This window comes from Paenibacillus residui (assembly GCF_042677205.1).
GTDB lineage: Bacteria > Bacillota > Bacilli > Paenibacillales > NBRC-103111 > Paenibacillus_L > Paenibacillus_L residui.
Genome location: NZ_JBHTIU010000043.1, coordinates 1 through 57,671 on the forward strand (window position 1 = coordinate 1; position 57,671 = coordinate 57,671).

The following is a 57,671-nucleotide window of genomic DNA, read 5'->3' on the forward strand; positions in this document are numbered from 1 at the left end:
GGGAGAAGCTCTTTTTCTATATCCGCTTTTTCCAATTCCTACACCCACAGAGATTTTACACTATCGATGTTTGGTACAAAACGCTTGTGTTTCTGGCGACCGCCCTGCACTGGTTCAATCCGTTCGTCTATATGATGGCAAGAGAAATCTCCGTCCAATGTGAAATCTCCTGCGACGAAGAAGTGGTCAAAAATACGGACAGGAACGGCCGGCAGCGATATGTTGAAACCATTATCGGACTGATTAGAAAGCAGTCCCGGATGCAAACCGTGTTCTCAACTAATTTCTACGGAGGTAAACAGGGTATGAAGAACAGAATTTTGTCCATCATGGATTCCCGAAGCAAGAAATGGGGGATATCCATTGTGGCCGTCATCGTTATAGCAACGCTAAGCACGGGGATTGTGCTGAAGCTGAACATGGAGAATTCCGACACCGTGACCCCCCTGACAGCATCCGATGCGGAGGTAGGGGTGGAAAAGGAACGTCCGGATCCTCCGCTTACAGGTTCCACTTCACCGACGGGTTTGGATGGAGAAGTAGAAGGGGAAGGATCGGAGCCCGATCCGTCAGTGAACGGCAGCTTGTCAGGTGCTCCAAAGGAAAGCTTGGAGGAAGGAAGGGCTTCCGGGGATGACGCATCGGTTCAAGGACCGAAGATGTTTCAATCCACACAGGATAATCTGGTAGCAGGGCCAAGCGGAGCGGCACCTGGACCTGAAGCTTCCATGAATGGCGCCTCGACGCGTTTAATTGAGGGCAAAGGGGAGCCCGCTCCTGTGCGTGACACTTCTGCCGATGATTCTGCGAGTATAGTCGAGGTTAACCCGAATACGGTTAAGCAAGACCCGTCTTCCGAGCCCGGTGTCTTTAATTTAGTAAAGGATTGAGAAAGACTGCGTAGAAGGAAATTCGAAAGGGTTGACAATGTGCAAAAGACATGGATATTTAGGCTGGTAGTAGCTTTAGTCGCCGTTGTCATGCTGGCAGCCGGCTGTTCAACTAAAAATGCCGGGGAGGATGGATCGAGCGACATCAGCAATACCGATTCCAATCCATTTGAACTGGATGACAAGGATACCGTTGTTTTGGGCCATATTGGTCATGGACTGGCCAATCCGGAATTAGATGAAACGGGCGCGAGACTTCCCTTGCGCTATAGCGGCGGCGAATTAAAGTTAGATTATACCGTAAATGCAGCCGGAAAGGCGAAAAATGTCGGCTTTCTTGTCTTCGTAGACGGAATCCCGCAGCCTTATAAAATTAATACTGCCGATGCTCCTTATGAGTATATGCACATCTTTGAGCTGGAGGGGGATGACGTGCAGACGCCTTTCTCCTTTATCTTCACCCCGGTCACCGGCAAGCAGGGGGAGACCTTGAGCGTCAGCATTGCCAGCGTATATAATCCGGCATTTATACCGGACATGAAAGAAACGAGTTCTTATGGAAGCTATCACGATACGTTGGAATCGATGTTTTCCCTTGTTTTTGACAAAGACGCGGAGGCTCTCGATGTTTCCTCTATCCCGCATAACGAATATTTAAGTGATGTTCGCCTGTCGGCCGAACTGATCACGAAAGAGATGATGGAAACCCAGGGCGGTTTTGTAACGATAGATTCGGAGACTCTGGAGAAAAATGTATTCAGCCGTTTGTATTTTGACGGGGCGGTTCTGTCGAAGGTCGACAATCTCCAGGTGAAGGACAGCGGCACCCTTCATGTCACCTTTCAAATATTCGGCCATCCCGGAGTGAGGTATAGAAATACGTTCTACATCAATCATAAACCTTTAATCGGCAAGGAAGGAAGCACTTTTGAAACGGTACTCGCCAAGGGCGAGGCGGCAGTGATCGACGCGGATATCGATTTAGGGAAACTGGAGGAACTCAATACGTTTTATGTCGTTTCGGTTCCGGTGAATGCCGCCGATTTCCCAGATGATGTCGTTGTCTTGGAAAAAACAGCGTCCATCTTATTATATAAATGAATGGAGACCAAGCGGCCTATGAATAAGAAGCTGTTGATCGTCATATTACTTCTATCCGTATTATTAGCTGCGGGATGCGCACAAATCAATGCGAATTCAGAACGTTCGATAGATCCGTCTCCCCGTACGGAAAGCCAGGCTAACAATAAAACAGACGCACCCGATATGGCGGCGACTCCCGTCGTTTCCAAATTGAAATTGGAGAAGATCCAAGGCGACATCAAGAGCATTCATTACGCAGATGGCAATAAGGTGCTCATATCGGCCGACAAGCTGTATTTATATGACCTGGGCACGGGGAATGTTGTGGCGGAAGCCCCGCGAGAAGCATTCGAGGGAGAAAATTACTGGGTGATTGACAGCGGGTACGTTGCGGTCGGGGTAAAAATCAGTACCGGCAAAAGCAACGGGAGTATGTTGACGACAAACGAAGGGATGGCCTACAGCGCCGTCTTCTATGACCGGGAGCTGAATAAACAATCCGAATTCCATTTCAATTCATTGCTTGATGGCGATGACGTATTGTCTACCGACTCGTTTTCGTTTTCTTCCGATGGAAACCAGGCAGCTTATGCAACATTATCCGGCCTATATCTATATGATTTTAGAAAGGATAAGAGGACAACGGTCATCGATTTGCTCTCTGAAGATTATAAGGGGCGCTCCGGCCTTGCCACGATTGAGCAAATCGGGTTCACGAACGAGGACAAGACTATTGCTTTCAAGGCGCAGAGCTTGGATGTCCCCGCTATCCCCGGCAAGCCTTCTTTCGATACGTGCGGTACAGTCAACACGGATGGCTCCGCACTATCCAATCGGACCTTCGACAATTACATATGCAAGGAACTGACGGCTTACAACAAGGTGCTATTCTTGGCGGAGGATTTTACGGTTCCATCAGGAAAAATTCTGGTTATGGATACTCCCGGCGGGACAACGAAGCTTCATACGTTGACGGAGAAGGGCGAAAGCGGATTTGTAACGGGCTCCGATTCGGGACGCTATTTCGCCACTTCGCTTGCAGACAAGAACGGCACCGGATGGAAAATTCGGGTATATCATACGGAAACCGGTAAGCTGGAAGCGGAGCAGCTCGTCTCGAGTGACGGGAAGGAGCTCTATATGGCCAGAGATCCGAAAATCAAGGTGATCGACGATATAAGGACTTGCATTGTGCTATTGGGATCAACACAGGCGGATATTGAAACCAAAGTGGTGATCAGTCAGTTTTAATTTTGAAAACCGGGCGCTTTCTTCTTTTAAGTCCCAATTGTTCTTAGAAGAAGAAAGCTGCTTTGTTTCATAGGAGGAACGGATGGGTGAAAGTAACCTTCAAAGGAATTTCCAAGCAGTATAAAGGCAAGTATGCGCTGAAAAACTTTACGTCCGAGCTGGAGAACGGGATTTATGGTTTGCTGGGGGCGAACGGTGCGGGAAAAACGACGCTGATTAACATCTTTGTCGGCATTTTGAAAAGCGATGAGGGGCAAATATTGATCAATGGCGAGGATGTGCGGGGCTTGGGAATAGACTTTCTGTCCCATATCGGTTATTTGCCGCAGTATCCGCAGTTTTACAAAAACTTTGAAGTGATCGATTTCTTGCGGTATATGTGTGTGCTTAAAGATATTCCCATGGAAAAGGGCGAGAAGAGGGCCAGGGAATTGCTGGAGATCGTCAATTTGAGCAGTGCCCATAATAAAAAGATCGGAGCGCTATCCGGCGGAATGCGCCAGCGTGTCGGAATTGCACAGGCAATGCTCGGCGACCCGGATATTCTGATACTGGACGAGCCTACAGCCGGACTTGACCCGCAGGAAAGGATCCGGTTCCGCAACCTGATTGCCAAATTTGCCGAGAACCGAATCGTATTGCTCGCTACGCATATTGTCTCCGATATTGAATTTATTGCCAATCAGGTGATCCTGCTCAAGGACGGCCAGTTGGTGAAGCAGGATACGCCGCAGGCCCTAATGAGGGGAATGGAGGGGAAGGTTTGGAATGTAACGGCGACGGATGCGACGGTCGATGACAAGCTGAAACGCCTTAAAATCAGCAATATGATGCGGGACCAGGAGAAAATTCTGTTAAGGGTGATTGCCGACGAGCAGCCGGATCCCCATGCTGTCCATGTGCAGGCGAATTTGGAGGATGTTTTCTTATACTATTTCGGAGAGGGCGAGCAATGGTAAAACTAATCGTTTATGAATGCCGCAAGCATTTCCTGAAAACGTCCGTTCTTCTGGCCGTGCTGCTTTTCTCCATCCTGAGCGTTGCCAAAATATACAGCGTGTACGATGGGAACTCGCTGCTTTCCAAAAACTATTCTGGCCCCGAGTGGAAGGAACTCTATTGGGAGATGTACGAGGACTTCGGAGGAAAAATAACGGATGAAAAAATCGGACGGCTCATGGCCATATATGGACCTCTTGAGAAACAAACGGCCGATCGTACGGCAAGCACGCGAACGGATAACCCCGATACCTACACCGGAAATGTCTACAACGACCGCCTTTTCTTCGATTGGTGCTTTGTGAAGCCCATGAAGTATGCCTATATGTACAGAAATCATGCTAACGATATTGTGACTGCGGCCAAGGATAATATGGATTTTTATGAATCGGTCGGCAATGGGTACGAATACCGAAAGAATGCCGCCATTGCGGAGCTTTTTAAAGAACGGGCTATATCCCACTTTTCCTATACGGAAATGTACCAATATTACTTGCATTATGATTTTTCCGCGTTTCTAGTTTTGCTGATTTGTCTGTACGGCTTAATGAGCGTATTTGTAACCGAGAAGGAAACGGAGATGGATACCCTCTTATTGACTACGAAGGCAGGGGGAAGACGAACGGTTATCGCCAAGCTTGCCGCTTCTGCCATCTTCATATGTATCGTCTGCTCCTGGTTCTGGCTGATTGATTTCACGGCATTTTCCGGGATCTTCGGTTCTCTGGAAGCAGCTTCCTCTCCTCTGTACGCCGTCGAGAATTTCGCAAACTCATCGATTGCTGTGAGCCTGGGCCAATACGCCCTGCTGTCCGGCTTGGTGAAAACGGCGGGAATTCTCGTGCTCGGCCTGACGTTTCTGCTAGTTTCCTGCCTGTTTAAAAATGCCCTGCTGCCTTTTATTATCAGCCTGTTCTCCGCCTTCGGATTGATCTATATGGAGGAAGCGTACATGGGCTCCGGACACGTGCTGTTCAAAGTGATCAACCCGTTTGTGCTGGTCGTCAATCGGGAGCTGTTTCGCAAGACGGAATTTGTCAATCTGTTTGGTTATCCTGTGTACAGCTATCTGTCGGCCCTCTTGTTTGCGGCCGTCTGGGGGACGGTATGTATTGTGGCCATTGCGATGCTGGTCCGCAAGAATGCTCAATCCGGAAAAGGGGGGAAGAAGCGTGTCCTTGTGGATTTATGAGATGAAAAAAATGTTTTTCTATCAGAAGGGCCTGCTGTTCATCGGATTGTATTTCGTTATCAGCACGGCGGCCCTGATTGCTTTCGACACGCCCGTCAACCCGGATGTGGAATTGAATGCTCCGCAGTATTTTTATTACCTGGATCAAGTCCGCGGTCCATCCTCGGAGGAAAGCGAACGGTTCTTGACGGATGAATCCCGTCGAATTTCCGACGCAAACGTCGCCTTGCGAAAAGCATACGACGATCATTATGACAGGAACCTTGCGGAGGATGAACTGGTGGCCATAACCCGTCCGCTGGAGGACATCGTCCGGAATGAAAGAGGCTTTAACCTTGTTTTTGACCAATATTCGTATATTCGCGAGCAGCCGGACAACCGGTATTTTCTGTATACGAACGGCTGGGACGGGCTTCTGTCGCATGACAGCCTGGATTTGTTCTTTCTTTTATTGCTGCTCGTACTCGTGGCTCCGGTGTTTTGCTACGAGTTTGAAAGCAAGATGGATCCGCTCATCCTTACCGTCAAGAAAGGAACAAGGGTTCAGGCTGTCACTAAGATAGGTCTTGTGCTGGCAACCGTTGCCGTGCTCTGTCTATTCACCGAGGGCTTAAGATACGGTTTCTTTCATTTCAAATACGGCTTGGATAATGGAAGTTATACGCTGCAAAGCTTGTCCTATTTTGGAACGTCTTCCAAGGATGTCACGCTGTTCGACACATTTGTATGGTTGGCGGTGTGTAAGCTGTTCGGCTATCTAAGCTTTGCCATGCTCATTATGTTTGCTGCGGTATATATAAAGAAATACGCGCTGACCCTATTCGCCAGCACTGCCGTGGTCCTGCTCCCCTATTTCGGATTCCGCCTGGAATCCTCGAAATACTGGTTGCCGGGGCCGCTCGGGTTTATGATTTCCACGGGATTCTTCCGAGGGAACGAGTATGAGTACAACATCTATACGGAGCAGAAGGACGTCGTATTTCAGGAAGTTTCCGGCGCGGCGTGGATCCTGTTGTTTGCCGTTACGTTGTGCATCGGTATTGGCATGTTTATTGGAATCATGTTTCGGCATAGGAATGTATGGGGAGCCGGCCAACGAAGTCACCGGCTGAGGCCGGTCGGTCTTACGCTCATCCTTAGTTTGGCCGCATCCGCGTTATCCGGCTGCGCCTCTAATGGAGAAGAGGGGAACTATGATATTTATAACTCCTCTTCCAAAAGGTCGTTTGAGAATGAGCGCTATCGGTTTTATGCAGATGAAACGATTATGTTCGAGGATAAGGAAACCGGGGAGCAAGAAAACTTGATCCGAAACCCGCTGCAATCATCCACCAAGGTCAGAGATGTTATTTACGGCAACGGTTCGCTTGTTTACTACATGAAGTATGATTTTGACAAGTCAAAGCTTCGGGAAACGGTTGACCGATTTTCGATTATAGAAGTAGATACGGCGACCTTTGAGGAGAGAATTGTTTTCGAAAAAAACCTGAACGCAGATAGAGATCATTTTTTGGGGCTGAATAAAACCTCCGTGTCCGATGAAGTTTTCTTCATGACAGTAGACTCTTTTTTTATGGACGAGCGCAGCATCTACCTAATCGGCGAGGGGGAGATCAGGCGGGTAAGTAAACTAACGGGCAACGTGAGTGTTATCGTCCAATCGCGGGTGATGAGAAGTGTCGCTTTTGACGGCCGAAATATTTATTATGTCAATGACAAATCCGAGGTGGCCAAGTACGATACGAAGACCGATTCAGAAACGGTTATTCCTGATCTTATAACGGAATATTTTGTGTTGACCGATACGGAACTGCTTTATATCAATCGCAAAGATAAGCAAAAAATCTATGCCATGAATTTGCGTGATTTTTCAATTCGTAAGATAACGGATAAAACCGTCCTAACCTTTACTTTCGACGGGAACTATATTTACTATGAAAGTAAGGCAGACCTTAAGACATATCGAATCGACCGGGACGGACAAGAGGAGACGCTTATCGCAACCGATAAAGGAATACGGAACTAAACCGAAATAAGCACCAGGGACAGGAACGGCAAAATCACGGGAGGAAATAAAGGTCCCGGTTCATTAAACCATCTCAAAACGCTGCAAAGCGTTTTTTTTCATATTTAAAATCGGACGTTTTAGCTGAAAGTGCCTCTTTTAATCAGAGGGCTTTCCTAAAATCCAGTTTGCGATTTTCAGCACCGGGGACTCTCGTATGATGTGAACTCTTTCGGGATAGCCCGGTCATCCGCCGGATCGGGTAAAAGACAAACAAAACTGCAGGTCTTTTAGGGGAAAAAGCCGCGCGATACCTAATTCTAAAGCGATAGTGCAGGTCTTTTAGGGGAAAAAGCCGCGCGATACCTAATTCTAAAGCGATAGTGCAGGTCTTTTTTGGAAAAAGTCGCGAAATGCCTAATTCTAGAGCGATAGTGCAGGTCTTTGGAGCGATTTTTGCGAAATGGCCACATTTGGTCAAAAAGACCTGCACATTTGAGCGTCTTTGGCCCTCTTTTTAGAAAATGGCAGGATTTTAATGCACTTTTGCTCGTCTTTACGACGATCTTACCGACCGGGGATGTAGCGTGTGGTTTCCCTGCTCATCACGCTCCATTGGGCAGAAGTCTAGGGGGGGCCGAAAAATGACTAGAACGGGCTTCGATTTCTTGTAAGCCGGAGATGTCATTTTCATTGACATTGATGGTTGTTCGGTATATAGTTGTTTAGACAACTAATATAAGGGAGCGGCAAAAACATGACTGTGCAAGAAATTGCCCTGGATCATTCCATAGGCTTTATTATGGGCATTACACATCGGAAACTCGCGCTCGTATTGCAGAATCGGCTGAAGAATTTCGATATCACCCCCGAACAATGGTCGGTTCTATACTTGATTAGCCGGGTAGACGGCCTGATTCAGAAAGAGATTGCTCAGCGCTCGGGCAAGGATAAGCCTACCACTACCCGCATTCTCGATCATCTGGAGACGAAGGGTCTGATTTATAAAAAGACGGGCACGGAAGACCGCCGCTCGTTTGTGGTCCACATTACCGATAAAGGAAGAAGCCTGATTCAGGAGACGGAACCGATTGAGAGGCAACTTGTTAATGACATTAAAGAATGTATGTCCGAAGAGGAGTATGAAATTCTTATGAAGCTTATTCTCCGTATACTCAGCTATGCGAATAATGAACTAACCTCCAAAGATCAGGAGAGAGATGGACAATGAATACTGACCAACCTACGAAGCTATGGACGAAATCATTTATATCATTAACTATTTGTTCGTTTCTTGTATTTTTAAACTTGCAAATGCTGCTTTCCTCATTCCCGGCTTATGCAAAGAATGAGTTTCAAGCGGGGGATTTGGCTGTCAGTCTGGTTACCAGTCTGTTTGCCGCTTCGGCGATAGCCACCCGGTTTATGACAGCGGCTCTTATGCGAGTCGTACCCCGCAATGTGATCCTGTATGTCGGGCTGGCTGTAGCCGCCATCACCACCGGAATATACGTCCTGGCCGACTCCATAGGCTCGCTGCTTGTAATGAGGATGGCCTACGGAATCGGATTCGGGATGGCGAGTACAATTATTCCGACGCTGGTTTCGCAAATTATCCCCATCCAAAGAATGGGGGAAGGGATTGGTTATTTCGGACTGTCCACCAGTCTGGCGATGTCTGTTGGGCCGATGATCGGCTTGAACATAATGAATTATTTGGGATTCCCTGCGCTGGCAATGGCCGGTACGGCTGCTGTGCTCCTGATTTTTCCGCTCCTGCTAATTACCCGTTCTCTGCCGCCGGACAAGAAACAGCCTGCCCCCAAATCCGCAGGCAAGAAAGCGGGGAACAAACCGGCCTTCAACCGCAAATTATTGTTTCCGGCAATGCTCAATATCATCCTGGCAGTGACCTATAGCGGGCTGCTAAGCTTTATCGCTTTATATGGGGAATCGGTGCATCTCGAACAGGTCGGGCTGTTTTTTTTGTTTAACGCGATTACCATCATTATTATTCGGCCGGTATCCGGAAGAGTGTTCGATACGAAAGGGCATGCCGCCGTTTTGATCCCAGCGGCATTATGTGTCGTTGCAAGCTTGACGGTTCTGTCCTTTGCCGCATCCTTGCCTCTCTTGATCGTATCCGCGCTGCTGTATGGGCTCGGTTTCGGAGCTATCCAACCGACCATCCAAGCCTGGATGATTCGGGTGTCTCCCCAGGAGCAGCATGGCATGGCCAACAGCATGTTCTATAATGCGACCGATCTGGGGGTGGCCGCGGGAGCATTGATTCTGGGAGCCATTTCGTCAGTGACCGGGTATGCCATGATGTATCGATATTCGGCGGGCTTCATGATTCTGTTCCTTATCGTTTATGTATGGGTTCAAGCAGTGGAAGCGAGGAAGAAGAACCGGGCGCAAGCGGATATTTCCATACCGGGCTGATCCTGACAAGATAGCATTGTCTAAACCGTTCGAGATAAAATAAAGACGGGATATAATCCTGTAACTATAGCGGGCCATGGTTTGATATAATTCAACGTATAACCATTGCTTTCGGCAGGGAAATAGCAGCGCTGCTGCCGTAAAAACCGAAACTCGGCAAGGAAGAAGGGAGGGCGCTTATGGGGCAATGGTGGATAGGCTTGGCCGGAAGTCTGCTCATCGCCGGGGCGGCATATTGGAAAAAATCGTTGTCCGCTTCCGGACTGATTGCCGCGGTCTTGCTCGGCACGGCTCTATATTCTGTCGGCAGCTTGCCCTGGTACGGCGCCTTGATCGCTTTCTTCGTCTCCTCCTCACTATTGTCCAAGTGGAAGAGCCGCAGGAAAGAAAACGCTGAAAGCGGATATGCAAAGACGGGGAGAAGAGATGCCGGTCAGGTGATCGCCAACGGAGGGCTCGGCTTGCTGCTTTGCGTCGCTCACGCGATATGGCCCCACCCGGCTTGGTGGGGAGTATACATAGGAGTTATCGCTTCTGTAACCGCCGATACGTGGGCGACGGAGGTAGGAGGATTAAGCAGGAGCCGGCCCCGTTCCATCGTGAATGGGCGCAGGGTTGAGGCAGGGACTTCCGGCGGCGTGACCTTGCTGGGACTCGGAGCTTCGGCAGCCGGCGGTTTGTTCATCGGCGGGATCGCCTGGCTGCTGTTTCAAGTTCAGCCGGCGGCGGGCGGCGTTTTCTTGGCAGATCCATATGGGCTGTATTCGCTGCTTATAGGTTTACTGGGAGGTTTGGCCGGTTCCCTGGCCGATTCCTGGCTGGGAGCCGTCGTACAGGTCATGTACCGCTGCCGTATATGCGGCAAGGAGTTGGAGAAGAGCGAGCATTGTCAAGCTGCGGCAGAGCCAATCCGGGGATGGACATTCATGACGAACGATGCGGTCAATGCTCTTAGCTCGGCCATAGGCGGGCTTGTCGGCTTTCTGCTTGTTTGGTTTATTTTCTGAAAAACCGGTAGAGAAGGGGCGAGCGGAAGTGGATGAAAGAAAACAATTTAGCTTTATCCGTCTGGGCCAGTGCACCTTTGAACAAGCATTAAGGCTGCGAAATCGCGGTTTTGAAGGGTATTATTTTGATGTAACCGTAACGATGGATCAATTGCTCCGCTCGTTTGCGGTTAACGGTATACGCCCGGAGCTTTCTCTGGTCGCATGCGCGGACGGCCATCCGGTCGGTTTTGTCTTCCTGGCGGTTAAAATGTTAAATGGGCTGAAAGCCGCCTGGAACGGCGGAACGGGAGTGATTCCCGAGTATCGCGGATACGGGCTTTCTACAGCGTTGATGCAGGAAGTCAAAACTCTTCTCACGGAGCAGGAAGTCGATCGCGCCTATTTGGAAGTGCTCGTTCAGAATTCCCGCGCCCTCTCGGCTTATGAAAAGGGAGGATTCCATATAGCGGACCGGCTGATCGGATTGACCAGGGACGGAGCTTTGGAGCCTGAGGCCTTCAAGGCCGGCGAATGTTCCGGCTTCAAGCTGCAATATGGGGCTCCCCGTACCGTGAAAGATATTCCCTATTACCGGGAAATAGCAGCATGGGAATGCCAGTGGCAGAATATGGCGGAAGGGGAGTCGCTGATCATCAGAGCCGCCGATGGAGAACCTGCGGCCTATGCCCTGTTCAAAAGAAATTACAGCGATGAGGGCATGATCAAGTCGATCGTTCTCTATCAATGTGAGGCCGCCCCCGGCCGCGTGGATCGCACGGAGCTTTTTCGCATGGCGCTAAAGGCGGTGTTTGGACCGAAGGAGCTTGACTGCAGCCGGACCACGGCCAATTTGTCGGGTTCTAATCCGGATTTAATCGATATGCTCAAGGAGGCCGGATTTAAGGAACGGTACCAACAGCATTTAATGGTCATGGACTTGTGAAGGCTTACATGACTTGCTTGCGGACATCATCTCCGTTTCCGGGGTGGCGCAGCAAATATCTGCTTTCGTCCAGGACAAAGCGAGTTCGGTAAGCATCATTGACAGAACAAATGATGGCAAATATGGCTTGTGTTCAGTAAGTACTTAATTAAAAGAAGTGGCCGCAATAAAGGACAGACAAAGGAGAGACCTATGGAAACACGCACTAACCGGCAGCAGAAGGCGCTGGAGACGAAGAATAAATTGATCGATGCCGCCCTTCGGACATTTTCCCGCAAAGGATTCAAGGAGAGCACAACGAAGGACATAGCGAAAGAAGCGGGAGTGACCGACGGATTGATCTATCATTATTTTCAATCCAAGGAAGATTTGCTGTGGGCTATTTTTGACAAATATACGCTTCTTCATTCCCTGGAGGAAACCGTCAGCCGATTGGATTCAAACCAGCCCTTAGAGCATAATCTGACGATTTACTTCCAATCGCTGTTTCGCAGTCTCGACGAATCGCAGGATTTGATTGTCATGTGCTTCGGGGAGGCACAACGGAATGACGATATCCGCCGGAAGATACAGGAGATTATCGGCAGAGGGGCGGAGCTGCTTGTAACGTTTCTGGAGCCGAAGGTTCGGATCGGGCGCCGGGAGCTATCGATCGCTGTCCGCAATCTGCAAACAGCGATGGTTTTTCATTTTCTTACGGTAGACCGATTTATGGAAGGCGGGAAGGCCAGACAAGAGTATATAGAAATCTCCGTCCGGCAGCTTCTGAAGATCATTGCTGAATGAACATATTCAACCGCTTGATTTCAAGCGCGGACATAGAGCTTACATCCCCTGATTTGCCAAACGAAGGGCACTCAGCACATTAATGCTTCGCCCGCTGCGGTCGTCATAGAGGGAGTTTCCTTCTACATGGTCAATGAACAGCACTCCGTCCAGATGATCTGTCTCGTGCTGAATGCATCGGGCAAGATAGCCTTCTCCTTCGAGTACGAACCATTCTCCCTGCCTGTTCTGGCTTCTCACCTTTACATAATTTGCCCTTTTGACGATGCCGGTATAACCCGGATAGGACAAGCAGGCTTCCGGGCCTGTTTGCTCTCCCTCGGCTGCAATAATTTCCGGATTGATCAACTCGATCAAACCGTCCCCGCAATCCATGACGACCACTCTTCTCAAAATGCCGATTTGCGGAGCCGCCAATCCGGCCCGGCCTTCGGCGCCATACAGCGTATCCACCATATCATCCAGCAGTTTGAATAATTTATCGTTGAACTCGGTTACCGGCTTGGCCTTTTTCCTTAATATTTCCTCTCCGAAGGGAAGAATCGTCTTGACAGCCATCGGTTCTTACCATCCTTTCTTAGGCATTAAGCTCCTTTAATAATTGAAGGGGTATGAACCCACAATTCGCCGGGGGTGCAATCCAAGGCGGTGCACAGAGCGTCCAGCGTATCGGCTTTCATTTGTTTAGGCTGGCCGTTCAGCAAGGCGCTTATGGATGGGGGAGATAAACGGTATCCCGCCTTATCCTCCAGCAGCCGGGCCAGTGCCGCTCCGGTCCAAACTCCTCTTGCGGCCATCACTTCTCTTAACATCCACACCAGCATGGCAGAGCTCCTCTCCAAGTAAATTTAGGCAACACCTAATTTATTTAAGTATGACCTAATATATCATGAGATCCATTTATTTGGCAACTAATTTTGCCCCTCAGCCGCCAGATAACGGTTACCCGACAAAAAAAGAAGAATTTCGACAGAATTATGAATTATTTTTTACAATCAGCTTAACAATGGCTCTGTAGTATGGTAAAGTATAGATGTCGAATGAAAACAGGGGTAAAACTGCCCGCTGGTGATTGTCTTGGGCCGGTATGGGACAAGCCGTCGAGCTTGTCGATTATTGTCTTGGACCCAGTGCTTTTCAGACTGGTTTGTTTAACCGGCAATAAGCCGTGGGGGACTGTGGATACCGGATGACGCTATACCGCGAAGGTATGTACTCCTCGATAACCTGTTCTCGTATGACGTTAATTTTTCATCTAGGAAAGAAATTTTCCCTTGGCAAATTAAAAGTATGCCATATAGAGATCGGTCATTATTTTTTTCATCCGGTCTTTTTTGGTATGTCCGAGGGAGAACAGCGGCTCCGCTCAATTATTATTTAAGGATCGCCGATTATTTCTGATTAGGAATAGGGAGGTCGAATCCATCTCAAATTGAGAACGATATAATCCTTAATCAATATTTAATATTTTTGTGAACAAGGTTTATAGTAGTAGGTAGGACTTATGTTACATCTTAGATTATATGACAGCCTTAAACAGGGAATATTACTTAACTACAGGGGAAAAAGGAAGACAGATTTCCCCATAATCAGTCAGAGGCCTCGAAGAGGCAGCGCGTTAACGAACAAATAACTTACCTATGGCCATCATGAACATGCAAGGGGAGGTTACCTTCAATGTCGATTGGGGAAATGACCAAGCTAAATCCTTGGCAAACTTATTACGGCCCTAACCTGGGCTACATCAATGAACAGTATGAGAAATACATCGCCGATCCCGAATCCGTGGAACCGACGTTCAGAGAACTGTTTGCCATCTGGGGCGCTCCTCCGGCTTCGTGGAATGCCGGAACGGAAAATGTGCAGGCCCCGGTTCCTAATGTTGAAATTAATGAAAATATGTTGAAAAAAGTCGTCGCTGCTGAAAAATTGGTATGGAATATCCGAACATATGGGCATCTGGCCGCGGATCTGGATCCGCTTGGGTTAGGGTTCACTGCGGATACCCGGCTTCTTGAGCCGGAAACATATCAATTAAGCAAAGACGACTTGTTGGCGTTTCCCGCTTCTTTAATCTGGGAGAACGCTCCGGGGAATGCCGTCACCGGATGGGATGCCATCAAGCAGCTCCAACAAATTTATACCAAGACTACCGCTTACGAATTCAGCCATGTTCACGAGCAGCGGGAAAGGGATTGGCTCAACAAGCGTGTCGAAACCGAAGCATTGTCGGGAACGCCTCTTTCGATAGAAGAGCGGAAGGAATTGCTAAACCGTCTCACCCAAGTGGAGCAGTTCGAAGCTTTCCTGCACCGGACGTTCGTCGGTCAGAAGCGCTTTTCCGTGGAAGGCAATGATGTTCTGATTCCGATGCTTGATGAAGTTGTCCGCATGGTGGCCCGGGAAGGATGTCAGCACATTCTGATGGGGATGGCTCACCGGGGGCGCTTGAACGTTCTGGCCCACGTATTGGGTAAACCTTACAGCAAGATCTTCTCGGAGTTCCATCATTCTCCTAACAAGGACATGATTCCTTCGGAAGGATCGATGGGAATTAACTTCGGTTGGTCCGGCGATGTTAAATATCATTTGGGTGCCGACCGTTCTGTAGTGGAGGGCGAACTGCCGCCAATCCGCCTAACCTTGGCCAATAACCCAAGCCATCTGGAATTTGTCAATCCGGTAGTGGAGGGCTTCACCCGCGCCGCCCAGGATGACCGCGGAGAAGCCGGTTATCCGAAGCAGGATGAAAGCAAGGCTGCCGCAGTGCTGATGCACGGGGACGCCGCTTTTGCCGGGGAAGGAATCGTGGCGGAAACGCTGAACTTCAATAAGCTTCAAGGCTACCGCAACGGCGGAACTATTCATATTATCGTTAATAACCGTCTTGGATTTACAACGGAAAGCTCTGATTCCCGTTCGACCCATTATGCAAGTGATTTAGCCAAGGGATATGAGATCCCGATCGTGCACGTTAACGCCGATGACCCGGAGGCATGTATCAGAGCGGTGCGCCTGGCTTGCGAATACCGTAATTTGTTTAAGAAGGATTTCTTGATTGATTTGATCGGTTACCGCCGATACGGGCATAACGAATCGGATGATCCGGAAATGACCCAGCCGCTTACCTACCATAAGGTACGGAACCATCCAACCTGCAGCAAGCTGTACGGAGACAAGCTTGTGGAAGAGGGGATCATCCCCAAGGAGCTTCCGGAGCAGATGAGGCAGGAAGCTGCGGCACGGCTGAAGGAAGCTTATGATGAAATGAAGGAAAACAACGGACGGGCTTCCAGCAATCCGCCCAACGGGCTGATTGTTCATACGGATAAACCGGAAATCAATACGGCCGTTCCCATGGATCAGCTGAAGGAAATCAATAGAGACCTGCTCAAATGGCCTGAAAACTTTAACGTTTATCCCAAGCTTAAACGGATTTTGGAAAGACGGGCGAATGCTTTGGAAGAAGGGGAGAAGGTTGACTGGGCTCTTGCCGAAACTTTGGCCTTTGCAACGATTCTAGCCGAAGGAAAGCCAATCCGTATTAGCGGACAGGATTCGGAGCGGGGAACTTTCGCCCATCGCCATCTCGTGCTGCACGATACCGAGACCGGTCAGAAATTCTCGCCTTTGCACCGCCTGCCGCAGGCCAAAGCTTCGTTCGCCATCTATAACAGCCCGCTGTCCGAAGCATCTGTGCTCGGCTTCGAGTATGGCTATAATGTGTTCGCTCCGGAGACGTTCGTGCTTTGGGAGGCGCAATTTGGCGATTTCGCCAACGCCGCTCAAGTCATTATCGACCAGTTTATCGCTGCCGGACGCGAGAAGTGGCTCCAAAGATCGAGCCTGGCGATGCTGCTGCCTCATGGCTACGAAGGACAGGGACCGGAGCATTCGAGCGCGCGTCTGGAACGTTTCCTGCAGCTTGCCGGTGATGAGAACTGGACGGTCGCTTATTTGTCCAGCGCGGCTCAATATTTCCACCTTCTGCGCAAGCAGGCGGCAATAGCCGGAACGGATGCGGCAAGACCGCTGGTTCTGATGGCGCCGAAGAGTCTGATCCGGAATCCTCGGGTAGCTTCTTCCGGTACGGAGTTCAGCGAAGGAGCCTTCCGTCCGATCTTGGAGCAGCCTGGTTTGGGCGCCCAGTCCAAGAAGGTGGAGCGCTTGATTCTGTGCACCGGTAAAGTCGCCATCGACCTGGAAGAGGCATTGGATGCGGAGAAGGAAAATCAAGACTTCGACTGGCTGCATATCGTTCGTGTGGAACAGCTTTATCCGTTTGCCGGGGAAGAAATCGAGGCCGTGATCCAGCGCTTCCCCAAACTGAAGGAAATTGTCTGGGTTCAAGAGGAACCGCGGAATATGGGGGCATGGAGCTACATGGATCCCCGCATCAGAGATGTGGCACCCGATAAAGTAAAGGTTCGTTATATCGGCCGTCCGGATCGCTCCAGTCCTGCGAGCGGTTATCAGGACGTTCATAATATGGAACAGCAGCGGCTGATCTCGAATGCATTGAATCGCAGCTTCTTTGAAAACTAATAAAGCAGGGAGGATACGGCTGTGAGTGAAATCATAGTACCAGAAATTGGAGAATCCATATCTGAAGGAACGATTGCGAAGTGGATCAAGAAAGAGGGAGAAACGGTCAGCCAGGGAGATTTGCTGCTTGAACTGGAAACCGATAAAGTCAATCTGGAAATTACGGCTGAGCAAGACGGAGTGCTTACGGAGATTCGCAGACAAGAAGGGGATACCGTTCAGGTAGGTGAAGTGATCGGAATTATCGGAGCGGCATCTGCTGCAGCCGGTGCCCAGCAGAAGGCACCTGAAGAAGCAGCGCCTGCGGCGCCCGCCAAGGAAAGTGCACCGGCCCAAGCGGCCGCTCCGGCTCCTGCGGCAGCTATTAAAGCCGATGCGGACGATGCCGGTTCCTCGGTTACCGCTACTCCGGCAGCTAGAAAGCTGGCCAGAGAGCGCGGTATCGACTTGCGCCAAGTGCAGTCGGCAGACCCGAGCGGAAGAATCTATCCTGGCGATGTGCAATCCCATGTGGCCGGAGCCCCTTCCGCTCCTGCACAGGCTGCAGCCAATCGTCCGCAAGCGGCTCAGCCTGCGGCGCCTATTGACGTGAATCCGGCCAAGCCCGTTGAACGAATTCGGATGTCCCGCCGCCGCGTAACCATCGCTAACCGTCTCGTGGAAGCTCAGAGAACGGCCGCGATGCTGACCACCTTCAACGAAGTGGATATGACGGCAATTCTTGACGTGCGTAAGCGCCGTAAAGATAAGTTCAAGGAGAAGCATGATGTTGGTCTTGGCTTCATGTCCTTCTTCACTAAAGCAGTCGTAGGGGCGCTCAAAGCCTTCCCGCTGTTGAACGCAGAAATTGTCGGCGAAGAAATTTTGGCCAAGAAGTATTATGATATCGGAATTGCCGTAGCCGCCAAGGAAGGTCTGGTCGTTCCGGTAGTGCGGGATGCAGATCGTCTAAGCTTCGCTGAAATAGAGAGAGAGATTGCTGATTTGGCAAGTAAGGCCCGCAACAATGCGTTGTCGCTGTCCGATCTGTCGGGCGGAACGTTCACGATAACGAATGGCGGAGTTTTCGGTTCCCTCTTGTCAACACCTATTCTGAATACGCCGCAGGTAGGGATTCTCGGAATGCATAAAATCCAATGGCGTCCGGTTGCCATTGACGAAGAGCGGATGGAAAACCGTCCGATGATGTACATTGCCTTGTCCTACGATCACCGGATTGTAGACGGCAGCGAAGCTGTCCGCTTCCTGGTAACCGTCAAGGAGCTTCTGGAAGATCCGGAATCTCTGCTGCTGGAAGGATAATCTCAACGGCAAAAAATCCTCCGAAGAAAACTTCGGAGGATTTTTCTTTTTCCTCATTGCCTCTTGGCCGCTGTACTTAGTTGCTTAGCTGCTGTTTGTACCCGTTCCCCAGTCATTGTGAAGATGAAGAAGAACGCCAGGCCCGCTGTAATCAGGGCCCACATGAAGGTTTGAGCGATGGAGGAGGACAGCAGCTCCGTTATTTTGTCCAGCAGCTCTGGCGGGATTAGCGCACGCTTATCCGGGGATAGCATATCGCGCGGATCGCCGATGTCGATCGGAGGCGCCCCTCCGGCACCGGCAAATTCCTTGCCAAGCCCGTTGGTAAACAGGTTCCGCTGAATAATGCCGAAAATAGTGATGCCGAGCGTCATCCCGAGAGAACGCATGAAGGTAAGAGTCGAAGTAGCTGAACCCCGCTGCCGCATATCAAAGTTGTGAATGGCTGCCATGCTTAATACCGAGAAGTTAAATCCTACCCCAAACCCCGTAATAATCATATACACCGTTAGAGTAGACCGGGCCACCTCGGTTGATAAAGTAGACAGCAGGAAAATTCCGAGGAGGAAGCAAATTCCCGAGAAAATCATAATGTTCCGGTAGCTGGTTCGCGTCGTTAGAAACCCTCCGATTTGGCTGCCGAAAACCGATCCGATCATCATCGGCATCAGAATGAGCCCGGAATGGGTCGCCGATCCGCCGAAGACGCCCTGTACGAAGATCGGGATATAGATGGTGGCCACGATAAAAGTAGCCCCATAGAATAGCGCTACCGCGTTACTTGCGGCGAACAGCCTTTTACGAAACATGCTGAACGAAAGGATCGGCTCCGCGGCTTTCGTCTCAACATATAGAAAAACGGCAAACAGGATGGCAAAGGCGGAAAAAAGACCGATGATGACGGCGGAATTCCATGCATAGTGCTGACCGCCCAGCTCGAGCGCGAACATTAGGCTGACAACGGCTGTCACTAGTGTAGCAGCGCCCCACCAGTCAATTTTTTGTTTCGATTTTGCCAAGGACTCATGATAAAAGAAGGAAATAAAAGCAAGTGCCACAACGCCTATAGGCAGGTTGATATAGAAAATCCAGTGCCAGTTTATGTATTCAGTGATGTATGCTCCCAACAGAGGGCCGAATATACTGGATATTCCGAATACGGCGCCGAACAGGCCGCTGATTTTCCCTCTTTTTTCCGGAGGAAAAATATCAAATACGACGGTAAAGGCGATGGGCATCAGCGCTCCTCCGCCGATTCCTTGAATGGCACGGTAAATGCTGAGCTGCTCGATCGTTTGCGCTGTCCCGCATAGTACGGAACCGAGCAGAAAAACGAGCATACCGAACATGAAGAAGCGTTTGCGGCCATACATGTCGGACAACTTTCCGAAGATGGGGGTGCCCGCCATCGTCGCTACCATATAAGAGGAAGTCACCCAGACGATTTTATCGAATCCGCCTAGATCGGAGACAATGGTCCCCATGGCAGCGGCCACAATGGTATTATCCATCGCCGCCATCAGAATACCGAGCAGAAGCCCGGCCACTACAAAGCCAATTTTACTATTCTTAGCAATCATGAAAGTGCTCCTTTGTCATAAGCTGGTCTTGCCCTGTCGATCTGTCTCCGCGCAGAGCGAAGCTGATCTATATTGGGTCCTTCTTGATGAGCAAAGATTTATGTCCCACCACTCCTTCCTCATATCGTTCCCCGCTAATTTATTATAATAAATCATTATTTCAGCCTGCGCTTTATTTTTGTAATCTTAAATTTCTTTACAGCGTGAATAGGGGGCAAAGAAAGAATCTAACGGACATAAAACCTTACTTTAATACATAGGTATTCATCTGCGAAAATAATCCTCAGGAGCTTTTAATAAAAACGGGACAACCGAGGTGGAAAAAGGAGGATTTCAGCGATATACTGGGGGGTGTGGCAGCATTACTTTACTATTGTCCGGTTCGAATGAAAAGTATGGACATATTCTCTGCTGATTTATAGAAATACAAGATATCAATAGTTCTGACATTCAGTTAACATAACATTTATTATGTAAACCAAAGGATCGAAATCGTTTGATTCCATATAAGGAGCACCAAATGCGAATTGAAGAAATGATAATTAAACAGGCTGCACTTACGCCGGATCGTTGGGCAGTGGCCGATTCGAAGCAGCGGTTTACTTACAAGGAATTTATGGAACAGGTACTGTATAGAGTGGACGAGCTGAAGGCAATGGGGGCGGGGACCGGGGAAACGGAAATATTTGCGCTGCAGATGCCCAACAGCATCGCTTGGCTGACAGACGTGCTGGCTGTCATGATGCTTGGCGGTATCGTGCTGCTGCTTCATCCGGAGACGACTGTGGAGGAGCGGACCAGGCTGTTCGACAAGATCGGGCCGCAGTGGCTGTTGGGGATGGACGAGGAGCTTCGTTGGCCGGGGAACAAGCCAAGCCCCCGTCTGCCCCTGCGGCAGGCCGCTTCTGTCAGAGACCTGTTCCTCATCGGGTACACATCAGGTTCTACCGGTGAGCCCAAAGGCTATGTGAAAAGCCATCGTTCCTGGACCTGCAGTCTGGAAGGCTGGACAGAAGCGTTCGGATTGACCGGCAGCGAGCGGATTGCCGTGCCTCTCCCGATGTCTTATTCCGCACAGCTGTATCCGGCCATTCATGGGCTGGCAACCGGCGCGGAGGTCATCCTGATGGAGAGCTATTCGCCCGGAGGGCTTCTAGCTCATAATGCGACCTGCGTAACCATTATCCCGGCGTTACTCGATTCACTAATCCGCTATGCGGATAGCCGGATACCGGAATCGCTGTCGGGGAGGATGCCGAGAACGGTCATATCCGTAGGAACCAAGCTCTCCGCTGCCCAGAGAGCAAGCTTCCGGCGGTGCTTTGGCGAGAGCTCTTTGTACGAATATTACGGTTCATCCGAAATGGGGTATGTGACCTATCTCCGTCCGGAAGAGGCGGAGCGGGCTCCTGATTCGGTAGGGGCTCCCTTCCCGGGGGTGGAGATCGCCTTTATGGACGCCGGCGGTCACCGCATCGAGGCTGAGGAAGGCCGGCCGGGCAAGCTCTATGTCCGCACTGACCAAGCGTTCGAAGGCTATGCCGGGGAAGAAGCTTTGACAGAAGATTGCTGGATAGGGGAATGGGTAACTTCCCATGATCTCGGGTATTGCCGGAAGGATGGAAATATCGTGTTGACCGGACGGGAGCGGGATGTGATCAAAACCGGGGGAAGCCTGGTCTATGCCGCGGAGGTAGAAGCCGCTCTAATGGATATAGAAGGGGTGGCGGAGGCGGCTGTTATACCGGAAGAAGACGGGCAGAGAGGCGAAATCATCCACGCTGTGATCGTACTGCGGCCGGAAGGTGACCTCGCGCTTGTCAGGCGGCACTGCGCTTCCAAGCTCGCACCATACAAACGCCCAAGAAAGTGGAGCGTTGTAGACAAGCTGCCGAGGAACCGGAACGGGAAAGTGGTCAAGAGCCGGATTTTTGTGTCCGATTGAATGTCATAGGATAGTTTTTTCAAGGCAATTTCTGCTATAGTAGTGAAGAAAGCGTTTTTATTCTATATTGTGCCAAGCAGGGGGAGCAAGATTATGAGCTTACCAACCGGGAACAGACAGGAGGACCGGAGCCTCTGGCTGGAATGGATGAGAAGGATTGCCGATCCGGTCCTTACCTCCTTGGCCGCGCGCCGGCTGAGAGCGGACATGCCTGTGGAGAGCAGGGGGACGGATCGGGCGGACTATACTTATCTGGAAGCATTCGGGAGACTGCTGGTCGGCATGGCTCCATGGCTGGAGAGCGGACCGGATGACGATAGTCCGGAAGCGCGATGGCGAGAGCAATATGGTGAACTGGCAAGGCTTGGGATCGATGCCGGCACGGATCCCGAGTCTCCGGACTGCTTTAACTTTACCCAAGGATATCAACCGATCGTGGACGCCGCTTTCCTGGCTCATGCTCTACTGCGTGCGCCGACGGAGCTTTATGGCCGGTTAAGCGGACAGGTTCAGCGCCGGCTTGTTAAGTCGCTGCAGGCGACGCGGTCTCGCAAACCCCATTTTAACAATTGGCTGCTGTTTGCGGCGATGATTGAAGCCGCTTTATACAGGATGGACGAATGCTGGGACCCGATGCGGATCGATTACGCCCTCAAGCAGCACGAGCAATGGTATAAAGGCGACGGAATTTATGGGGATGGCCCGGACTTCCATTGGGATTATTACAACAGCTTCGTCATTCAGCCGATGCTCATCGATATCGTCGGAACGGTCGCACAGGAATCGGACGATTGGAAACGCCTGCAGGAGAAAGTGGAGGCCAGGGCGGTCCGCTATGCCGCCATTCAGGAAAGAAGCATCTCTCCCGAAGGCACTTTCCCGGTCGTCGGCCGGTCCCTGGCCTATCGTTGCGGGGCGTTCCAGCATCTTGCGCAGATGGCGCTGCAGCATAAGCTGCCTCCGGACCTTCATCCGGCTCAAGTGAGGTGCGCCTTGACGGCAGTGATACGGCGGACATTGACGGTGCCGGGAACATTCGACGACAAAGGCTGGCTGCAAATCGGACTATGCGGCCATCAGCCGGAATTGGGCGAATCGTATATTTCTACCGGAAGTCTGTATCTTTGTTCAACGGTCTTCCTTCCGCTGGGCCTGCCGCCTTCCGATCCTTTCTGGCAAGGAGAGGCGGACTGGACGGCGAAGAAAGCCTGGTCCGGGCAGAGTGTGCCTATAGATCAGGCTTTAAGCCGGTAACTGCGCAAGCTCTAGAAGTAGTTTGGGTATGAACAGACGAAGGATTTAGAGGAGGAGAAATCGAATGAAAACAGGCAGTTATAAGCTTGAAACCCGTTGTCTAAGCTCGTTGGTGAAAGTATTTCCGGATGAGGAACTGAACGCCCGGGCCTATACCAAGGGATCCGCTCTATCTAACGAGATGTATTCTTTTCAGATCGCTTATCGCTCCGATTTGTTATTGAAGTGGCTCGAAGTCAAGGTGGAGTCGGAGCTGAACGAGGTGTTGTCGGTCCGCTCCGTAGGGCTCGTACCGGCCGAGATGGTTGCCTATCACGATCATGACGAGCACATTCTTCGTTCGACTCCGGGATTATATCCCGACCCTCTGTATAACATTGCGGAGGAGGGCCTGGCAGGCCTGCCCGGCAATTGGCGCTCCCTATGGGTCGAGGCGGATCTTCAGGGCAAGGTGAAGCCGGGCCATTACCCGATTCGCGTTTTGTTCATGCACGCAGGGGAATGTCTGGCCGAAGAGACCTTCGAGCTGGAGGTCATTGGAGCCGAACTGCCGGAGCAGCAGTTGAAATATACGAACTGGTTCCATACGGACTGTCTGGCGACTTACTACTCCTATGAGATTTTCAGCGAAGAGCATTGGCGGGCGATAGACAATTTTGTACAAACTGCGGTTAAGCACGGCATGAATATGATTCTGACGCCTCTGTTCACCCCTCCGTTGGATACCCGGGTGGGCGGGGAGCGACCGACGGTCCAACTGGTCGATGTGGAGAAATCCGGAGATACCTACCGCTTCGGCTTCGACAAGCTGAAAAGATGGGTGGAGCTCTGCTCGAGGAACGGGGTCCGGTATTTTGAATTCTCTCATCTATTTACCCAGTGGGGAGTCAAGCATGCGCCGAAAATTATGGCTGTCGAGAATGGAACCGAGAAGCGCATTTTTGGCTGGGAGACCGATGCGACCGGGGACGATTATCGGGGATTTCTCTCGCAGTTCTTGCCCGAGCTTGTCCGCTTTATTCAGACCAACGGCCTGGAGGAGCGAAGCTTCTTCCACGTTTCTGACGAGCCTCACAAGGAGCATTTGGAAAACTACCAGAAAGCGAGCGATTTGTTGAAGCAATATTTGGCTGATTTTCCGATGATCGATGCTCTGTCGGACTACGAATTTTATGATAAAGGCTATGTCAAGAACCCGATTCCTGCTACTAATCATATTGAGCCGTTCCTGGAGAATAAGGTTCCGAACCTGTGGACTTATTATTGCTGCTCGCAATACAAGGAAGTGTCGAATCGGTTCCTGAATATGCCGTCCGCACGCAACCGGATTCTGGGCTATCAACTGTATAAATTTGATATTGCCGGGTTCCTGCATTGGGGCTATAACTTCTGGTATGCCCAATATTCGATCCGGCCGATCGATCCATACACCAACACGGATTCCAACTACGGGTTTCCGGCCGGCGATGCATTCGTGGTCTATCCGGGTCCGGATGGACAGGCCATAGAATCGCTGCGGCTTAAGGTGTTCTATGATGCGTTCCAGGATTTGCGGGCGTTGAAGCTGCTCGAAAGCCTGATAGGCAGGGAGCAGGTGCTTGAGCTGATCGAGGAAGAGCTGGAGGAAGAGATTACGTTCCGTACATACCCTCGGGAAGAGGAATGGCTGCTCAACAAACGGGAGCAAATCAACCGCATGATCAAGGACAGCTTGTCCCAATAGCCCGGCGCATGAAGCCTGTCGAAGAACGCCCTCGGATGAGGGCGTTCTTTCTTTACTGTTTTATATGGCTTTATTTGACCCAGTACTTCAGATTTCGAAACTTCGTTTCTGAACGTCCTTCCACTCCATAAACACCGTTCTTAAAGTGACGTGTCGCCGGCCCGCGATCTTCTACGGTCAGAACCAATTCGTCATCTGCATAAACTCGAATGATTCCCTCATCAGCATTATGAGCCACCTTTAGGTTCCACCAATTGTTGTACACATTAGATTTGATAAGCGCACCATTAGGATCGCTAAAATATCGCCTCACCGTGTTATCTGGGTGAACTACCAGCATGATGTCGGTTGCGGGCGTACCCGCCGGCCTGTTAATCCGCAAAATTTGCATCACTGACGATCCGACCGACCCTTCTTCGATATAGACATCTGCTTCCCACATGTGCTCACCAGACGAATACTCGTTATACCAGCGCATCTCGGTACGGGGGTCCGTTGTATTGCCTTGTTTAAAAGGTTTGTCCGTATTATATACCCACATGGTATGTGTATCGGTCGCTGCATCGTAATGGTATCGCTCGCTCAAATCAAGATCCCATGGCTTCTGGATGTAATAACTGAAGGGAACTTGAGTCCATCCGATCGTTGGCGGATCTTGTGCAGCGCCGGCATTTGCCACGGCGCCATTCACTGTCGGCCCGAACTGAAATAGTAGGCAGGCAAGAGATAGAATAAGGATCAGGCTAACCATTTTTTTGGTTTTAAACCCGGCTTGAGCCAATTGATATCATCTCCTAAACGATAAATTTTCCTTCTATTCTAAGATGCCGATCTTTGAAGATGTTGTATCAGGCAAGATAAAGGACCTCCATTTCACCCCCAATCACTCTTACATTTATTTCCTGATACAAACTTTAATACGGTATTCTTGAATTCGCCTTTCCATAATGTGTTATTTTACTTTTGGATTGTGCTTTTTAACGATTTTGTGAAGAACAAGCTGGGCTTGTCGGGAGAGCGGATTTTTTGTCAATGCGAAAGACGGGCTGATTTACGCGAAGAAGGGGAGAGCATGATCCTATAGCGAAGCTGGAAATTGCCCAAGAAGATATCGTGACGTTGAAGATTCAATGCGCAGAGCCGGAAGAGTACAGGGGGGCAATGGGTGGCGGAGGATAAAAATCGATTCATAACGAAGGAAGAATCCGCGCGGATTCATGGAAGTCCTTCAATGCCTATCGTGAACAGTATGGTCTTTCGATTTGGATGCAATAACAGAAAGAAGGAGTCCGGGAAGGTCGTGGAGAATCGGCCTAACTTGCCCTTCGGGCATTGTCGAAAGCAGCAAACGGCCGCATTGGGTTCGGAACCGCAAAGGTTCCAAAACTCAACCTTCCTGGACTTACATACGTCGTTTTGGGCTCTGCCCCGGCCTATTCCCGGTCGGAGAACACCCGGGTCATCAGAACGGCCATTTGGGCGCGGGTGACCGGTTCTTCAGGCCGAAAGGTGCCGTCGGGATATCCGTCCACAACGCCGTATTCGGACATCGTCTGAATGGCGGCATGGGACCAGCGGTCGGGGGCGACATCGGCATAAGGCCTCTTGGTGTTCGCGGATACCGGCGGGTAGTTTAACAGCCGGGCGAGCATGGCCGTCATCTGCTCCCGGGTGAGCGGTTCATCCGGAGCAAAGCTGCCGTCAGCTATTCCGTCCACAATGCCGTTAGCGTACGCCCAGGCAATAGCTCCGGCCGCCCAATGATCCGGCGTCACATCCGCGAAGCCGATTCCGGACGGGCTTCCGCCGGACAAGGCGGCGTCTCCGGCTGCTCCGCCGGCTCCCGAGACGGGGGCTTCTGGCCCCTCCATCATGATCCGCGACAGAACAGTGACGGCCTGTGCTCTGGTCAGCGGTCCGTCCGGAGAGAATATGCCGGCTGCCTCTCCATTTATCCAGCCATGATCATAAGCATCCGCAATTTCGTTATGCGCCCAGTGGCCCATGCTGTCCGGGAAGGCCGCCCCGTTCAGCCAGAGGCGGAAGAAGTCCCAGGTTCGCGCATCTTCCTGGGCAAGGCTCCAGCTTCCGGCACCTTTCAAATGATATTTTCCCACCAATTCCAGTTTGAGCTTCATAGCGGCTTCATTCTCATACCACAGCTCGTAATCTCCCGGGCTAAGCTTGCGCCCATTAACAGTTAATGCCGGATCGGTGGGCAGGACCGTGAAGGTCGCCCTGGCCGAACGGCTAGACGGATCGAGTGTAACGGTTCCCCGGTAAGTCTTGATCAGCTCGTCCGCCATCCGGTTCTGAACGGAGATTCCCAGAATCGTTCCGTCCGATTTCCAGAGTCGACCGTAGAAAGGAAAACCGAGCACGATCTTATCCGCCGGCACCTGGGACAGGGCGAACTCTATCGATTTCTCGATGAACCTCCAACTGGCGACAGAGCCGGGGGCCAGATCCCCTTCATAATGCTCGTCATAAGCCATGATCATCAAATGATCGCTGTACTCGGCCAGTGCCTCGTAATCGTATAGCCCCAGCCACCCTTGATCCGAACCGTACGGATTGGCAGCGACGGCTACGGACACTTCTTTATCCGCAGGCAGTCGGGCTCTCAGAAGCTGCACGAGCGCTGTGAAATCCTCACGGTACAGCTTCGGTATGTTCTCCAAATCTATGTTGATTCCGTCCAATTGATAAGTATGTATAGCTTCGGCCAATTGATCCGCCAGATGCTCTTTATTTTGCAAGGCCAGGATTCCCAAATCGCGATTCCAATCATTGCTTAAGTAGGGGACTACACGAATATTCCGCTTATGCATTTCCTGGATAAAACCGGGATCGAGAGACGGGGAAAGCTGCAGAGAGCCGTCCGGATTAAGCTTGAAATAAGAGGGGGAAATGACATCCAGCGAACCCCGGGTAGTTTCGACATAATCGATATATTTTCCGGGAGAGCCATGAAAGACGTAGGACATATTATATTTGCCCGCTTCCGCCGGGGCCGACCCGGCGAATAAAGAGAGGGCGACAACGGTGCTGAGGAGCGTTTTTCTATAGTTGCTGGACAAGGATGATTCTCCTTCTAGTCAAAGTATTCTAATAGATTCTCTATTTTAACTATAAAGGAGAATGCAGGAAACTCAACGGGCCAAATGCTGGAAAAACCTATACCATCTATTTCCTACGAGGGGGTTGCGGCCCCGGATTCCCGGAGCCGTAAGTGTTGGGCTTCTGCCTGCCGAGCATGCTCTTATCCTTCGGTCCCGAGAATAAGCTCCAGGTGGGGATGAGTATGAAGCGGGACACAAATGCCGTGGTTTTTGTCCGGATTGGCCATCCACAGATGAACGAGCGGCGTGCAATCCCATTGTACCGTACCTCTCTGGCCTCTAGCGGAAAAGATAGGCTTTCTGTATACCAGAGGCTTTCTCAGCCGGGCGCTGCGCTCGCTCCAGCTTCTGCGTATCCGGTGAACGGCAACTCTTCTGGCCGGCCGTGCCAAGGGGAGCGTCAACACCGCCCGATCAATCCGCGTTTCTTGCGGCAACGCCGGCAGTTCAAAAGAACAGTAGGTCACTGTTCTTCTCCTCAGCCTTCGCTGCTTCATGCGGTTAGGAGACAGGCGGATGGTGGAAGCGGGCGGGTCTGCCGCTTCTGCCGGCGCTTCGGGCGGAACCGTCTCTGTTTGAACAGGAACAGGGGGCTGGGGCTCACTGAATGCCGGCTCCTCCTCATCAACGAACTCTTCCTCCAACGGCCATAGAATCGTGGGAATATCCCGCAATCTTTGCTTGGCGGTATTCTCGATCGCCTCTCCCAACTGGCGGATATATTCCTCCGCAGAGTGATGCTGTGCTACGTATACGCGGGCATGCTGCGACAGCTTTGCCCGCAGTGCCTCATCCTTGTACAGGCGAAGCATCGCTTCGGCCAAGGTTGTATCGTCGTCCGGGACGGGCGGCAGCTTCACGGCCGTTTCTTCCGGAAATTCACTGAAGGCCCCGATGTTCGAGATGATGGCCGGGATTCCGGAAGACAGAATATCCAGGAGAGAAGCCGAAGATTCGCCATATGTGGGATAACGGAGATTAATGGCTGCATCGGTTTCCGATAAATGCCGCTGATAAGCAGCATCATCCACATGTCCCAGCACCTTAACGTATGATTCCAGCCGTTCCTCCCGGATAAGGGAACGAACCTGGCGCAGGAATTGCGGGTCAATCGGTCCTACTAACCGGTATTCTATATTCGTAATTCCCTGGCAGACCAGCCTTCCAAAGGCGCGAATGGCCGTCTCAATCTGTTTATGCGGCGTTGCATATCCGAAGCTGGCGAACACAAACTTATTTCCGCCGGCGCATGAAGTCCGGTCGGGAACGGCGGCGGCCTTGGCCGGCAGTCTGGTCACTCTCACATTTCGCACTCCGTCGGAGTTAAGAGAATCCTTGCAGTAACGGCTGTGAACGATAACTTCTTTAGCCTTGTTCAGAAAATATTTATTAATCACGATTTGCTCGTGAGGCCTTTCAATTTGACCGTTCCGGATGGCGGCCGCTACATGCTTGGCACTCTGGCCGTAATGGCTGGACAGAACGTGAGTATAGGTTTCGACATCGTCTTTGGACAAGGTCCACTCGATACTCATCGCATGCAGGTTCAAATCATGCAACACAACAATGCCGCTATAAACTCTCAAATACGGAATCATGTAGATGTGAAAGCCACTGTTGCCCATTTGATAGATGACGGCATCGTAATCCTGGGCCCGGTCATGAAACAGCCGGTGATTGTAAATCCGTACCGTCGGGCCGGGGGGGATGTTGGGAGCATAATCGTCATCCACATAGAAGTCGCAATCGTAATTTCGGGCAAGGAGAGGCAGAATAGACTCCATGTAATCGGCAATTCCGGAACGAATCGGCGGCAAGGGAGTAAAGATAGCGATCTTCCTGCGTATCAACTGCTTATAGCTGGCGATGACCTTGCCCGCTACGGTTTCCCAGCGAAAGCCGGCAGCCTGCCGGAATCCCCGTTGCTGCAGCTCTGCTCTCATGGCCGGCTGGGTAAACAGTTCATACAGTCCGGCTCCGATATCGCTCGAATAATGGGGGTTGACCAGCCTGGCGGCGTCTCCCGCAATTTCCGCAAGCGAGGAGCAGTTGGAGGTCAGTACCGGTGCACCGCAGGCCATTGCCTCGAGGACCGGAAATCCGAGTCCTTCGTATAACGATGGGAAGGCGAATACTTCCGCGGCATTATACAGGTCGGTTATTTCATTATCGGGGACGAATCCGGTTATAACGATATCCTCCGCCACACCGCTCCGTTGGGCAATCTCCATTAGCTGTTGGCGATCTTCGGGAGTAACGCTGCAGCACAGTACCAGTTGATAGGCATGGTTAAGCTGGCGGTTGGCTATGGAGAAGCCTTCGATCAGCCGGGACATATTCTTGCGGAAATCCATGCCGCCGGTGCACATGACATAAGGCTTCACAATTCCGTAGCGGGCAAGCAGCTCCGCCCGGTTCACGGCAGGGAGCACCTTGAACCTGGAATCGATGCCGCCCATGATCGTTACTATCTTGTTCGGGTCCATCCCGAGATGTTGTACGGCATCCTGTTTGGTCGTTTCCGAGATGGCCAGAATCACATCACAAGATTTGATAAACTCGATAACCCGATAATAGAAAGCCTCGAATCCCTCGTTATGCAAATATTGATCTTTGTAAAGGTGTGGGATGATATCATATAACGTTACCGCCAACTTCGTCTTTCCGTACCACTCCCGATTCATCATGGCCTGATTTTTATATTCGAAAGGACTCAGGATATGGAACAGCTCGATTTGATTATGGCGCAGAAATTTCTGCAGTTGACTCTTGAGAGCATCCGGACCGTTGTTGATATCGGGATAAAAGTAAAAAAAGGAGAGGTCCTTGCCGAGGATGGAAACATGCTCGATCAGATTTTTGGAATATCTTCCGATGCCCCGATAATTGGACACCCCCTGAACGAAAGACATATCGAAGGCTATGTTCACTATGTTCACCTCTTCTAAAGATATCGACATTAACTGAACAGTCTGGAAATGATCATCCCGATGGACGCGGGAGAAAAGTTAAGGTGAATATCCGAAGCCGCTTTTCTCGCCAACGCCTCCCGTCTGCTTTTGTTCTCGTAGGCTTCCCGCATCGTTTTGCGCACGTTCGCTATGCTAACGTCCGCCCAGCGATGGTTAAGGTAATAATCGGGCCGCTCCCGCTGCAATTTCTCGTCGACGGGAACGAGATTTTTCTCCGTCTCGATCAGGAAGCTGTTCGATTCGTTCATAAATTCGGTTGCCCCTCCCCAATTTATGGAGATGACGGGTTTCCCCAGGCTCATCATTTCCATCGCCGGCATTCCCCAGCCGCTGGCCCGGTCCATTGAAATATAGACATCCGAGCTTTGATAGAGATTGATTAAATTCTCTTCCGAGAAAGGCGTCGTAATTAGCACGATCTGATTCTTGTAACGGCCCGGCGGAATCAGGGACAGTATTTCTTTAGCCGCAAACCCTCTTTTGTACCCGCTGTGCAGATATACCTTCAAGATCAGGCTTACATCCTCGGCGGGAGAGAATTCTTCACAGAAAGCTTGTATAAGCATTTGATACCCTTTGCGGTAATCGAAGCCGAATACGTACAAAAACACGAATGACCGGATCGGCGGGGAGAAAATTAATTGCTGATACGGTTTCCCTGGATAATATTTCGTTACATCAATAGGGTACGGGACGATTTTGAGCTTCGAGGGGTTGACCCCGCTGCGGGAGAAAGTTTCGTAATTAAAGCGGGAGGGGACCCAGATTTCGTCCATTAAGTTGGCCTCCGCCGCCCAGCCGCTCGGCAGCCGGTCCGTTTCGAACAATGTAACGCCAATCTGGCGGGCTACGTTCGGTACATGAAAATGCTCCCGAAACAGGGGAGGTAATCCGTGGCGGATGAAGACGACTCTGTCTCCAATCTTGGGAGTGGATAACCGCTGCAGCCATTGTTTCGTCTGTTCGCCGATTTCCGCGTGATCCGGCCCTATAGGATGGATTTGCACGGGGATATTCATCGTTTCCAACGTTTTTATGAAATTTCGGGATACGTTGCCGTATCCTCCCATGTCCAGGACGGGCCCCATCCAATACACCCCGGTATACTTCATCGAAGGCTTCCCCCTTTAATCGGCCGATAAAACTGCGGATTAGTAACCAGTATATGGCGCTACGGAAGGGGGGAATTAGGTGTTTGAATCAAAAACAAGGAAAATTGGGTAGATGCTCTTACCATCGATCGGGGATGTCTTCATTCGTCCATACCCCGATTTTCCTCTCCGCATATATTAGATCACACGCTTGCTTGCCGCTCTCTCTTTGAGTTCAGTTCTTCAGTAGAAACCAAAGGATGGATGAATATGGGAATTTTCGGGCATCAGATGGGAGCTCATTTTCTCTATAATAACAAGATGCTACCATACAACAGAATTCCTAAGAACAACTGGTCCGAAAGAACGGTTGAAATTCCGATCGTGATTGATTTTTTGCAGGAGCATGGGCAAGAAGGCTCTATTCTCGAGGTAGGAAACGTGCTCTCCCATTATCCGGATCTGATCGAGCATCTTCCCGGTCTGGCCGGCCGGCATATTATCGATAAATTCGAAAAGTGGCCGGGAGTAATCAACATCGATTTAATGGACGTTCAGACTCGATACGATGTCATCGTATGCGCATCGACCGTAGAGCATATCGGGCAGAAGGCGTATGGAGAGTTCCAATCGGGTGACCGGGAGGCCCCGCTGAAGGCCATTCGCAAAATCTACGATTTGCTGAAGCCCGGAGGCAAGGCGATCATTACCGTTCCGTTCGGGCGTCTAACGGACGTAGGGTGGCTTATTCAATTCAATTCGGAGTATCTCCGGCTCCTGACCGCTAAATATGATATTCCGGATACCGCCGTCTCCTTTTCCTTCATGAGGAAACTGGACACGGACATAAGCTTCGAAGCTCCGAGCCAATTATGGGTTCAATGTGAAGAGCGGGATTTGGCGGACTGCCGGTTCAACCATCCGTTCTTCCTGGCCAACGGGCTCGCCGTTATCCGTTTGAACAAAACCGACGAGCTTCCTGCGCTTGCCGAACTCCCTCCTGCCGAACTGCGCTATGAGACTCCACCGGGGATCGGCAACCTGTATTATTCTTCATTTATTCTGCCTAGGCCTTCCGATAAGGACGGTTGGATCCGAAGCAATCAGCCCGGATTCATTTTCTTTGGCCCGTATATCAAATTGCCCGTCCAGGTATACCGCTTCGAAGTGCGGATAGAAATAGTCGGCGCAGGCCACTTTACGTTGGATATCACGTCCAATGCCGCTAATAAATTGTTGTGGCAAAAACACTTGTTCCTAACGTCTCAGCTGCAGGAAGTCATCTATTTGCATGAGGATGAAAAAGATGTCGAAGTGCGTTTATATAAGCACGATATGAACGCTTGCGCGGTGCGTGTGCCGTCGATTTACTTGGCACCGTTATAGCGGAAGGGGAGATTGATTTGACCAGACCTCATTATTACTTGGGTGACCACACCGTATTAACAAATATAAATCACGGCCCTTATATGTTTCTGGATACACGGGACCCGGTTAACTTAGCCATTCTATTAACGGGCGATTGGGAGAAATGGATTACAGACATTATGTTGACGATCGTCAAACCTGGAATGACCGTGCTCGATATCGGGGCGCATACCGGCTTTTTCTCTATTTTATCAGGGCATTTGGTAGGGCCTACCGGCCAGGTGCATGCGTTCGAGCCGAACCCTTTTCACCATAGAAATCTGTTAAAAAGCATTTCCTTCAACGGGATGTACGGGCGTGTCCATCTGCACCGGGTCGCGCTGTCCAATCAAAGAGGGGAAACCGAATTTCAGACGATAGGGGATGGCGGGACAAGCATCCAATTTTTAGGAATCGAAGCTATCAACGAGCCGACAATGTTCAAAGTCAAGCAAGGATTGCTCACCGACTTCCTTCCCAGCCTTAAAGCGGACGTGATTAAAATCGATGTAGACGGGGCGGAGCCGTTGATTATGGATAGCGTGTTTGAAGTGATCGACCACAATCCTTCCATCATCATTCTTATGGAGTATTTGCCGGTTATATGGCGCGGGGGAGAACCGGGGCCCGTTCTGCAGAAATTTGTCCAGCGCGGCTTCCAGTTCCATATTTTGCGCCATGATGGCCGGGTGGAGCCTACCAATGCGGCGGTATTGGAGGCTCATAGAGACCTTTATCACTTGGATTTGCTGATTGTCCGCTGAAGCTGCGCCTGTATCCAGGAGCAGTGACCACATTTTAAGAGATGGGAACGGAGCAAGCGGCAAGCAAGTGTCATCGTTTTACTTATCAGCTCCCTGCAGTGCACACTTGCATAGCTGGGCCCAAACCATAAATTAAGCCGAAACTAATAAAAATCGTAAGAAGGTATCCTTCTTACGATTTTTTGCGCTTATGGACAGAAGAACGGTCATTTCGCTTTCTCAATGATAAGCCCTATCGAGGTAGTGACATATTGCGCCAACAGCAGTCTTAAGTGCGGATTTGAATGGGGGGGAACATCAATATGGCGGTCTATCGGGCCGGTGCCTACCGAATAATCGACTTCTATGGAATGTCCTTGTGCGCGCAGCGTATGGACCATCCATTCGATGTCCTTAAGGCGGAAGAGGACCGTAGGGCCTTCTTCCAGCGTCTGGTCGTTGGAGGAAAGGTTGAATTCGGTCGTATGAATGGCAACTCCCCCGGGCTTCAGGCAGTTCATTTGGTTCAAGATAAACTGCTTGCCCAGCGCAATCGATCCACAGTGCTCGAAGGAGCAGGAGGACCAGGTAAAATCGAATTGGTTAAATAAATGCGGAGGAATCGCATTCATATTGACCACTTCAAAGGTAACCCGCTGACGAAATAATTCAGGATCGCATAACCCTCTTTCATTCAAATCCTGAATACCTGCGGCATGCATGTTGGATTGCGCCCAGCCCTGTACGGAGGCGGAGGGAGCATCCAGATCGGTGGCCGTGATATAGCAGCCTCTGGAAGCAAATAAGGAGGCGAGCGGCTCTTTGCCGACACCAAATCCCAATCCTCTTCTGCCGGGGCCTAGCATTCCCCGTTCCAACAACCCTTGATAGATATAACAGTATTCCCACAGCTTTCGATGATACTGCAGAGGCTCCTTCAAGGCGAGGCAAGCTTCCTGTAGCCAGACGGACTCGAAGTCCTGTTGTTTGCACACCTGTGAAATCAACATTGAACGGATCGCTCCTTCTGCGAAGAGGATTTGAAAATAGTCCAAATGCAGTGATGTTTCTATGGTATGCGTATCTTCGGAAGGAAGGCACGGCACAGGGCCAGAGCAGCAGAGTCTTTCCATATTTTACTCGTTTAACCGGCTACTAAAATATGCTAGACTTTAACCGCCGAAACTTCAATAAATTTTCTTGAAGTGCGGGGGACGGTATGTGCCGACAATTGGGCTTGCTCGGCACTTGGGGTGAGTCGCTTATATTAGCGTAGGGATACTTCCTTTTCTCCCGAATCCGACAACTAACTCCGCAGGCAGCGAAAAGGAGCTCAGTATGAAACGATTGGTTAAAACAACAGTAATAGCGTTTACATTAAGTGTGTCTTTGGCCAGTTTGTCTTCTCCGGCTTTCGCCGCATCCTATCAGGTTCAGGATAATGATAGTTTATGGACAATCTCCGAGAAGAATCAGTTATCCTTGGAGGCCGTTATCAATGCCAACATGGGAGTGGATATGTATAACCTGCAAAGCGGCCAGACGATTACGCTTCCAGTATCTACGGAGCATTCTTATGCCGTGCAGAAGGGGGATTCCTTCTGGACAATAGCGCAGAAATTAAATATTCCTCTAGACTTGTTAATGGCGGCCAATTCTCAATATGATCCCTATAATTTATATCCGGGGCTTGTGCTGGAATTGCCGGAAGGCTACACGAATTCGAACCACTCGGTAGCTGCCTTAAGTGCGAGTCCGGAGTCTGCTCCGGCGCCTGCGAGCAATGCGCAAACGATAACGACGCCGACGGGCGAAACCTATACTTACAGCAAAGTTATACAGGCTTCCGCTACCGCTTATTCCGCCTCGCATGAAGAGAACGGATGGGGGCCTGTCGATTACTACGGCAATCCTCTGAAACTGGGAACGATAGCCGTAGATCCGGCAGTCATTCCTATGAATTCTACCGTTTATATTACCGGTTATAACAGTCAGGGGCTTCCTGTCGGAGGAATGATCGGCAAGGCAACCGACCAGGGCGGAGCGATTAAGGGCGACCGGATTGACATCTTTATGCCGGGCAGCCGTTCAACTGCAAGCCAATTCGGCATTCAGAACGTAACCGTTTATGTATTGAACTAAAGATACGGCATCCTAATGATTTGCATAAACGATCAGTCTCGTAATAGGCGAGGCTGATTTTTTTTCAATGAACATGGGCGGGATCAAACCAACCTGCGGGCTCAAGCATACTTTGTAATTATCCGGGTGTAAGCCTGCAGGGAGGTGCAAGATGGGGATAGAGCTGATCGGAATCCATTGGGTGTACGTAGGGTTTGTCGTCATGATTATCGGCTGCATGATCATGAGAAGGGATACATCGCTTGTATGTATAGCCGGAATCTTTCTGCTCGGCTGGTTGGCTACATCGTCCTTAAGCCAATCTGTAAGCGGAATCTTCAACAGCTTTATCTATGCGATCACAGAGCTGTTGAATACGATACTGATTATTTCGATTATCGTGTCCATGGGCCGGGTGTTAACGAGAACGGGAATTAATGAAACGATGGTGTCCCCCTTTATCCGACTGATGAGAAGTCCCGGCCTAGCCTATTGGACAGTCGGATTGGTCATGCTGGTTATTTCCTTCTTCTTCTGGCCGTCTCCCGCCGTGGCGCTCATCGGGGCCGTGCTGCTGCCGGCTGCGGTTCGGGTCGGTCTGCCGCCGCTCGGTGTTGCCATCGCAATGAATTTGTTCGGCCACGGCATAGCCTTATCGGGGGACTTCGTCATTCAGGGGGCTCCCAAGCTGACGGCCGACGCTGCGGGTATACCGGTCTCCGAGGTTGTCCAGGCCAGCATTCCGTTAGTTCTGGTCATGGGAACGGTGACGACTGTAGCTGCCTTCTGGCTGATGCGCCGGGAGATGGCAGCCGGGAAGCTTACTCTCGCTACCGGAGCGGTCCGCAAGGGGGAAGCCAGAGCGGAAGGAGGAGAGGACCCCCTGGCCGCTGCCCTGCCGGACAAAGCCAAAAAAATTATGGCCGTCATCATTCCACTGTTATTTGTTGGCGACTTGGCAGCCATGTATTTCTTCAAGCTGCAGGGAGGGGAGGCAACGGCTCTGGTCGGGGGAACCTCAGTGGTCATTCTGATCACCATCACCCTGCTTGCTCATCGCAACCGGGGACTGGAGAGAACGACACAGTATCTGGTGGAAGGCCTGCAGTTCGGCTTCAGGGTATTCGGGCCCGTCATTCCGATCGCCGCTTTCTTCTATCTGGGGGATTCGGCCTTCTTCAATTTATTCGGCAGTGTTCTGCCTGAGGGGTCTCAAGGCATCGTCAATGATTTGGGGCTCGCTCTCGCCAATACGGTTCCGGTTAACAAGGAGGTGGGCGCCGTTACCCTTACGACCGTCGGCGCCATTACCGGATTGGATGGCTCCGGATTTTCGGGAATCTCGTTGGCCGGCTCCATCGCCCAATTATTCGGTACGGCCATCGGCTCCGGGATCGCTACATTGACTGCGCTGGGTCAAATTGCCGGAATTTGGGTCGGAGGAGGAACCTTGATTCCCTGGGCATTGATTCCCGCCGCGGCGATCTGCGGGGTAGATCCTTTCGAGATGGTTCGCCGCAATGTACGGCCGGTTGTGATCGGCTTGGTCGTGACGACCATTGTCGCTATGTTCCTGATCTAAATTTTCCCGAATGCACAAAGAGGGCACTCCTTATGTCTAGACGTGAACGGCTAACGCTGCACGCCCGGTTCACACCTTGTTCATCGTGCTGTAGCCGACTTTTCACATGAAGCTTGCCGAGCCGATCGTTCCAAGCAGCCTCTGGCGCAAAGCATGCCAAGACTAACGCAAATCCAAACCGGGCGCAACGTATCCGTTCGCCCGGTTTTTAAGGAAGTGCCTTCTATAGATCGGCCCCGTTCTGATGATTCGTTGCCGAACAATGATTAATTATATTTAGGCAGCCAGTCGCCATGGGCTTCGATCAAGTCATCGCACAAGGAGACAATATCATCGATGGAGAGCTCTGCCGATGTATGCGGGTCCAGCATGGCGGCGTGATAAATATGCTCTCTCTTGCGGGTGATCGCCGCTTCGATGGTCAATAACTGGGTGTTTATGTTCGTCCGGTTCAGTGCGGCTAGCTGCGGAGGCAAATCTCCTACATAGGTCGGCGTGACGCCGCTTGCGTCTACGAGGCAAGGAACCTCAACGCAGGCCTCCTTGGGAAGATTGGTGATCAGTCCGGTGTTCATCACGTTCCCACCGATTTTGAACGGGCGGTTCGTCTCCATCGCATCGAAAATATAGGAGGCGTATTCATTGGAGCGTTTATGCTCAAGGCTGCGGTTGTTCACCAGTTCATCGCGCATGGTCTGCCATCTTTCGATTTGCCGGATGCAGCGCCGCGGATATTCGTCCAACGGAATATTATAACGGTCGATTAATTCGGGATAGTTCTTCTTGATGAAATACGGGTGGTACTCCGCATTATGCTCCGATGATTCCGTTACGTAGTAGCCAAAGCGGAACATCAGTTCGAAACGGACCATATCATTATGCTTTTCCTTCTGCTTCTCCTTCGCTCTGCGCTTGATTTCCGGATACAGATCAATCCCGTCTTTCGTACATTCCAGAAGCCAGGCCATGTGGTTGATTCCGGCGATTTTGGTTTGAACTCCTTCCGTATCCATTTCCAGCTGGCGGAACAAATGCGGCATGCAAACCTGGACGCTGTGGCACAGCCCGACCGTACGGACACCGCCGTATGTAATCATCGTGTTGGTCAATACGGCCATCGGATTCGTATAGTTCAGGAACCAGGCGTCCGGGCATACCTCGCGGATGTCCTTGGCAAAATCGAGCATGACGGGAATCGTCCGCAAGTTTCGGAAAATACCGCCGATGCCGATCGTATCCCCGATGGTCTGGCGCAAGCCGTACTTCTTCGGAATTTCAAAGTCCGTGATCGTACAAGGGTCGTATCCTCCGACCTGGATTGCATTCACTACATATTTGGCTCCCCGCAGCGCCTCCTTGCGATCCGAATACGCAACGATTCGGCAACGGCTTCCCGTCGTCTGTTTCAGGTTGTTGAGCATGTTTTCGGAATCCTTTAGCCTGACGGGATCGATGTCAAACAAAGCGAGCTCGAATCCTTGCAGTGATTCGGTCAGCATGCAGTCTCCCAGCACATTTTTGGCAAAGACCGTGCTTCCGGCCCCGAGGAAAGTAATTTTGGACATGGTTAGAAGGCCTCCTTGAGTAAATTGATGTTGTCATCCATCTCCAGGCACTGCCTTTGTACTTGGGGATGGCTAAGCCGTTACTTATGACTATACGGTTCGGGGAGGCGCTTGCATATGGAATCATTTCACTTTCGTATGGAGAAATGTTGTTTTTTGTATGAGATGGAGGGATAAGCTTCCTTATTCTGAATTCATGCCGGGACCTGTGGGCGATCAAACCAATCTAACACCAAAGCTCATCCCCCGAATGATTTGGTCAGGTGATTTTGACCCGGACTCTTGCAATGCGTCTGCAGTTGTTTTACTTTGAATAATATAGCCGTCCAGGCTGTAAGCGGATCGAAAAGGTTCCGGACGGAATATGGATGGACGTGGCCTATCCGCAGGAATGGCCTGATAACATAGAGAAAGGAGCGGGAAGGTGATGGGTAAACCGACTCATACGGTGTCTCTAAATCTTTACCCGGGTAACGGGGAATTGGTCGTCTTGTTTGCCGGCCAGGCGCAAACGCCGCCATCGCATAAAGTGGGGCCGCAGGTGCTGGATTATCATCTGGTTCATTACGTCCTCTCCGGTAAAGGAAGATTCCGCTGCAGGGGTAGAGATTACGAGCTGTCGGAGGGAGGGCATTTTTTCATCTTTCCGGGGGAGCTGTCCAGCTACGAATCGGATGAACAGGACCCTTGGAGGTATATATGGATCGGCTTTAAGGGAACCCGGGCAGATGAGCTGCTTTCGCAATTGTCCATCACCCCTTACCAGCCGACGGTGAGCACGAAGGGAAACCGTAAAATTCCCGTCCTGTTTCATAAGATGGCCCATGTTCTCGGGGAGGGACATCCGTCCTGCGATCTGCAGGTCGGCGCTTTGTTGCGCCTGCTGTTAGCGGAATATGCGAGACAGCTGGATGTGCTGCCTTCCCGTTCCTCCAGCGCGGATCCGGTGCAGCTGCAGGTCGAGCAGGCGATCCGGTGGTTGAATCTGCAGTATTCACAGCCAGTTTCTATCGAACAGATGGCCCATACGCTCGGCTATCACCGCTCTTATTTATCGAAAATATTCAAGCAGCATACCGGAGTGTCTCCGATGCAATTTTTGCTGAAAATCCGTATGGAACGGGCGCGCTTATTACTGCGGGAGCCGCTGACGATCGAACAGGTTGCGTCCAGTGTCGGTTTCCCCGATGCGCTCTATTTTTCCAAGCAGTTCAAGAAATGGTTCGGCAGCTCGCCCACCCGTTACCGGGAGCTTCAGGGAGGATCTGTCTACGACTGCCAATACTAAAGGCCGAAGAGCCGGGAAACCGGACAGAGGGGAAGAAGCAATGCGACTGCTTCGGGATATATTTTTCAGACAAATTAAAGACAAGGGGAAATTGAATTTGCCCCCAGAAAAGGCTTGTCAATCCGTTCTTCCGTTGCTATGGTAGAAGATAGGTAAAAATCCAATCCAGTAAAGGAAGGTTGCACCTAATGAAACGATTAAGAGTGGGGATCATAGGTCAGGGCAGAAGCGGACGCGATATTCATGCTTATATTATTAAAAAGCTTCCGGAACTGTATCAGATCGTCGCCGTATCCGACCCTATGGAAGATCGCAGACAAAGAGCGGAGGCTGAGTTGAACTGCGATGCTTACGCCGACTATCGTGACTTGTTCCAACGGAAGGATCTGGATCTGATCATCAATGCAACGCCGAGCCAGCTTCATGTTCCGGTATCGTTGGAGTGTCTGAACAGCGGTTTCAACGTGCTCTGCGAAAAGCCTCTCGCCAGAAGAGTGGCCGATGTGGACAAGCTGATCGAAGCTTCGAAGGATTCGGGCAAGCTGTTGGCCATATACCAGCAATCCCGTTATTCTCCCGCCTTCGAGAAAATTCGTCAAATTATCGACTCCGGGGTGATTGGCCGGGTCGTTCAAGTAAGCATCTCTTATAATGGTTTTGCCAGAAGATGGGATTGGCAGACGCTTCAGGAGAAGAACGGGGGCAATCTGCTCAATACGGGGCCGCATCCGGTCGACCAGGCTCTTCAGCTGTACGGCAACGATGTCATGCCGAAGGTCACCTGCATGATGGACCGGGCGAACTCTTTCGGAGATGCGGAGGATTATGTCAAGCTGATCCTGCATGGAAACGGAAGACCTACGATCGATGTAGAGATTTCCTCCTGCTGCGTTTATCCGGAAGGAACCTATAACGTTCAAGGGACACTCGGCGGGATTAAAGGGTCGATCCAGCATCTGGATTGGAAGTATTACAAGCCTGAGGAAGCGCCGGAGCAAAGCCTGGTCAGTGAGCCGCTGAGCAATGCCGACGGCACGCCCGCATATTGCGGAGAAGAGCTTAAGTGGTACGAGGAAAGCTGGGATCTGTCCCAGGAGGACGGGGGATTCTTTGACCAGATGGGCAAGAAGTTCTACACGATGCTCTATAATTCGTTAGCCAACGGGCAACCGCTGGAGATTACACCTGAGCAGGTCCGCCAGCAAATTGCCGTCATGGAAGAATGCTTCAGGCAGAATCCCGAGTTCGCCAATCATAGCTTCTGACGCCATTTTATCTATATATGTAAAAAAACCGCTGATGACGCCGTTAGGGTCTGAAGGCGGTTTTTTTTGTGCGGGTTTCGCACGGTCTTGTCTCTCTGCTACTTACGGTTTCTCCAAGGCCGCTCCTCATCCTCCGATGCCGGGAACAGGTTGTCCTCGATATTGTCCAAGATGGCTTCCACAACCTCGCTGATTCCATCGGTGGCCCCCATGTCTTCCTGGTCGGGAGGAGTCGGGATGCCGGCAGTTTCAAAAGCGGTTTGGCCGGTTATTTTTTGCTCGTCTGTCAGATCAGGTTTTCTTTCGTCAGACATAGATTTCAAGCTCCTTTAGTAAAAATTGGCGGAAATCACCTATACCATCCCCGCACAAGCGGACTTCTATACATCCCGCGGGAAGATGAAGGGGCGACTGGATTAAATTTTTATAAAGACAATGCCGCGAATTCTCGGAATGTTCAAAAAACGATTGAGCTTCCGGACAGCCGAACAGGTAAAATAGAATATGGATGACTATTGGGAGGTGACGAACATGGAAAACTCCGGCCAACGGATAAAAATCAGCCGCCGCCGATTTCTGGGGACGGCCGGCAAGCTGGTGCTCGGGATCACCGGTTATGCGGCGCTGTCCGGCACCGTATTCTATCTGGGGGCTAAGAGCAGCAGCGCTGCGCGGAAGCCGAAGCAGGAGATGAAACCGGCCAACCTGGCACTCCTTGGGGAGGAGTCCGATTTTTCCGATATAAAGGATACGGTGAAGGTCGAATACGACGTCGAGATAGAGGATGGGTGGGTTAAACAGAAGCGTCACGGCTTCGTCTATGTCACCCGTTCGGAGGACGGCGAACTTCTCATTATGTCGCCGATTTGCACGCATCTTGGCTGTAATGTGACGACCGCCTCGGATAAAGACAGATTAGAGAAACCGGGGTTGGCTTTCATATGTCCATGCCATGGGGGAGAATATGATAACACAGGACGCCACATTGGAGGACCTCCTCCCCGGCCGATCGATGTCTTCGAACCGATTGTGCGGGAGGGTAAAGTATATGTTGCCGTACTTCATCCCGGGCAGAGAAAATAATTTGCTTGGCGGGATCTCATTCCCGGCAACAAAACAAACCGCCTCGTGAGGCGGTTTTTCTCAAAATATAAGAAAGTATAAGCTTCACCTTATACCTGTTCTTATATTTCGCCTGTCCAACGGACGGTGGCAGCCGTTTATGCTTGTATCGATCGTCAGCGGAAGTTGATACGAATTTATTCCTCGCCGTCGGTAAATTCCCGATATTCGTCGGCATTCATAAGTCCGGCAAGCGAGTCCTCGCTGTTCAGCTCCACTTCAAACATCCAGCCCTTGCCGTAAGGATCGGAGTTAACCAGCTCCGGGGAGTCATCCAGTTCACTGTTTACGGCGATCACTATGCCCGAGACGGGAGAGTAGATGTCCGATACGGTCTTGACCGATTCTACGCTGCCCGTACTGTCCCCGGCATGAATCTCATCTCCTTCGGAAGGCAGCTCCACGAATACGATGTCGCCCAATTGATTCTGGGCGAAGTGGGTGATGCCGATTCTCACCTTGTTTCCGTCGAGCTTCTCGACCCATTCATGTTCTTTGCTGTAGTATAAACCGGATTTGATCTCGCTCATCGAAAATCCCTCGCTTTACGCATATTCGTACAACATCATTATAGTGCGCGGAAACACCAGGCGCACTTCTAACGGATTCGCTACTAGCTTATTATACTTAAAGAACCGGTGTCAAGGACGGCAGAGAGGGTTGACAAAAAAGCAGGATGTGGAATAATAATGGTATAAATCCCCATTCAGGGGCATTTTCGTAAGCGACGACACATATGGGCGAATGAAGGTGCAAGGGAGAGATTACTGCCGGCGGAGCCGGAATCAGTAACGCCGAAGGAGTAAGCCCGCGGGTGAATCTCTCAGGCAAAAGGACCTGCACCGGACGCATCTCTGGAGAGAGCCTGCGCGCAAGTTGCTGCAGGTCACCCAAGGGGAAACCCCAGCTTCATGATCTAGGAGCCCGGGGGTAACTCTCAGGTAAAAGGACAGAGCGGAGGAACGCAGCCGTCGGGTTGTGTTCTTTCCGCTCTGTTTTTTTATGTATGGAAAGAATGCGCTATCTTGGCCAAACAGATTTCATATGATTTGGAATCCGTCTTGAACAAGAGCGCGGCGGGAGCGATCAAGCGATTGGAGGTCAAAGTTTATGCTGAAACGAACACCGCTGCACCCTATTTATGAAAAATACGGGGCACGGGTCATTGATTTCGGAGGCTGGGAGCTTCCCGTGCAATTTGCCGGGATCCAATCAGAGCACCATGCGGTGCGCCGGCAGGCGGGATTATTCGATGTTTCTCATATGGGAGAGGTCCTGGTGACCGGACCGGATGCGTTCCGCTTTCTCCAGCGGATAACGACCAATGATCTGTCGAAGCTGGAGGATGGCCAAGTGCAGTACAGCTTTATGTGCTATCCGGATGGCGGGGTCGTCGATGATTTGATCGTTTACCGGTTTCACGGGGAAGAGTACATGCTGGTGATCAACGCTGCCAATATCGACAAGGATATAGCGTGGATAGATTCACAGCTCTCGGGCGATGTCCGGTGGAAGGATATATCGTCGGAAACCGCGCTGCTCGCTCTGCAGGGGCCGAAGGCCGAGCCCATTTTACAGAAGGTGACGGAGGCCCCCCTTTCCGGGTTAAAGCCTTTTCATTTCCGGAAGGATATTCGCATCGCCGGAATCCAGGCGCTTCTGTCCAGAACCGGGTATACGGGGGAAGACGGCTTCGAGCTGTATGTGCGCAGCAGCGATGCCATTACGCTCTGGGAGGAGCTGTTGAAGGCCGGCGGAGATGACGGCCTCGTTCCGGCCGGCTTGGGAGCCCGGGACACGCTCCGTTTCGAAGCGAGGCTTCCTCTGTACGGCCAGGAGCTGTCCCCGGAGACTACTCCGGTTGAAGCCGGTCTCGGAATGTTCGTTAAACCGGAGAAGGGAGAATTTATCGGACGCGATGTTCTGGCGGAGCAGAAGGCGAACGGTGCCCCGCGCAAGCTCGTCGGCATAGAAATGATAGACCGGGGAATTCCAAGAAGCCACTACCCGGTTTATTGCGGGGATGTCCGGATAGGAGAGGTGACGACCGGCACCCAGTCTCCGACCTTAAAGAAGAATGTCGGCCTGGCATTGATCGACCGGAAGTATGCGTCCATCGGAACAGAGGTTGCCGTTGAAGTGAGAGGGAAACGGCTTCAAGCGGTCATCGTGCCGACGCCGTTTTATAAGAGAAGCAGGTAACTGCCGACGGGCTGCGAAGAGATGACTGTGGAAGTTCACTACCTAGGCTAAGAAGAGATGACTGTGGAAGGTCGCTACTCGGGGTGGGAAGAGATACTGTGGAGGTTCCTTGCTCAGGTTGGGAGAAGAGAATCCTGTGGAGGGTCCTTGCTCAGGCTGAGAAGAGGTAACTGTGGAAGGTCGATGCTCGGGCTGAGAAGAGATAATTGTGGAAGTTCACTACCCAGGCTAAGAAGAGATACTGTGGAAGGTCGCTGCTCAGGTTGGGAGAAAGACGTGCAGAAATGCACGTCTTTTTGGGGGGAAATCCGCGTAAGGCTGATTCTAGAGCAAAAGTGCACGTCTTTTTGGGGGGAAATCCGCGTAAGGCTGATTCTAAAGCGATTGTGCAGGTCTTTTGGCCGATTTTAGGGGAATCGCCTCATTTTGTCCGAAAAGACATGCAGATTTGAGCGTCTTTCGCTCAATTTAGGAAAAAAGGCGAGATTCCAATGCACTTTTGCTCGTCTTTGGGCCATGCGTCCCCTTCTGTAGCAGTATTTTGAATAAATAAAACAAGGCGACAAGAAGCCGAAAAATAGCCCAAGCTTATTCAAATTAATGATAAAAGGAGCTTGAATGGATGATGCACCGTTATTTGCCTTTGACGGAACAGGATCGCCAAGAGATGCTGAGCGAAATCGGAATTGCTTCCGTTGAAGAGCTGTTTGCCGATATTCCCGCCGGTATCCGATACCAGGGGAAGCTGAAGGTTTCCGAAGCGTTAAGCGAACCGCAACTGCTGCGGTACATGCGCGGGCTGGCCGCCAAGAATGCGGATTTCGACCGGTATCCCTGTTTTCTGGGGGCGGGAATTTATGATCACCATATTCCGGTCGTGATTCAGCATGTCATTTCCCGGTCGGAATTTTATACCGCCTATACTCCTTATCAGCCGGAGATCAGCCAGGGCGAGCTGCAGGCGATCTTCGAGTTTCAGTCCTATATTTGCGAGCTGACCGGGATGGCTGTAGCCAATGCATCGATGTATGACGGAGCGACGGCTCTCGCCGAAGCCGGTGCCCTGGCCGTCGGGGCGACCCGGCGCAAGCGTATCGTCGTCTCCAGCACAGTGCATCCCGAAGCCAAGCAAATTCTGAGAACGACAGCCAAGGGCTTGAACGTGGAGGTCGTTGAGGCCGGTTACCGGGATGGGATCACCGATATAGAGCAGTTGGCTTCGCTTATCAATGAGGAGACGGCCGCCGTACTTGTGCAATCGCCCAACTTCTTCGGCTGCGTGGAAGATATTCGGGCGATCGAGCCGCTTATTCATCAAGTGAAAGGGCTGCTGGTCGTAAGCAGCAATCCGCTGGCGCTCGGTCTGCTGGAAGCGCCGGGCCATCTGGGGGCGGATCTGGTAGTGGGAGACGCTCAGCCGCTGGGCATACCTGCTGCACTCGGCGGCCCTACCTGCGGATACTTTGCCGCATCCGCCCAGTGGATGCGGAGGATGCCCGGAAGAATCGTCGGGCAGACCGTAGACCGCCAGGGCCGAAGGGGCTATGTGCTGACACTGCAGGCGCGGGAGCAGCATATCCGCAGGGAAAAAGCGACCAGCAACATTTGTTCGAACCAGGCTCTGCTGGCTCTTTGCGCATCCGTCTATTTATCGACGATGGGCAAGCAGGGCATTCGCGAGGTAGCCCGGCTTAATTTGCAGAAGGCGCACTACGCCGCGCAGACGATCGGTTCCTCCGGCCGGATGAAGCTGGCCTTCTCCGCTCCGTTCTTTAACGAGTTCGTCATCCGGCTGCCGAGGGGCTGTGATGTCCGGCGGATCAATCGGGAACTGCTTGAGGCGGGAATGATCGGCGGCTACGATCTGGGGCGGGATTACCCGGAGCTGGCGGATCATATGCTGGTGGCTGTTACCGAGCAGAGGAGCCGGGAAGAAATCAAAACATTCACATCTGCATTGGAGGGATTGCTATGAGCGGCAGTGGAGAAAAGCATGACAAGGCTACGATTTTCGAGCTGAGCCGACCGGGGCGGATCGGTTATTCCCTGCCTCCGTGCGATGTGCCGGAAGCCGATCCGGCTTCCCTGATTCCGGCCTCTTTGTTAAGGAAGCAGCCGGCAGAGCTGCCGGAGGTCTATGAAGTCGATGTCATCCGGCATTATACGGAATTATCGCGGCGCAATTTCGGGATCGACAACGGATTTTATCCGTTGGGCTCCTGCACCATGAAATATAATCCGAAAATCAACGAGGATGCGGCAAGAATGACGGGATTTGCGAAAATTCATCCTTACCAGCCGGAGGAGTCCATTCAGGGCGCCCTGGAAGTATTATACCGGCTGCAGAAGGATTTGCAGGAAATTACCGGCATGGATCAGGTAACGCTGCAGCCTGCGGCCGGAGCACATGGAGAATGGACCGGGCTGATGATGATCCGCGCCTACCATGAAAGCCGAGGGGAGAAGCGGACCAAGGTGATTGTTCCCGATTCGGCCCATGGGACCAACCCGGCAAGCGCTGCCGTGGCCGGCTTCGAAGCGGTCACCATCCCTTCCGATTCGAGGGGGCTGGTGGACCTGGATGCCCTGCGGAAAGAAGCGGGCCCGGATACGGCAGCGCTGATGCTGACGAATCCGAACACGCTCGGCTTATTCGAGGAGCACATTGCCGAAATAGCCGACATTGTGCATCAGGCTGGAGGGCTGCTTTATTATGACGGCGCTAATGCAAACGCCATTATGGGAATAACCCGACCCGGAGATATGGGGTTTGATGTGGTGCATCTCAACCTCCACAAGACTATGAGCACCCCTCACGGGGGCGGAGGTCCGGGAGCCGGGCCGGTCGGGGTGAAGGAGAAGCTGATCCCGTACCTGCCGACGCCGATCGTAGCCCGCAGAGAAGACGGGGGCTACTTCCTGGATTACAATTTCCCGCATTCCATCGGCAGGGTCAAAAGCTTCTACGGCAACTTCGGCATTTTATTGCGGGCGTATGTCTATATATTGAGCTATGGCGGGGAAGGATTGCGCCAGGTATCGGAAAATGCCGTATTGAATGCCAATTATATGCTGAAGAAGCTTGCTCCCTATTTCGATGTGCCGTACGACCGGAAGTGCAAGCATGAATTTGTACTGTCCGGCAACCGCCAGAAGAAGCATGGAGTGCGTACATTGGATATGGCCAAGAGGCTGCTGGATTTCGGCTATCATCCGCCGACGATTTACTTCCCGCTCAACGTCGAGGAATGCATCATGATCGAGCCGACGGAAACGGAAAGCAAGGAGACGCTGGACGGCTTTATCGAGGCAATGATTCAGATTGCTCAGGAGGCGGAGCACGATCCCGAAAGGGTCAAGAATGCTCCGTATACGACGGTAGTACAGAGGCTGGACGAAGCCTTGGCCTCCCGCAAGCCTGTGCTCAACTGCAGCTGCGCCCCGTAAGAGTTTGCCCGACGAACCAAATTTAAGCTGTAATACACGGCGGCATCTGAAGAGTAATAGTCCATAGGCGTAGACAGGTAATCTGTTTATAGAAGGTAATATTGGAAGAGGGAATATGCGGGAACCATGCAACTGGAACGGCGTTGCTGCCCATATGGTCGGGAGATGGTCCAATAGGATCTATCTCCCCTTAATGGGACTTTAGGATTGATAATCGGCAGCGGCATAAAGCCTGAGAGTACTTCTTTTATGAGCCTGTTCTGGGGCAGTTGGACGCAAAAGTACTTCTTTCTGCTTATTGGAGTGGCGATCGGGGCTATCTAGAGCAAAAATTCCTGTATTTTCGCAATTTATATGACTCAAGGCATGAAGCTTCATAATCACTCGACTTAACTGAACTGCCGCGACCTAATCGGGGAAGAGGGAGGATACATGGTTAGTACTGTTTAATATTAATGACATTAATAATTAATTATGATAATTAAATTCGTAAGCCGCAGCTTAACCGCACATTTTCTCCCAATCGGGCTTGTTTTTTAGATTCCTGTAACAAATAATGGTTGATTAAAGAGAATTAACTGCTAATATAAAAATATAGCAAATATTCGAAATATTTAGATAACCTTGTCCTGCGAAAGGAGCAATGCAATGGTTACTCTGCCAAAAGTGAATGAGCTCGGATTTTTCGAAATCCGGCTGGAATCGATTGGCGGCCTCGGGGCCAACCTGGCTGGCAAAATGCTTGCGGAAGCAGGCGTGATCGGCTCCGGATTGAACGGCGTCAGCTTTTCCTCCTACGGCTCAGAAAAGAAAGGCTCCCCTGTCAAGGCACACATCCGTTTCTGCGATAATTCCACCAATATCCGCGACACCACACCTATCGAACGGCCTCACATCGTCGGCATCTTCCACGAATCCTTGTCCAAAACCATCAATGTCATCAGCGGCATATATGAAGACAGTCCGGTCCTGGTGAATTCAGCTAAAACTCCCGAACAGCTCAAGCAAAAAATGAACTTGAAGGCCGGAACGATTGCGGTTCTCGATGCGATTACAATTGCATTGGAGGAGAAGAACCGGGTCAACATGGCCATGCTCGGCGGCCTGTTCAAGCTCTGCCCTTTCCTGGACCCGGAACAGATGAAGCAGGTGATCCGCAAGTCGCTGGAAAAGAAATACCCGCAAGCGGTTCAACCAGCGCTCCGCACGTTTGAAAGGGGTTTCAACGAAGTGAAATCACAAACCTTCGAGCTGCCTCCGGGTGAGGCGATGCCTTCCTATATTCGTCAGGACACGCCGCTTCTGGGGTACGCCACCCAGCCGCTGGGCGGGACGATCACGAACCCGGGCAACAGTATTTTGAAGGATTTGAGCATTTCGCGGGCGGGAATGATGCCTCACTTTGATCTGGAGAAATGCATTCATTGCGCCGCTTGTGACAATGTTTGCCCGGATTTCTGCTTTGTATGGGAAGAGCAGGAGGACCGGAGGGGACGGCCGCAAATGTTTTTGCAGGGAATCGATTATCAGTATTGCAAAGGCTGCCTGAAATGTGTTCAAGCTTGTCCGACGGAGGCGCTGGCCAGCGCGAGAGAAGAGGAGGGCTATGCGGAACAGAACCGGGTGCCTCATCGTTTTAACCTGGCTTTGTGAGGAAATTGCGTTAAGGAAAGATCAACGAAAAGTTACTAAGTAAGCGATTGGAAGCCCAAGCTTGGCGAGTGATGCGCGTAATGTTCAATGATTCACGGGCTTCTATAGAGACCTGGATCATTCATGGAGAGAAGGGTGGAACAACCAATGGCTATGGATTTGAAGAAGGAATTGGGTCAGGGGAAGGTCGAGCAAAGGATTGTATACGAATCCGGAAACGAAATGGCTGCCTATGCGGCACATCAGATTAACTATCATATAATGGGTTATTTTCCGATTTCCCCTTCGACGGAGGTGGCCCAGTTTCTTGATTTGATGAAAGCAAACGGCCAGCATGATATCGTACTGATTCCGGCTGACGGAGAGCACGGGTCCGCCGGAGTCTGCTACGGGGCTTCGACGGCCGGCGGGCGGGTGTTCAACGCGACAAGCGCCAACGGTTATTTGTATATGCTGGAGCAAATGCCGGTGCAGTCGGGCACTCGCTTTCCGATGGTGATGAATCTCGTCTGCCGGTCCGTGTCGGGTCCGCTGGATATTCACGGCGATCATTCCGACTTATACTATGCCCTTAATACCGGATGGCCGATATTGATGTGCCGTGATCCGCAGGCGGTCTATGACATGAACATCATGGCGATCAAGCTTGCGGAGGATCCGGAGGTTCGGCTGCCTGTTCTGGTCGCTTTCGACGGCTACTTTACCTCTCATCAGAAGCGCAAGGTACAGACTTTCGCCCATCGCGAGGATGTTCATAAATTTATCGGGGAGGAGCCGGTACGCGGCTTTCCGGATACGCTGGATCGGCACAACCCGATTACGGTAGGTCCCTATATGAACGAGCCGGACTATATCAATAACTGCTATCAGCAATCGGTAGCCATGTATAACGCAGAGAAGGTCTATGACCGGATTCGCAAGGAGTATTATGAGCTGACCGGAAGGGATTATCCGCTGCTTGATCTGTATCGGATGGAGGATGCGGAGGTCGCGGTGTTCCTGCTTAACTCATCCGCCGAAATCATAAAGGACGTGGTCGATCAACTGCGGGCCAAGGGTGTGAAGGCCGGCTCCATCTCGCCCAACATGATTCGCCCGTTCCCGGCCAAGGCGATTGCCGAAGCGCTGCAGAACGTCAAGGCGGTGACGGTCGGGGACCGGGCCGATTCCTACGGTGGGCATGGCGGTAATATGGTGAACGAAGTGAAGGCGGCGCTGTTTACCTACGGCAATCGGAATACGCTGGTTATCAGCCGCATTTATGGTCTGGGCGGCAAAGATTTCTACGCCGAGGATGGCCACCATTTCTTTCAATTGGCTATGGATGCTGCCGCCAAAGGCAAGGTGGAGGTGCCGTTCGATTATTTCGGGCATACTCCCGGAGACCCGGCCAAAGCCCCGAAGAGGGTTCTGCAGCCGATGAAATTCGAGGAGCTGAAAACCGGTCTCATCACGGTTAAGCCGGATGAACAAAGCGGCAAGCTGACGGTCAAGATGCCGCCGCTGCGCTCATTGACCCGCAAGCCGAAGCGGATTGCCCCGGGTCACGGCGCTTGTCCGGGCTGCGGGATTTTCTCGGGTCTGGAGCTGTTTTTTAAAGGAATCGAGGGCGATATTGTAGCCCTGTTCCATACCGGATGCGCGATGGTCGTAACGACCGGTTACCCGTATTCCTCTCATAAAGCGACGTACATTCACAACCTGTTTCAGAATGGGGCCGCTACCCTTTCCGGAGTCGTGGAGATGTTCTGGGAGAGGAAGCGTAGAGGCGAGCTGAAGCATCTGAACCTGCCGGATGATTTCACGTTCGTCATGATTACCGGCGACGGCGGAATGGATATTGGCATGGGGCCGGCTATCGGGGCGGCGCTTCGCAATCATAAGATGATTATTCTGGAATACGATAACGAGGGCTATATGAATACCGGAGCTCAGTTGTCCTATTCGACCCCGATGGGCCATCGCACCTCGACCTCCAATGTAGGTTCTTTCCAGGGCGGGAAGCTGTTCCATCACAAGGATACGGCGCAAATTATGGCGGCGACTCATATTCCTTACGTGTTTACGGGCTCCGAGGCCTATCCCCAGGACCTGGTGCGCAAAGCGGCCAAGGCCCAGTGGTATGCGCAAAATGAAGGTTTGGTCTACGGCAAAATTCTGATCGCCTGTCCGCTCAACTGGCTGTCGGATGACGGAGAAGGCTCGAACATTGTCGGAGCGGCCGTCGACTCCTGCTTCTTCCCGCTATATGAAGTCGAGCGCGGAATAACGAATATTACGTACAATCCGGAGGAGAAGAAGAAGCGGATTCCGGTGGCCGATTGGCTGAAAACTATGGGCAAAACGAAGCATATGGCAAAGGAAGAATATGCGGAGGCATTGAAGGCTTTCGAAGAGGAAGTGGAGAGACGCTGGTCTATTCTGAAAGCGAAGCATGAGCATCCCGCTTTATAGGCGCATAGAAGGGCACTCATTTCTTGGATCGCGATTTTCTCAAGTATATAGTTTTTTATAGAAATCTTATAGTTGGAAGGCACTCTCTTTTGCTGTCGGGGTGCCTTTCTTTGCACTTGCATACTCAGTGGGAGGCGAGGAGGAGACGTATGCTTTATGTATGTTGGAATAGCGAAACGAACGAGATATTCAGCTGCTTACAGCTTAATAAGTACGAATTAGAGTATTACGGGGCTTGGCATACCGAGGTGGAGCGGGAGATCCATCCCGAAGAGGCAGCCGGAATGCTGGCCGGCCTTGGGTTAGAGGAAAAGGAGAATTGGCGGCTATTGAATGTGGACGAGCATGCATTGAAGCTGTTTAATGTTAAAATAAATAATAATCCGCAAGCCCGTCTTTATTTCGATGGGAAAGGACGTTCCTGGGTAGTAAAAGAGCAATAAGCCGGGATGGCCAGCGGTATGAAGATCGGCAAAAAATTAAGCAAAGCCATCTGTTATTTAGAATTATTATTATATTAGAATAATTATTGAAAATAAACTCCTTATATGTTAAGATAAATATGTAATTGATAATCGTTATCATCTGATCAGAGAAGCTCATGATTATCTATTGCAATTATCCATAAGGAGGAGTAAACAAATGAACATAACCGAACAATTAAACCGGCAGATTGCAAATTTTCAGGTGTTGAACTTCAAGCTGCATCATTATCATTGGAGAGTCAGCGGGCCTCATTTCTTTACTCTTCATGCGAAATTTGAAGAATGGTATGATCGCGCAGCAGCTTATACCGATGATTTGGCCGAGAGAGTGCTGGCTCTCCAGGGAGAACCGCCGGTAACCCTTCAGCAATGCCTGGGACTGGCATCCCTGAAGGAGGCCGCAGGTGGAGAAACTGCGGAGCAAATGGTCCGGACGCTGGCCGAGGATGTTTCCATATTGATAAGCGAACTGAAAGAGACTGCGGCTGAGGCAGATGAGGCTGGAGACCGGCCGACGGCTGATATGCTGACTGATTTCCAGACGGAGCTGGAAAAGGATGCATGGATGCTGCGGGCTTTCCTTGCGTGATTTTCAAGTCTCAATAATGTAGTAAAAAGGACCTCTAATCCCACCTGGAGTGGGAATGGGGTCCTTTTTTAGAGACAAAGCTCGCCTCCAAGATGCGCAGGTCCAGTACAACAATTACTCCAGCTCCGGTTGAACGGGAGGGCGGTGTTCATTCATTGCGACCTCGTCAAATAAATTTAATTTGGGTTCCGATCTTTCCTTAGGCCGCATCAGATTAAGACTGGCGAGGATTTGCTCCAATTCTCCAATGGTAACCGGCTTAGCCTGCCTCATCAGCTCATACCCGAGCATTCCGTTAATTTCGATCGTTCCCGTTTTGACATCGCTGAAGGAAGAGATCCCATTTTCACGCAATCTGGCTTCGAGTTGATCAACGGTGATACGCAGCTTTTTCAAATTCTGAGTCAGTATTTTTCCATCTTTAATAACGAGAGTCGATCTGCCTATAAACAGTTGTTCTATCAAGTTGAATTTCATGGCCAGATACTGCACGGCAATCAACAAGGCTACGAAAATAACCAGGGTAACGATAGTTTTCCACAGCCCGTCCTCCGCAACGGCGTGTCCGGTAACCGAAGCCATGGCCAGCAAGGTGATGATTTCGAGTCCGGTCATTTCGGCGACGGTTTTCTTCCCCATAAATCTTAAGAGGATAAAGCCGCAAAGCAAGATAACCAGTGCATTCCATATAAAAGCCACACATTACCCCCCTTTTAACACGAGTCCTCAAAATAGCTTGTCTCCATCGCTGACAATTATACCCATTTAAGCGTCATATTATTTGTTCTTGGCAGGTGAATTCAGGGGCTTCAGGGGAAGATTGCAGGAATGTGCGATTTGCTTGAAAAGCTGCCGGTAAATCAGGTATATTTTACATATCCAAGGTATGGCGGTGGAGTGAAGCCCCAGCCGAAGTAAGGGTAAGGGGGGACCTCGTGCTAAAATACAGAAGAACTATTTATTTTTTTATCGTTTTTATCATCTCTTTGCTTTTGTTCAAACTAGTCAATAACCTGGGTTCGGTAATGGAATGGTTTTCTTCCATCCTTAAGCTGATGAACCCTTTCTTCATCGCCTTTTTTATTGCTTATCTTCTAAGGCCTGTTGTTAATTTCATAGAATCCAAGCTGGCGAAGGTCCGGTTCAAAAGGCTGATCAGTATTTCGATCGTGTATGCCAGCGTCTTCGGCTTTATCATTATTTCCATTACTTATGTCTCTCCGGGAGTTATTGAGAGCGTCACCGGATTGCTGTCCAGCTTGCCGTTTTATATACAGAAAACCAATGTATGGGTCACGGAAACGGTTCTGACACACGAATGGGCGCAGAGATACAATATTGCCGAGCATGCACAGGAAATCATCAATTCACTATCGAATCAGATTAGCGATATTATTCGCCTGATTCTGAACAACATCGCTTCCGGGTTATTTATGCTAACCTCCACGTTAATCAGTTTAGTGCTTGGACTGATCATCTCTATTTATATGCTGAAGGATAAGGAGAAGCTTGCTATCGGGGCGAGGAGGCTGCTTCAGGCTCTGCTGACGGAGGATAAGGCGGACCAGGTCATTCAATCCGTCAAACGAATTGATCAAACCTTCTCCAGATATTTCGCCGGGGTGATCTTCGACTCGTTAATCGTAGGCATGATAAGCTTCTTGGGACTGTTACTGCTGCAAGCGCCTCATGCGCTTCTGGCAGCGGTCGTTATAACCATTACGAACGTCATTCCTTACTTCGGGCCTTTGGTCGGCATGATCTTTGTAACGGTCATTACTTTGTTTGTATCGCCCATGCAAGCTTTGTGGGTAGCGCTGTTTGTATTTCTGGTTCAGCAATTCGACGGTTATTATCTGGGACCCAAAATACTGGGAAGCAAGGTCGGCATCAGTCCGCTCTGGGTTATTCTGGCCATTCTGATAGGCGGCGGCACCTTCGGCGTTATCGGAATGTTCGTTGCCGTCCCGGTCTTCTCCGTCATTAAAACCGCAGTTGACGCTTTCGTAAATCGCAAGCTGGAAGCTAAACGGGAGATCTAAATGAGGCTCACACCATGAAGGAATTTCATGGTGTGAGTTTTTTTGTATCTACAGAGCTTCGATAGGAGCTTTTTGGTCGAAGCTACACCACATTAACGGTTTACCCAAAATGTAACTCTAGTCCCCTTCGGAACTTCCTCATCCGCTGCCGGTTCCTGATTAAACACGGTTCCCTGCGGATGATCGTCATTTTCGATAAAAAATTTATACTTTAGCTGTTTCGACAGCAGAAGCTGCTCCGCCTCTTGCTGTGTAAGGCCGAACAAGTCAGGCACCGCAACCTCTGCTTGCTCCGGATCGCTGCCTGTCTGGTCCGGTTGTTGATCTTCATCGGCCGGCTGATCTGAATCCGGGTTTGGCTGCTCGTTTGCCCCTTTATCCTCTTCTTTAGGCTTAGGGGTTGGTGTGACTGCCGGCTTCTCTTGCTGCTCGCCTCCGCTGTTATTCGGAGGGTTCTGATCCTTCCCTGCTGTAGAGGTAGGGGAAGGGCGAACGTGGGCATGATCAATCCCACGCGTCTTCTGGATCATGATTCCTGCAATCAGGACAAGACAAATAAAGGACAGCCCGGTTATAAAGATCACTTTCCGGGAAGTCTTGTTGCGTGTTCTGCCGGCCGGTTTTTCATCCGCCTCTTCTTCCGGCTCTTCATCGACTTCCTCAGTTAATACCGGCTCCTGCTTCTCCATCGGGCCGGCTTCTTTCGGAGGAAGGCCAGAGTGGGGAAGGGCTTCCTGCCCGATCAGAAGCTCGTGCATATTAAACAGAAATGCGGACAGCGATTCCTCACCGTTCATGGCGCGCCGGACGATAGCGAGCAGTTTCTGCAGATGGGCCGCCGGCAAATCCTTCATGCTGGTCCGAATTTGCTGCTCGAGATCGTAAATGTCGGCAGGGATTTCCGAAGAACGCGCGCACAGCTGATAAAGAAGAAAGCACAGCCCTCTGACACCCTGCCGGTTCTTGGCGTCTTCCGACCAATATTGAATAAACTTGTAGGTACCATTGTGAGACCATATATTCTCGGCCGTAACGGAAAAGAAAGCGGCATGATTCTCCTTGGCCTCCTGCAATCCCCGGCCCAGATCGAAAATAATGGCAAGGATATCCTGCGAAGTCCGGACAGTCTGATCCAATACGCTGATGAGCGGCTGCCCTTCACAGGCATGCAGGGATACAAATACATATTCTTTATCTATTCCGGCGTCAAGAATGGGGATGAACCGGTTGTCATCTATCCGTGCGGCTTCCCCGATCGATTTGAAATAGGCATCGGCCGCCGATTCCCAAGGTTTCTTCGCTATAAACAGAAGAACCTCTCGTCTAAGCGACATATCTTTAGCGCTGTATATAAATCCTTCAGTCAAGGATACCAGTTGCTTTATCAGAACATATCGGTTTCCGATAATTAACTCCATAATTTTCTGTTCCTCCTCATATCCACTCCTATCATATTATCATAGAGCGGTTGAATATGGACAGAGTCCTGTTAGAATGAAGTCCCGATTCATTAAGATTTGATGAAGCGGGAGGAATTCCGGCGGTCATCTCGGGTATACTGGGGATATCCTGCAATTTGTGTTTACAGC

General features: G+C 51.0%; 44 protein-coding genes and 2 riboswitches. Of the genes, 31 read left to right on the plus strand and 13 right to left on the minus strand.

All coding sequences use genetic code 11. The annotated features are described in order from the left end of the window. The 11 genes from ACFQ03_RS14155 to ACFQ03_RS14205 form a co-directional block, all read left to right on the plus strand. Positions 1–890: M56 family metallopeptidase (locus ACFQ03_RS14155; RefSeq protein ID WP_379288908.1), on the plus strand; the 890-nt coding region annotated here is incomplete at its 5' end. A gap of 39 nt (positions 891–929) precedes the next feature. Next, positions 930–1,991, plus strand: coding sequence for a beta-glucanase/beta-glucan synthetase (locus ACFQ03_RS14160; RefSeq protein ID WP_379288910.1), 1,062 nt, complete (start codon positions 930–932; stop codon positions 1,989–1,991). An 18-nt stretch (positions 1,992–2,009) separates the two neighbouring features. Next, positions 2,010–3,224 (plus strand): transcriptional regulator, encoded by a 1,215-nt coding sequence (locus ACFQ03_RS14165; protein WP_379288912.1) that lies wholly within the window; start codon positions 2,010–2,012, stop codon positions 3,222–3,224. 86 nt (positions 3,225–3,310) lie between these two features. Then, positions 3,311–4,183 (plus strand): ABC transporter ATP-binding protein, encoded by an 873-nt coding sequence (locus ACFQ03_RS14170; RefSeq protein ID WP_379288914.1) that lies wholly within the window; start codon positions 3,311–3,313, stop codon positions 4,181–4,183. Further along, positions 4,177–5,415, plus strand: coding sequence for an ABC transporter permease (locus ACFQ03_RS14175; RefSeq protein ID WP_379288916.1), 1,239 nt, complete (start codon positions 4,177–4,179; stop codon positions 5,413–5,415). Before ACFQ03_RS14170 ends, ACFQ03_RS14175 begins: the two co-directional genes overlap by 7 nt. Further along, positions 5,396–7,441 carry a DUF5050 domain-containing protein gene (locus ACFQ03_RS14180; RefSeq protein WP_379288918.1) on the plus strand — a complete coding sequence of 682 codons (2,046 nt, stop codon included), beginning with the start codon at positions 5,396–5,398 and terminating at the stop codon, positions 7,439–7,441. The genes ACFQ03_RS14175 and ACFQ03_RS14180 overlap by 20 nt, the downstream gene beginning before the upstream one ends. A gap of 736 nt (positions 7,442–8,177) precedes the next feature. Next, positions 8,178–8,651 (plus strand): MarR family winged helix-turn-helix transcriptional regulator, encoded by a 474-nt coding sequence (locus tag ACFQ03_RS14185; protein ID WP_144933735.1) that lies wholly within the window; start codon positions 8,178–8,180, stop codon positions 8,649–8,651. Beyond that, the gene (locus ACFQ03_RS14190; RefSeq protein ID WP_144933736.1) at positions 8,648–9,865 is read left to right on the plus strand and encodes an MFS transporter; all 1,218 of its coding nucleotides are present in this window, start codon (positions 8,648–8,650) and stop codon (positions 9,863–9,865) included. Before ACFQ03_RS14185 ends, ACFQ03_RS14190 begins: the two co-directional genes overlap by 4 nt. Positions 9,866–10,044: 179 nt before the next feature. Then, entirely contained in the window at positions 10,045–10,872 is an 828-nt protein-coding gene (locus ACFQ03_RS14195; protein WP_379288921.1) for a DUF92 domain-containing protein, read from the plus strand. A 28-nt stretch (positions 10,873–10,900) separates the two neighbouring features. After that, complete coding sequence (locus tag ACFQ03_RS14200) at positions 10,901–11,797, plus strand: GNAT family N-acetyltransferase (protein ID WP_144933738.1); 897 nt, start codon at positions 10,901–10,903, stop codon at positions 11,795–11,797. A 192-nt stretch (positions 11,798–11,989) separates the two neighbouring features. Continuing rightward, positions 11,990–12,583, plus strand: coding sequence for a TetR/AcrR family transcriptional regulator (locus ACFQ03_RS14205; protein ID WP_144933739.1), 594 nt, complete (start codon positions 11,990–11,992; stop codon positions 12,581–12,583). Between the two features lie 39 nt (positions 12,584–12,622). On the opposite strand, the gene def is transcribed toward ACFQ03_RS14205, so the two are convergent. Together def and ACFQ03_RS14215 are read right to left on the minus strand one after the other, a co-directional pair. Next, positions 12,623–13,141: a peptide deformylase gene (def, locus tag ACFQ03_RS14210; RefSeq protein ID WP_144933740.1), complete on the minus strand. Its 519-nt coding sequence runs from the start codon at positions 13,139–13,141 to the stop codon at positions 12,623–12,625. 26 nt (positions 13,142–13,167) lie between these two features. Further along, a complete protein-coding gene (locus tag ACFQ03_RS14215; protein ID WP_144933741.1) occupies positions 13,168–13,407 on the minus strand; it encodes a helix-turn-helix domain-containing protein in 240 nt (79 codons plus the stop codon). An 853-nt stretch (positions 13,408–14,260) separates the two neighbouring features. Here ACFQ03_RS14215 and ACFQ03_RS14220 point away from each other — a divergent pair. Next, the gene (locus tag ACFQ03_RS14220) at positions 14,261–17,128 is read left to right on the plus strand and encodes a 2-oxoglutarate dehydrogenase E1 component (RefSeq protein WP_144933742.1); all 2,868 of its coding nucleotides are present in this window, start codon (positions 14,261–14,263) and stop codon (positions 17,126–17,128) included. Between the two features lie 21 nt (positions 17,129–17,149). Further along, positions 17,150–18,430, plus strand: a complete 1,281-nt coding sequence (gene odhB, locus ACFQ03_RS14225) for a 2-oxoglutarate dehydrogenase complex dihydrolipoyllysine-residue succinyltransferase (protein ID WP_144933743.1) — start codon at positions 17,150–17,152, stop codon at positions 18,428–18,430. Between the two features lie 53 nt (positions 18,431–18,483). Here odhB and ACFQ03_RS14230 read toward each other — a convergent pair whose 3' ends face one another. After that, on the minus strand, positions 18,484–20,010 hold the full coding sequence (locus ACFQ03_RS14230; RefSeq protein WP_379288925.1) for an MDR family MFS transporter: 1,527 nt from the start codon (positions 20,008–20,010) through the stop codon (positions 18,484–18,486). 520 nt (positions 20,011–20,530) lie between these two features. Here ACFQ03_RS14230 and ACFQ03_RS14235 point away from each other — a divergent pair. The 3 genes from ACFQ03_RS14235 to ACFQ03_RS14245 all read left to right on the plus strand — a co-directional run bounded on the left by ACFQ03_RS14235 (position 20,531) and on the right by ACFQ03_RS14245 (position 24,932). Further along, complete coding sequence (locus ACFQ03_RS14235; RefSeq protein ID WP_379288927.1) at positions 20,531–21,955, plus strand: class I adenylate-forming enzyme family protein; 1,425 nt, start codon at positions 20,531–20,533, stop codon at positions 21,953–21,955. Between the two features lie 93 nt (positions 21,956–22,048). Beyond that, the gene (locus tag ACFQ03_RS14240) at positions 22,049–23,209 is read left to right on the plus strand and encodes a DUF2264 domain-containing protein (RefSeq protein WP_144933746.1); all 1,161 of its coding nucleotides are present in this window, start codon (positions 22,049–22,051) and stop codon (positions 23,207–23,209) included. A 64-nt stretch (positions 23,210–23,273) separates the two neighbouring features. After that, the gene (locus ACFQ03_RS14245) at positions 23,274–24,932 is read left to right on the plus strand and encodes a DUF4091 domain-containing protein (protein ID WP_144933747.1); all 1,659 of its coding nucleotides are present in this window, start codon (positions 23,274–23,276) and stop codon (positions 24,930–24,932) included. Between the two features lie 70 nt (positions 24,933–25,002). On the opposite strand, the gene ACFQ03_RS14250 is transcribed toward ACFQ03_RS14245, so the two are convergent. The 4 genes from ACFQ03_RS14250 to ACFQ03_RS14265 form a co-directional block, all read right to left on the minus strand. Continuing rightward, entirely contained in the window at positions 25,003–25,713 is a 711-nt protein-coding gene (locus ACFQ03_RS14250; protein ID WP_222126598.1) for a polysaccharide lyase family 7 protein, read from the minus strand. A 652-nt stretch (positions 25,714–26,365) separates the two neighbouring features. Then, positions 26,366–28,012: an S-layer homology domain-containing protein gene (locus ACFQ03_RS14255; protein WP_144933748.1), complete on the minus strand. Its 1,647-nt coding sequence runs from the start codon at positions 28,010–28,012 to the stop codon at positions 26,366–26,368. 182 nt (positions 28,013–28,194) lie between these two features. Next, positions 28,195–30,984: a glycosyltransferase gene (locus tag ACFQ03_RS14260; protein ID WP_379288930.1), complete on the minus strand. Its 2,790-nt coding sequence runs from the start codon at positions 30,982–30,984 to the stop codon at positions 28,195–28,197. A gap of 29 nt (positions 30,985–31,013) precedes the next feature. Further along, a complete protein-coding gene (locus ACFQ03_RS14265; protein ID WP_379288932.1) occupies positions 31,014–32,138 on the minus strand; it encodes a glycosyltransferase family 4 protein in 1,125 nt (374 codons plus the stop codon). Positions 32,139–32,387: 249 nt separating this feature from the next. Here ACFQ03_RS14265 and ACFQ03_RS14270 point away from each other — a divergent pair, with 249 nt between their 5' ends. Further along, entirely contained in the window at positions 32,388–33,503 is a 1,116-nt protein-coding gene (locus tag ACFQ03_RS14270; RefSeq protein WP_379288934.1) for an SAM-dependent methyltransferase, read from the plus strand. Positions 33,504–33,520: 17 nt separating this feature from the next. Then, on the plus strand, positions 33,521–34,288 hold the full coding sequence (locus ACFQ03_RS14275) for an FkbM family methyltransferase (RefSeq protein ID WP_379288936.1): 768 nt from the start codon (positions 33,521–33,523) through the stop codon (positions 34,286–34,288). A 206-nt stretch (positions 34,289–34,494) separates the two neighbouring features. Here ACFQ03_RS14275 and ACFQ03_RS14280 read toward each other — a convergent pair whose 3' ends face one another. Further along, positions 34,495–35,277 carry an SAM-dependent methyltransferase gene (locus ACFQ03_RS14280; protein WP_379288938.1) on the minus strand — a complete coding sequence of 261 codons (783 nt, stop codon included), beginning with the start codon at positions 35,275–35,277 and terminating at the stop codon, positions 34,495–34,497. A gap of 157 nt (positions 35,278–35,434) precedes the next feature. Continuing rightward, a riboswitch (cyclic di-AMP (ydaO/yuaA leader) is annotated at positions 35,435–35,603 on the plus strand. Positions 35,604–35,605: 2 nt separating this feature from the next. Between ACFQ03_RS14280 and ACFQ03_RS14285 the strand changes: the two genes are divergently transcribed. Continuing rightward, entirely contained in the window at positions 35,606–36,409 is an 804-nt protein-coding gene (locus tag ACFQ03_RS14285; protein WP_144933754.1) for a LysM peptidoglycan-binding domain-containing protein, read from the plus strand. 151 nt (positions 36,410–36,560) lie between these two features. After that, positions 36,561–37,970: a hypothetical protein gene (locus tag ACFQ03_RS14290; protein WP_379288941.1), complete on the plus strand. Its 1,410-nt coding sequence runs from the start codon at positions 36,561–36,563 to the stop codon at positions 37,968–37,970. Between the two features lie 266 nt (positions 37,971–38,236). Here the strand turns inward: ACFQ03_RS14290 and melA are convergent, their stop codons facing one another. Further along, positions 38,237–39,535, minus strand: coding sequence for an alpha-glucosidase/alpha-galactosidase (gene melA, locus ACFQ03_RS14295; RefSeq protein ID WP_144933756.1), 1,299 nt, complete (start codon positions 39,533–39,535; stop codon positions 38,237–38,239). A 427-nt stretch (positions 39,536–39,962) separates the two neighbouring features. On the opposite strand from melA, the gene ACFQ03_RS14300 reads away from it, so the two are divergent. Both ACFQ03_RS14300 and ACFQ03_RS14305 read left to right on the plus strand, forming a co-directional pair. Further along, positions 39,963–40,823, plus strand: a complete 861-nt coding sequence (locus tag ACFQ03_RS14300) for an AraC family transcriptional regulator (RefSeq protein WP_379288943.1) — start codon at positions 39,963–39,965, stop codon at positions 40,821–40,823. Between the two features lie 188 nt (positions 40,824–41,011). Next, positions 41,012–42,088, plus strand: a complete 1,077-nt coding sequence (locus ACFQ03_RS14305) for a Gfo/Idh/MocA family protein (RefSeq protein ID WP_379288945.1) — start codon at positions 41,012–41,014, stop codon at positions 42,086–42,088. Between the two features lie 98 nt (positions 42,089–42,186). Here ACFQ03_RS14305 and ACFQ03_RS14310 read toward each other — a convergent pair whose 3' ends face one another. Then, a complete protein-coding gene (locus tag ACFQ03_RS14310; RefSeq protein WP_144933759.1) occupies positions 42,187–42,402 on the minus strand; it encodes a hypothetical protein in 216 nt (71 codons plus the stop codon). Positions 42,403–42,619: 217 nt separating this feature from the next. Here ACFQ03_RS14310 and ACFQ03_RS14315 point away from each other — a divergent pair, with 217 nt between their 5' ends. After that, complete coding sequence (locus ACFQ03_RS14315) at positions 42,620–43,171, plus strand: QcrA and Rieske domain-containing protein (protein WP_379288947.1); 552 nt, start codon at positions 42,620–42,622, stop codon at positions 43,169–43,171. A 176-nt stretch (positions 43,172–43,347) separates the two neighbouring features. On the opposite strand, the gene gcvH is transcribed toward ACFQ03_RS14315, so the two are convergent. Further along, positions 43,348–43,740 carry a glycine cleavage system protein GcvH gene (gene gcvH, locus ACFQ03_RS14320; RefSeq protein WP_144933761.1) on the minus strand — a complete coding sequence of 131 codons (393 nt, stop codon included), beginning with the start codon at positions 43,738–43,740 and terminating at the stop codon, positions 43,348–43,350. A 215-nt stretch (positions 43,741–43,955) separates the two neighbouring features. Next, a riboswitch (glycine riboswitch) is annotated at positions 43,956–44,058 on the plus strand. A gap of 262 nt (positions 44,059–44,320) precedes the next feature. Here gcvH and gcvT point away from each other — a divergent pair. The 7 genes from gcvT to ACFQ03_RS14355 all read left to right on the plus strand — a co-directional run bounded on the left by gcvT (position 44,321) and on the right by ACFQ03_RS14355 (position 54,040). Beyond that, positions 44,321–45,412: a glycine cleavage system aminomethyltransferase GcvT gene (gcvT, locus tag ACFQ03_RS14325; RefSeq protein ID WP_379288949.1), complete on the plus strand. Its 1,092-nt coding sequence runs from the start codon at positions 44,321–44,323 to the stop codon at positions 45,410–45,412. A gap of 622 nt (positions 45,413–46,034) precedes the next feature. After that, positions 46,035–47,387: an aminomethyl-transferring glycine dehydrogenase subunit GcvPA gene (gcvPA, locus tag ACFQ03_RS14330; RefSeq protein ID WP_379288951.1), complete on the plus strand. Its 1,353-nt coding sequence runs from the start codon at positions 46,035–46,037 to the stop codon at positions 47,385–47,387. Next, the gene (gene gcvPB, locus ACFQ03_RS14335; RefSeq protein ID WP_379288953.1) at positions 47,384–48,859 is read left to right on the plus strand and encodes an aminomethyl-transferring glycine dehydrogenase subunit GcvPB; all 1,476 of its coding nucleotides are present in this window, start codon (positions 47,384–47,386) and stop codon (positions 48,857–48,859) included. Before gcvPA ends, gcvPB begins: the two co-directional genes overlap by 4 nt. A gap of 648 nt (positions 48,860–49,507) precedes the next feature. Beyond that, entirely contained in the window at positions 49,508–50,512 is a 1,005-nt protein-coding gene (locus ACFQ03_RS14340) for a 2-oxoacid:acceptor oxidoreductase family protein (protein ID WP_379288955.1), read from the plus strand. Between the two features lie 147 nt (positions 50,513–50,659). Next, positions 50,660–52,966, plus strand: coding sequence for a thiamine pyrophosphate-dependent enzyme (locus ACFQ03_RS14345; protein ID WP_144933766.1), 2,307 nt, complete (start codon positions 50,660–50,662; stop codon positions 52,964–52,966). A 149-nt stretch (positions 52,967–53,115) separates the two neighbouring features. Beyond that, entirely contained in the window at positions 53,116–53,409 is a 294-nt protein-coding gene (locus ACFQ03_RS14350) for a hypothetical protein (protein ID WP_379288957.1), read from the plus strand. Positions 53,410–53,608: 199 nt separating this feature from the next. Beyond that, positions 53,609–54,040 (plus strand): Dps family protein, encoded by a 432-nt coding sequence (locus ACFQ03_RS14355; RefSeq protein WP_379288959.1) that lies wholly within the window; start codon positions 53,609–53,611, stop codon positions 54,038–54,040. 114 nt (positions 54,041–54,154) lie between these two features. On the opposite strand, the gene ACFQ03_RS14360 is transcribed toward ACFQ03_RS14355, so the two are convergent. Further along, positions 54,155–54,739, minus strand: coding sequence for a DUF421 domain-containing protein (locus ACFQ03_RS14360; RefSeq protein WP_225312757.1), 585 nt, complete (start codon positions 54,737–54,739; stop codon positions 54,155–54,157). 236 nt (positions 54,740–54,975) lie between these two features. Between ACFQ03_RS14360 and ACFQ03_RS14365 the strand changes: the two genes are divergently transcribed. Further along, positions 54,976–56,082, plus strand: a complete 1,107-nt coding sequence (locus tag ACFQ03_RS14365; protein ID WP_144933769.1) for an AI-2E family transporter — start codon at positions 54,976–54,978, stop codon at positions 56,080–56,082. A 92-nt stretch (positions 56,083–56,174) separates the two neighbouring features. Here ACFQ03_RS14365 and ACFQ03_RS14370 read toward each other — a convergent pair whose 3' ends face one another. After that, positions 56,175–57,500, minus strand: coding sequence for a Stk1 family PASTA domain-containing Ser/Thr kinase (locus ACFQ03_RS14370; protein ID WP_150960224.1), 1,326 nt, complete (start codon positions 57,498–57,500; stop codon positions 56,175–56,177). Positions 57,501–57,671 lie beyond the last annotated feature (171 nt).

What these genes read in the sequence shown, in the direction of transcription:
- ACFQ03_RS14300 (WP_379288943.1), top strand. Translation starts at nt 39,963, where the DNA reads ATGGGTAAACCGACTCATACGGTGTCTCTAAATCTTTACCCGGGTAAC.
- ACFQ03_RS14270 (WP_379288934.1), top strand. Translation starts at nt 32,388, where the DNA reads ATGGGAATTTTCGGGCATCAGATGGGAGCTCATTTTCTCTATAATAAC.
- ACFQ03_RS14235 (WP_379288927.1), top strand. Translation starts at nt 20,531, where the DNA reads ATGCGAATTGAAGAAATGATAATTAAACAGGCTGCACTTACGCCGGAT.
- ACFQ03_RS14190 (WP_144933736.1), top strand. Translation starts at nt 8,648, where the DNA reads ATGAATACTGACCAACCTACGAAGCTATGGACGAAATCATTTATATCA.
- melA (WP_144933756.1), bottom strand. Translation starts at nt 39,535, where the DNA reads ATGTCCAAAATTACTTTCCTCGGGGCCGGAAGCACGGTCTTTGCCAAA.
- ACFQ03_RS14245 (WP_144933747.1), top strand. Translation starts at nt 23,274, where the DNA reads ATGAAAACAGGCAGTTATAAGCTTGAAACCCGTTGTCTAAGCTCGTTG.
- gcvH (WP_144933761.1), bottom strand. Translation starts at nt 43,740, where the DNA reads ATGAGCGAGATCAAATCCGGTTTATACTACAGCAAAGAACATGAATGG.
- ACFQ03_RS14345 (WP_144933766.1), top strand. Translation starts at nt 50,660, where the DNA reads ATGGCTATGGATTTGAAGAAGGAATTGGGTCAGGGGAAGGTCGAGCAA.
- ACFQ03_RS14205 (WP_144933739.1), top strand. Translation starts at nt 11,990, where the DNA reads ATGGAAACACGCACTAACCGGCAGCAGAAGGCGCTGGAGACGAAGAAT.
- ACFQ03_RS14165 (WP_379288912.1), top strand. Translation starts at nt 2,010, where the DNA reads ATGAATAAGAAGCTGTTGATCGTCATATTACTTCTATCCGTATTATTA.
- ACFQ03_RS14370 (WP_150960224.1), bottom strand. Translation starts at nt 57,500, where the DNA reads ATGGAGTTAATTATCGGAAACCGATATGTTCTGATAAAGCAACTGGTA.
- ACFQ03_RS14350 (WP_379288957.1), top strand. Translation starts at nt 53,116, where the DNA reads ATGCTTTATGTATGTTGGAATAGCGAAACGAACGAGATATTCAGCTGC.
- ACFQ03_RS14215 (WP_144933741.1), bottom strand. Translation starts at nt 13,407, where the DNA reads ATGCTGGTGTGGATGTTAAGAGAAGTGATGGCCGCAAGAGGAGTTTGG.
- ACFQ03_RS14280 (WP_379288938.1), bottom strand. Translation starts at nt 35,277, where the DNA reads ATGTTGATTTCACAGGTGTGCAAACAACAGGACTTCGAGTCCGTCTGG.
- ACFQ03_RS14340 (WP_379288955.1), top strand. Translation starts at nt 49,508, where the DNA reads ATGGTTACTCTGCCAAAAGTGAATGAGCTCGGATTTTTCGAAATCCGG.
- ACFQ03_RS14185 (WP_144933735.1), top strand. Translation starts at nt 8,178, where the DNA reads ATGACTGTGCAAGAAATTGCCCTGGATCATTCCATAGGCTTTATTATG.
- ACFQ03_RS14355 (WP_379288959.1), top strand. Translation starts at nt 53,609, where the DNA reads ATGAACATAACCGAACAATTAAACCGGCAGATTGCAAATTTTCAGGTG.
- gcvPB (WP_379288953.1), top strand. Translation starts at nt 47,384, where the DNA reads ATGAGCGGCAGTGGAGAAAAGCATGACAAGGCTACGATTTTCGAGCTG.
- ACFQ03_RS14315 (WP_379288947.1), top strand. Translation starts at nt 42,620, where the DNA reads ATGGAAAACTCCGGCCAACGGATAAAAATCAGCCGCCGCCGATTTCTG.
- ACFQ03_RS14195 (WP_379288921.1), top strand. Translation starts at nt 10,045, where the DNA reads ATGGGGCAATGGTGGATAGGCTTGGCCGGAAGTCTGCTCATCGCCGGG.
- def (WP_144933740.1), bottom strand. Translation starts at nt 13,141, where the DNA reads ATGGCTGTCAAGACGATTCTTCCCTTCGGAGAGGAAATATTAAGGAAA.
- ACFQ03_RS14175 (WP_379288916.1), top strand. Translation starts at nt 4,177, where the DNA reads ATGGTAAAACTAATCGTTTATGAATGCCGCAAGCATTTCCTGAAAACG.
- ACFQ03_RS14265 (WP_379288932.1), bottom strand. Translation starts at nt 32,138, where the DNA reads ATGAAGTATACCGGGGTGTATTGGATGGGGCCCGTCCTGGACATGGGA.
- ACFQ03_RS14230 (WP_379288925.1), bottom strand. Translation starts at nt 20,010, where the DNA reads ATGATTGCTAAGAATAGTAAAATTGGCTTTGTAGTGGCCGGGCTTCTG.
- ACFQ03_RS14310 (WP_144933759.1), bottom strand. Translation starts at nt 42,402, where the DNA reads ATGTCTGACGAAAGAAAACCTGATCTGACAGACGAGCAAAAAATAACC.
- ACFQ03_RS14240 (WP_144933746.1), top strand. Translation starts at nt 22,049, where the DNA reads ATGAGCTTACCAACCGGGAACAGACAGGAGGACCGGAGCCTCTGGCTG.
- ACFQ03_RS14220 (WP_144933742.1), top strand. Translation starts at nt 14,261, where the DNA reads ATGTCGATTGGGGAAATGACCAAGCTAAATCCTTGGCAAACTTATTAC.
- ACFQ03_RS14290 (WP_379288941.1), top strand. Translation starts at nt 36,561, where the DNA reads ATGGGGATAGAGCTGATCGGAATCCATTGGGTGTACGTAGGGTTTGTC.
- ACFQ03_RS14305 (WP_379288945.1), top strand. Translation starts at nt 41,012, where the DNA reads ATGAAACGATTAAGAGTGGGGATCATAGGTCAGGGCAGAAGCGGACGC.
- ACFQ03_RS14285 (WP_144933754.1), top strand. Translation starts at nt 35,606, where the DNA reads ATGAAACGATTGGTTAAAACAACAGTAATAGCGTTTACATTAAGTGTG.
- gcvT (WP_379288949.1), top strand. Translation starts at nt 44,321, where the DNA reads ATGCTGAAACGAACACCGCTGCACCCTATTTATGAAAAATACGGGGCA.
- gcvPA (WP_379288951.1), top strand. Translation starts at nt 46,035, where the DNA reads ATGATGCACCGTTATTTGCCTTTGACGGAACAGGATCGCCAAGAGATG.